53 protein-coding genes (1 of these 53 cut by a window edge) are annotated in these 51,970 nt (G+C 70.8%); 31 read left to right on the forward strand and 22 right to left on the reverse strand.

What is annotated here, in order from left to right; all coding sequences use genetic code 11:
- A protein-coding gene (locus KOI35_RS11575) for a cation:proton antiporter (protein ID WP_215786409.1) crosses the window boundary here: on the forward strand, positions 1–1,282 show its 3' portion. It extends 389 nt beyond the left edge of the window; 1,282 of the gene's 1,671 nt are visible here — the last part of the coding sequence; the start codon falls outside the window, past its left edge; its stop codon occupies positions 1,280–1,282.
- Between the two features lie 3 nt (positions 1,283–1,285).
- Here the strand turns inward: KOI35_RS11575 and KOI35_RS11580 are convergent, their stop codons facing one another.
- Positions 1,286–1,453: a hypothetical protein gene (locus tag KOI35_RS11580; RefSeq protein ID WP_215786411.1), complete on the reverse strand. Its 168-nt coding sequence runs from the start codon at positions 1,451–1,453 to the stop codon at positions 1,286–1,288.
- Between the two features lie 200 nt (positions 1,454–1,653).
- On the opposite strand from KOI35_RS11580, the gene KOI35_RS11585 reads away from it, so the two are divergent.
- Genes KOI35_RS11585 through KOI35_RS11595 form a run of 3 tightly spaced genes read left to right on the forward strand, consistent with a single transcriptional unit; the run spans position 1,654 to position 3,737 of the window.
- On the forward strand, positions 1,654–2,151 hold the full coding sequence (locus KOI35_RS11585; RefSeq protein ID WP_215786413.1) for a pyridoxamine 5'-phosphate oxidase family protein: 498 nt from the start codon (positions 1,654–1,656) through the stop codon (positions 2,149–2,151).
- Between the two features lie 15 nt (positions 2,152–2,166).
- A complete protein-coding gene (locus tag KOI35_RS11590) occupies positions 2,167–2,571 on the forward strand; it encodes a YciI family protein (RefSeq protein WP_215786415.1) in 405 nt (134 codons plus the stop codon).
- Complete coding sequence (locus tag KOI35_RS11595; protein ID WP_215786417.1) at positions 2,520–3,737, forward strand: RNA polymerase sigma factor; 1,218 nt, start codon at positions 2,520–2,522, stop codon at positions 3,735–3,737. The genes KOI35_RS11590 and KOI35_RS11595 overlap by 52 nt, the downstream gene beginning before the upstream one ends.
- Here KOI35_RS11595 and KOI35_RS48875 read toward each other — a convergent pair.
- Positions 3,655–4,551, reverse strand: coding sequence for a TetR/AcrR family transcriptional regulator C-terminal domain-containing protein (locus KOI35_RS48875; RefSeq protein ID WP_215786420.1), 897 nt, complete (start codon positions 4,549–4,551; stop codon positions 3,655–3,657). The two genes, KOI35_RS11595 and KOI35_RS48875, sit on opposite strands and share 83 nt — an antisense overlap.
- Positions 4,552–4,634: 83 nt before the next feature.
- Here KOI35_RS48875 and KOI35_RS11605 point away from each other — a divergent pair, with 83 nt between their 5' ends.
- The 6 genes from KOI35_RS11605 to KOI35_RS11630 all read left to right on the forward strand — a co-directional run bounded on the left by KOI35_RS11605 (position 4,635) and on the right by KOI35_RS11630 (position 12,953).
- Complete coding sequence (locus tag KOI35_RS11605) at positions 4,635–5,372, forward strand: ABC transporter ATP-binding protein (RefSeq protein ID WP_215786422.1); 738 nt, start codon at positions 4,635–4,637, stop codon at positions 5,370–5,372.
- The gene (locus tag KOI35_RS11610) at positions 5,369–6,679 is read left to right on the forward strand and encodes an ABC transporter permease (protein WP_215786423.1); all 1,311 of its coding nucleotides are present in this window, start codon (positions 5,369–5,371) and stop codon (positions 6,677–6,679) included. Before KOI35_RS11605 ends, KOI35_RS11610 begins: the two co-directional genes overlap by 4 nt.
- A gap of 116 nt (positions 6,680–6,795) precedes the next feature.
- A complete protein-coding gene (locus KOI35_RS11615) occupies positions 6,796–8,307 on the forward strand; it encodes an aldehyde dehydrogenase family protein (protein ID WP_215786425.1) in 1,512 nt (503 codons plus the stop codon).
- A gap of 77 nt (positions 8,308–8,384) precedes the next feature.
- The gene (locus KOI35_RS11620; protein ID WP_215786427.1) at positions 8,385–10,361 is read left to right on the forward strand and encodes a YncE family protein; all 1,977 of its coding nucleotides are present in this window, start codon (positions 8,385–8,387) and stop codon (positions 10,359–10,361) included.
- A gap of 185 nt (positions 10,362–10,546) precedes the next feature.
- Complete coding sequence (locus KOI35_RS11625; protein WP_215786429.1) at positions 10,547–11,428, forward strand: alpha/beta hydrolase family protein; 882 nt, start codon at positions 10,547–10,549, stop codon at positions 11,426–11,428.
- Positions 11,421–12,953 carry a phytoene desaturase family protein gene (locus KOI35_RS11630; RefSeq protein WP_246612889.1) on the forward strand — a complete coding sequence of 511 codons (1,533 nt, stop codon included), beginning with the start codon at positions 11,421–11,423 and terminating at the stop codon, positions 12,951–12,953. Before KOI35_RS11625 ends, KOI35_RS11630 begins: the two co-directional genes overlap by 8 nt.
- Here KOI35_RS11630 and KOI35_RS11635 read toward each other — a convergent pair.
- On the reverse strand, positions 12,945–14,330 hold the full coding sequence (locus KOI35_RS11635) for an erythromycin esterase family protein (RefSeq protein WP_308120909.1): 1,386 nt from the start codon (positions 14,328–14,330) through the stop codon (positions 12,945–12,947). The genes KOI35_RS11630 and KOI35_RS11635 overlap by 9 nt on opposite strands.
- 37 nt (positions 14,331–14,367) lie before the next feature.
- On the opposite strand from KOI35_RS11635, the gene KOI35_RS11640 reads away from it, so the two are divergent.
- Positions 14,368–15,051, forward strand: a complete 684-nt coding sequence (locus KOI35_RS11640; protein ID WP_308120910.1) for a TioE family transcriptional regulator — start codon at positions 14,368–14,370, stop codon at positions 15,049–15,051.
- A gap of 267 nt (positions 15,052–15,318) precedes the next feature.
- Complete coding sequence (locus KOI35_RS11645; RefSeq protein WP_215786435.1) at positions 15,319–16,014, forward strand: calcium-binding protein; 696 nt, start codon at positions 15,319–15,321, stop codon at positions 16,012–16,014.
- A gap of 218 nt (positions 16,015–16,232) precedes the next feature.
- Here the strand turns inward: KOI35_RS11645 and KOI35_RS11650 are convergent, their stop codons facing one another.
- The gene (locus KOI35_RS11650; protein WP_215786437.1) at positions 16,233–16,628 is read right to left on the reverse strand and encodes a hypothetical protein; all 396 of its coding nucleotides are present in this window, start codon (positions 16,626–16,628) and stop codon (positions 16,233–16,235) included.
- Positions 16,629–16,817: 189 nt separating this feature from the next.
- Positions 16,818–17,780 carry a hypothetical protein gene (locus KOI35_RS11655; RefSeq protein ID WP_215786438.1) on the reverse strand — a complete coding sequence of 321 codons (963 nt, stop codon included), beginning with the start codon at positions 17,778–17,780 and terminating at the stop codon, positions 16,818–16,820.
- A gap of 91 nt (positions 17,781–17,871) precedes the next feature.
- Here KOI35_RS11655 and KOI35_RS11660 point away from each other — a divergent pair, with 91 nt between their 5' ends.
- A complete protein-coding gene (locus tag KOI35_RS11660; protein ID WP_215786440.1) occupies positions 17,872–18,822 on the forward strand; it encodes a GlxA family transcriptional regulator in 951 nt (316 codons plus the stop codon).
- A gap of 63 nt (positions 18,823–18,885) precedes the next feature.
- Positions 18,886–19,881, forward strand: coding sequence for a type I glyceraldehyde-3-phosphate dehydrogenase (gene gap / locus KOI35_RS11665; protein ID WP_215786442.1), 996 nt, complete (start codon positions 18,886–18,888; stop codon positions 19,879–19,881).
- Here the strand turns inward: gap and KOI35_RS11670 are convergent, their stop codons facing one another.
- The 4 genes from KOI35_RS11670 to KOI35_RS11685 all read right to left on the reverse strand — a co-directional run bounded on the left by KOI35_RS11670 (position 19,882) and on the right by KOI35_RS11685 (position 22,903).
- Positions 19,882–21,051, reverse strand: coding sequence for an RNA polymerase sigma factor (locus KOI35_RS11670; RefSeq protein WP_215786581.1), 1,170 nt, complete (start codon positions 21,049–21,051; stop codon positions 19,882–19,884).
- Between the two features lie 62 nt (positions 21,052–21,113).
- Positions 21,114–21,470: a YciI family protein gene (locus KOI35_RS11675; RefSeq protein ID WP_215786443.1), complete on the reverse strand. Its 357-nt coding sequence runs from the start codon at positions 21,468–21,470 to the stop codon at positions 21,114–21,116.
- Positions 21,471–21,558: 88 nt separating this feature from the next.
- Entirely contained in the window at positions 21,559–21,924 is a 366-nt protein-coding gene (locus tag KOI35_RS11680) for a LiaF domain-containing protein (protein ID WP_215786445.1), read from the reverse strand.
- 46 nt (positions 21,925–21,970) lie between these two features.
- Entirely contained in the window at positions 21,971–22,903 is a 933-nt protein-coding gene (locus tag KOI35_RS11685) for an SDR family oxidoreductase (RefSeq protein WP_215786447.1), read from the reverse strand.
- A 101-nt stretch (positions 22,904–23,004) separates the two neighbouring features.
- On the opposite strand from KOI35_RS11685, the gene KOI35_RS11690 reads away from it, so the two are divergent.
- Entirely contained in the window at positions 23,005–23,847 is an 843-nt protein-coding gene (locus tag KOI35_RS11690) for a helix-turn-helix transcriptional regulator (RefSeq protein ID WP_215786448.1), read from the forward strand.
- Between the two features lie 161 nt (positions 23,848–24,008).
- Here KOI35_RS11690 and KOI35_RS11695 read toward each other — a convergent pair whose 3' ends face one another.
- Both KOI35_RS11695 and KOI35_RS11700 read right to left on the reverse strand, forming a co-directional pair.
- Entirely contained in the window at positions 24,009–24,677 is a 669-nt protein-coding gene (locus tag KOI35_RS11695) for a 4a-hydroxytetrahydrobiopterin dehydratase family protein (protein ID WP_215786450.1), read from the reverse strand.
- Positions 24,678–24,708: 31 nt separating this feature from the next.
- A complete protein-coding gene (locus KOI35_RS11700) occupies positions 24,709–25,881 on the reverse strand; it encodes an MFS transporter (protein WP_215786452.1) in 1,173 nt (390 codons plus the stop codon).
- An 83-nt stretch (positions 25,882–25,964) separates the two neighbouring features.
- On the opposite strand from KOI35_RS11700, the gene KOI35_RS11705 reads away from it, so the two are divergent.
- Positions 25,965–26,834 (forward strand): LysR family transcriptional regulator, encoded by an 870-nt coding sequence (locus KOI35_RS11705; protein WP_215786454.1) that lies wholly within the window; start codon positions 25,965–25,967, stop codon positions 26,832–26,834.
- A gap of 9 nt (positions 26,835–26,843) precedes the next feature.
- On the opposite strand, the gene KOI35_RS11710 is transcribed toward KOI35_RS11705, so the two are convergent.
- A complete protein-coding gene (locus tag KOI35_RS11710) occupies positions 26,844–27,737 on the reverse strand; it encodes an aldo/keto reductase (RefSeq protein ID WP_215786456.1) in 894 nt (297 codons plus the stop codon).
- 330 nt (positions 27,738–28,067) lie between these two features.
- Here KOI35_RS11710 and KOI35_RS11715 point away from each other — a divergent pair, with 330 nt between their 5' ends.
- Together KOI35_RS11715 and KOI35_RS11720 are read left to right on the forward strand one after the other, a co-directional pair.
- Entirely contained in the window at positions 28,068–28,754 is a 687-nt protein-coding gene (locus KOI35_RS11715; RefSeq protein WP_215786459.1) for a response regulator transcription factor, read from the forward strand.
- Positions 28,751–30,097 (forward strand): sensor histidine kinase, encoded by a 1,347-nt coding sequence (locus KOI35_RS11720; RefSeq protein ID WP_215786461.1) that lies wholly within the window; start codon positions 28,751–28,753, stop codon positions 30,095–30,097. The genes KOI35_RS11715 and KOI35_RS11720 overlap by 4 nt, the downstream gene beginning before the upstream one ends.
- Here the strand turns inward: KOI35_RS11720 and KOI35_RS11725 are convergent.
- Together KOI35_RS11725 and KOI35_RS11730 are read right to left on the reverse strand one after the other, a co-directional pair.
- The gene (locus KOI35_RS11725) at positions 30,079–30,411 is read right to left on the reverse strand and encodes an STAS domain-containing protein (RefSeq protein ID WP_215786462.1); all 333 of its coding nucleotides are present in this window, start codon (positions 30,409–30,411) and stop codon (positions 30,079–30,081) included. The genes KOI35_RS11720 and KOI35_RS11725 overlap by 19 nt on opposite strands.
- Positions 30,408–30,731 carry a hypothetical protein gene (locus tag KOI35_RS11730; protein WP_215786464.1) on the reverse strand — a complete coding sequence of 108 codons (324 nt, stop codon included), beginning with the start codon at positions 30,729–30,731 and terminating at the stop codon, positions 30,408–30,410. Before KOI35_RS11730 ends, KOI35_RS11725 begins: the two co-directional genes overlap by 4 nt.
- 132 nt (positions 30,732–30,863) lie before the next feature.
- Here KOI35_RS11730 and KOI35_RS11735 point away from each other — a divergent pair, with 132 nt between their 5' ends.
- On the forward strand, positions 30,864–31,409 hold the full coding sequence (locus KOI35_RS11735) for a GerMN domain-containing protein (RefSeq protein WP_215786465.1): 546 nt from the start codon (positions 30,864–30,866) through the stop codon (positions 31,407–31,409).
- Between the two features lie 9 nt (positions 31,410–31,418).
- Here KOI35_RS11735 and KOI35_RS11740 read toward each other — a convergent pair whose 3' ends face one another.
- Positions 31,419–31,763 (reverse strand): hypothetical protein, encoded by a 345-nt coding sequence (locus tag KOI35_RS11740; RefSeq protein ID WP_215786468.1) that lies wholly within the window; start codon positions 31,761–31,763, stop codon positions 31,419–31,421.
- 88 nt (positions 31,764–31,851) lie between these two features.
- Here KOI35_RS11740 and KOI35_RS11745 point away from each other — a divergent pair, with 88 nt between their 5' ends.
- The 4 genes from KOI35_RS11745 (at position 31,852) to KOI35_RS11760 (ending at position 37,028) form a co-directional block, all read left to right on the forward strand.
- Positions 31,852–33,510 carry an aminotransferase class V-fold PLP-dependent enzyme gene (locus KOI35_RS11745; protein WP_215786471.1) on the forward strand — a complete coding sequence of 553 codons (1,659 nt, stop codon included), beginning with the start codon at positions 31,852–31,854 and terminating at the stop codon, positions 33,508–33,510.
- Positions 33,511–33,595: 85 nt separating this feature from the next.
- Positions 33,596–34,495: a dioxygenase family protein gene (locus tag KOI35_RS11750; protein WP_215786474.1), complete on the forward strand. Its 900-nt coding sequence runs from the start codon at positions 33,596–33,598 to the stop codon at positions 34,493–34,495.
- 94 nt (positions 34,496–34,589) lie between these two features.
- Positions 34,590–35,816, forward strand: a complete 1,227-nt coding sequence (locus KOI35_RS11755) for a DUF1800 domain-containing protein (RefSeq protein ID WP_215786476.1) — start codon at positions 34,590–34,592, stop codon at positions 35,814–35,816.
- 9 nt (positions 35,817–35,825) lie between these two features.
- Positions 35,826–37,028 carry a DUF1501 domain-containing protein gene (locus KOI35_RS11760; RefSeq protein WP_215786478.1) on the forward strand — a complete coding sequence of 401 codons (1,203 nt, stop codon included), beginning with the start codon at positions 35,826–35,828 and terminating at the stop codon, positions 37,026–37,028.
- A gap of 229 nt (positions 37,029–37,257) precedes the next feature.
- Here the strand turns inward: KOI35_RS11760 and KOI35_RS11765 are convergent, their stop codons facing one another.
- Positions 37,258–38,259, reverse strand: coding sequence for a TolB family protein (locus KOI35_RS11765; RefSeq protein ID WP_215786480.1), 1,002 nt, complete (start codon positions 38,257–38,259; stop codon positions 37,258–37,260).
- A 164-nt stretch (positions 38,260–38,423) separates the two neighbouring features.
- On the opposite strand from KOI35_RS11765, the gene KOI35_RS11770 reads away from it, so the two are divergent.
- From KOI35_RS11770 to KOI35_RS11780, 3 genes are all read left to right on the forward strand, one after another.
- Complete coding sequence (locus tag KOI35_RS11770) at positions 38,424–38,930, forward strand: MarR family winged helix-turn-helix transcriptional regulator (protein ID WP_215786481.1); 507 nt, start codon at positions 38,424–38,426, stop codon at positions 38,928–38,930.
- A 198-nt stretch (positions 38,931–39,128) separates the two neighbouring features.
- A complete protein-coding gene (locus KOI35_RS11775; RefSeq protein ID WP_215786483.1) occupies positions 39,129–40,763 on the forward strand; it encodes a flavin-containing monooxygenase in 1,635 nt (544 codons plus the stop codon).
- Between the two features lie 12 nt (positions 40,764–40,775).
- On the forward strand, positions 40,776–41,732 hold the full coding sequence (locus KOI35_RS11780; RefSeq protein ID WP_215786485.1) for an alpha/beta hydrolase: 957 nt from the start codon (positions 40,776–40,778) through the stop codon (positions 41,730–41,732).
- A 43-nt stretch (positions 41,733–41,775) separates the two neighbouring features.
- On the opposite strand, the gene KOI35_RS11785 is transcribed toward KOI35_RS11780, so the two are convergent.
- Positions 41,776–42,255, reverse strand: coding sequence for a macro domain-containing protein (locus KOI35_RS11785; RefSeq protein WP_215786487.1), 480 nt, complete (start codon positions 42,253–42,255; stop codon positions 41,776–41,778).
- A gap of 374 nt (positions 42,256–42,629) precedes the next feature.
- Between KOI35_RS11785 and KOI35_RS11790 the strand changes: the two genes are divergently transcribed.
- Positions 42,630–43,937, forward strand: a complete 1,308-nt coding sequence (locus tag KOI35_RS11790) for an aminotransferase class V-fold PLP-dependent enzyme (protein ID WP_215786489.1) — start codon at positions 42,630–42,632, stop codon at positions 43,935–43,937.
- 162 nt (positions 43,938–44,099) lie between these two features.
- Here the strand turns inward: KOI35_RS11790 and KOI35_RS11795 are convergent, their stop codons facing one another.
- The gene (locus KOI35_RS11795; protein WP_215786490.1) at positions 44,100–44,768 is read right to left on the reverse strand and encodes a hypothetical protein; all 669 of its coding nucleotides are present in this window, start codon (positions 44,766–44,768) and stop codon (positions 44,100–44,102) included.
- Positions 44,765–45,394, reverse strand: coding sequence for an FMN-dependent NADH-azoreductase (locus KOI35_RS11800; protein WP_215786492.1), 630 nt, complete (start codon positions 45,392–45,394; stop codon positions 44,765–44,767). Before KOI35_RS11800 ends, KOI35_RS11795 begins: the two co-directional genes overlap by 4 nt.
- A gap of 86 nt (positions 45,395–45,480) precedes the next feature.
- On the opposite strand from KOI35_RS11800, the gene KOI35_RS11805 reads away from it, so the two are divergent.
- Entirely contained in the window at positions 45,481–45,921 is a 441-nt protein-coding gene (locus tag KOI35_RS11805; protein WP_215786494.1) for a MarR family winged helix-turn-helix transcriptional regulator, read from the forward strand.
- Positions 45,922–45,924: 3 nt separating this feature from the next.
- Here KOI35_RS11805 and KOI35_RS11810 read toward each other — a convergent pair whose 3' ends face one another.
- A complete protein-coding gene (locus tag KOI35_RS11810; RefSeq protein ID WP_215786496.1) occupies positions 45,925–46,662 on the reverse strand; it encodes a hypothetical protein in 738 nt (245 codons plus the stop codon).
- A complete protein-coding gene (locus tag KOI35_RS11815; protein WP_215786498.1) occupies positions 46,659–47,207 on the reverse strand; it encodes a TetR/AcrR family transcriptional regulator in 549 nt (182 codons plus the stop codon). Before KOI35_RS11815 ends, KOI35_RS11810 begins: the two co-directional genes overlap by 4 nt.
- A 98-nt stretch (positions 47,208–47,305) precedes the next feature.
- Here KOI35_RS11815 and KOI35_RS11820 point away from each other — a divergent pair, with 98 nt between their 5' ends.
- The 3 genes from KOI35_RS11820 (at position 47,306) to KOI35_RS11830 (ending at position 51,745) form a co-directional block, all read left to right on the forward strand.
- Positions 47,306–47,833, forward strand: coding sequence for a hypothetical protein (locus KOI35_RS11820; protein WP_308120912.1), 528 nt, complete (start codon positions 47,306–47,308; stop codon positions 47,831–47,833).
- 2 nt (positions 47,834–47,835) lie between these two features.
- On the forward strand, positions 47,836–49,644 hold the full coding sequence (locus tag KOI35_RS11825; protein WP_215786500.1) for a dihydrolipoyl dehydrogenase family protein: 1,809 nt from the start codon (positions 47,836–47,838) through the stop codon (positions 49,642–49,644).
- Between the two features lie 550 nt (positions 49,645–50,194).
- Positions 50,195–51,745, forward strand: coding sequence for a pectate lyase family protein (locus tag KOI35_RS11830; protein WP_215786502.1), 1,551 nt, complete (start codon positions 50,195–50,197; stop codon positions 51,743–51,745).
- Here KOI35_RS11830 and KOI35_RS11835 read toward each other — a convergent pair.
- Positions 51,733–51,970, reverse strand: a 238-nt coding sequence (locus tag KOI35_RS11835) for a hypothetical protein (protein WP_215786504.1), incomplete at its 5' end; no start/stop codon positions are given. The genes KOI35_RS11830 and KOI35_RS11835 overlap by 13 nt on opposite strands.

A 51,970-nucleotide genomic window follows, 5' to 3' on the forward strand; every position in this document is an offset into this window, starting at 1 on the left:
CTCGATCATCAAACAGACCTCGGTGTCCAAGCGCGTGGTGGCCCTGCTCGACGGCGAGAGCCTGCTCAACGACGCCACCGCCCTGGTCATCCTGCGCACCGCGATCGTGGCCACCGCGGCCACGTTCTCGGTCTGGGAGGCGGCCGGCACCTTCGCCTGGTCGGTCGCCGTCGCCGTGCTCGTCGGCGGGCTGGCCGGCTGGCTCAACCTGGTGATCCGTAAGCGGGTGACCGACCCGACGGTCAACACCGTCATCTCGTTCACGGTGCCGTTCGTGGCCGCCGTACCGGCCGAGATGCTCGGCGCGTCCGGGCTCGTCGCCGCCGTCGTGGCCGGGCTGGTCACCGGTATCCGGGCGCCCCGCGACCTCTCGCCGCAGAACCGGCTCTCCGACTCGCAGAACTGGCGCACGGTCGAGCTCGTGCTCGAGGGCGCGGTCTTCCTGACCATGGGCGTGCAGATCAAGGCGATCGTGACGAGCGTCGAGCAGGACCATGCGGGGGTCGGTACGGCCGTGCTCGCCGCCGCCGGGGCACTGGCGCTGACCGTGCTCGTGCGGGCCGCGTACGTGGGACCGCTCCTGGGGGTTCTGGTCTGGCGCGCCGGGCACGGCCTGAAGATGCAGGAACACCTGCAGGCGATGCAGGCCCGGATGAGCACGCCGGAGGGCCAGCAGGAGACGTTCGCCGAGATGAACCGGCGGAAGAAGGAGCCCTCGGAACGGGAGCTGACCTGGCTGGCCCGCCGGATCACGCAGGGGCTGGCCACCATCGAGTACTTCGTGCGCGAGCCGCTCGGATGGCGCGAGGGGGTTGCGGTCGTCTGGGCCGGCATGCGCGGCGCGGTGACCGTGGCCGCGGCCCAGTCCCTGCCCGAGGACACGCCGCAGCGCTCGGTGCTGGTGCTGATCGCCTTCGCCGTGGCGACGCTGTCGCTCGTCGTGCAGGGCGGCACCATCGGGCCGCTGCTGAAACTGATCACGCCACGGGCCGATCCCGCCGCTGCCGAGGACTCGATGAAGGCCGAACGGGACCGGATCTTCGAGCTGCTCCGGTCGAGCGCCCAATCGATCGCCGAGCCGCCGCACCCCGAGGGCGGACTGACGCCGGAGTCGTTCGGCGAGGCCAAGAAGTATCGGCTGGCGGTGCTGGAGGCCCAACGGGCGTCGCTGCTCGACGCCCGGGACAACGGCACCTTCGACGCCGATGTGCTGGCCGGCGCGCTGGCCAATCTGGACGCCTCGCAGATCGACATCGAACTGCGAGGCAAGCTGGTGAGCTAGGTCCTAGCTCTTGTCGGTCTCGGGGGCGGCATGCCGGCCGGCGCTCTCGGCGGCGGCGCGGCGCTCGAGCTCCTCGTCCTTCAACAGGTACTTCTTGATGTTGACGGTGGAGCGAGCCCCGAGATCGTCCGGCTTGGCGGCGTGACGGCCCGCGTGCTGGTTGTCGGTCATGACCGGAAACCGTACCGGGTTCGGATTTTCCTGTCGCGGGTCCGGACGTAAATATTGATGTCGGCCTAAATGGGTAGCGGATCTATGACTTTTGGTAACCGGATTCTGCGCAACGCATCGTTCGTTGCCGATGGACAGAAAGTGACGGAGAAATTTTTGCGGAGGATGTCGAGAACCGTCGAGCGGCTCCGTCCCAGGGCATGCGAACGAACGAGATTGCCGACATTCTGAGCAAGCCGACCAGCCAGGAACTGCTGCACCGCGACCTGACCCGGCTGGCCTACGTGGCCACCGACGGCACGCCCCGCAGCATTCCGATCGCCTTCACCTGGAACGGCACCGAGATCGTGCTGTGCACCACCCGGAACTCGCCCAAGCTGCCCCACCTGCGGGCCAACCCGATGGTCGCGCTCACCATCGACACCGAGGTGCACCCGCCCAAGATCCTGCTGCTGCGCGGCCGGGCCGAACTCGACGACGTCGACGGCATCCCGGAGGAGTACCTGCAGATGAACGGCACCTACGGAATGACCGCCGAGCAGCGCGTCGAGTGGGAGGCCGAGGTCCGTTCGCTGTATGACGGCATGGTGCGGATCGTCATCACCCCGACCTGGGTCAAGCTGATCGACTTCGAGACGACCCTGCCCAGCGCGGTCGAGGAACTGGTCCGGCAGCGGGCCGAACGTCAGAGCGCCTGAGAGAGGACACCGACAATGGCCAAGTACCTGTTGCTCAAGCACTACCGCGGCGCCCCGGCCCCGGTCAACGACGTGCCGATGGACCGGTGGACCCCGGACGAGGTCACCGCCCACGTGCAGTACATGCAGGACTTCATCCGGCGGGCCGAGGCCACCGGCGAGTTCGTCGAGAGTCAGGCGCTGCTGCCGCAGGGCACCTTCGTCCGCTCGGACGGCGCCGGGCCGCCGGTCACCGACGGCCCGTTCGCCGAGACGAAGGATCTGATCGCGGGCTGGATCGTGATCGACGTGGAGACGTACGAGCGGGCCCTGGAACTGGCCGCCGATCTCTCGGCCGCCCCCGGCGCGGGTGGCAAGCCGATCCACGAATGGCTCGAGCTGCGACCGTTCATGGCGGAGATGCCCACGGTGACCGAGTGAACGTCCGCGAGCTGGTGCCCGCGGTGATCGGCGTCCTCGTCCGGCGCGGGGCCGACTTCGCCTCGGCCGAGGACGCCGTGCAGGAAGCCCTGATCAAGGCGTTGCAGGCCGACGAACCGCCCCGCGATCCGATGGCCTGGCTGATCGCGGCGGCCTGGCGCAAGTTCCTCGACGCGGCGCGGGCCGAGAGCTCGCGCCGCGGCCGGGAACTCGCCGTCGAGACCGAACCGCCGGCCGGCCCGGTGAGCAGCGCCGACGACTCGCTGTGGCTCTACTTCCTGTGCGCGCACCCGTCGCTGTCGCCCGGGTCGGCGGTGGCGCTGACCCTGCGCGCGGTCGGCGGCCTGACCACCCGGCAGATCGCGGCGGCGTACCTGGTGCCCGAGGCGACCATGGCCCAGCGGATCAGCCGGGCCAAGCGGCAGCTCGCCGGGCTGCCGCTGGACCGGCCGGGCGACCCGGCGACCGTGCTGCGGGTGCTCTACCTGGTCTTCAACGAGGGCTACGGCGGGGATGTCGACCTGGCCGCCGAGGCGATCCGGCTGACCCGTCAGCTGGCCCGGGCGACCGGTGAGCCCGAGGTGGCCGGTCTGCTCGCGCTCATGCTGCTGCACCACGCCCGGCGGGCGTCCCGGCTGGGCCCGGGCGGGCGGCTGGTCCCGTTGGCCGAGCAGGACAGGTCCCGGTGGGACACCGCACTGATCGCCGAGGGGGTGGCGATCCTGCAGGCCGCGCTGGCCCGCGACCGGCTCGGCGAATATCAGGCCCAGGCCGCGATCGCCGCCCTGCACGCCGACGCGCAGAGCGCCGAGGAGACGGACTGGGTGCAGATCGTCGAGTGGTACGGCGAGCTGCTGACGCTGACCGGCAGCCCGGTGGTGCGGCTCAACCGGGCGGTCGCGGTCGGCGAGGCCGACGGTCCGCGGGCCGGCCTCAAGGAGTTGGCCGAGGTCGATCCGGGCCTTCCCCGGTACGCCGCGGTCCGCGCCCACCTGCTCGAACGCGCCGGCGACCGGGAGCAGGCGGCCGAGCTCTACGCCGAGGCCGCCCGCGCCGCCACCAGCGTGCCGGAACGTGAACACCTCACTCGGCAGGCCGCTCGAATGCGGACTCCAGACCGTCCAGCAGGCGCTGCAGACCGTACTCAAGAAGAATGTCCAGGTTGAACGATTTATCCGGGCCGGCAATGAATCGTGCCATCAGCGGCAGCCGCCCGGTGGACAGCACGGCGGCGAAGCGTTGCTGCTGCGCGTCGAGCCATTCGACGTCGGAGATGCCGGTCTCCTGCACGGCCTGCGCCTCCTCCTCGAGGTTGACCGCGGTGCCCCGCACGTAGTTGGCCACGGTCACGGCGGCACGGAACTGGATCCCCGGCTCGAGATCGAAGCCCTCCATCGCCCGCATCGCCCACTCCGTGTGGGCCATCGCGTGCGGCGCCAGCAGCGGCCGGGTGAACGACACGGCCTGGGCCAGCCAGGTGTGCCGGCGGTACATCGACCACTGAAGCCGCGCCAGCGCCTCAAGGCAGGCCCGCCAGCCGTCGGACGCCGGCGACAGGAGCGGCGGGGGCGGGTTGGCCGCCATCACCTTGTCCATCATCAGCAGGACGAGCTCTTCCTTGTCGGCCACGTGCTTGTAGACCGCCATGGTGGGGATGCCCAGCTCGCCGGCCAGGCGCCGCATCGACAGGCCGGTCAGCCCCTCGGCGTCGGCGATCGTGATGGCCGTGCGGACGACCAGGTCGGTGTCGGGCCCGCCGCCGATCGGCCGGGCGCCGATCGCCACCACCGTGCCGACCCCGGGCTTGGCCCGCACCAGACCCTGGTCGCGCAGGTGGGTGATCACCTTGGTCGCGGTGGCCATGGCGACGCCGTACTCGGCCATGATCTGCCGGGTCGACGGGATGCGCTCGCCCGGACCGGGTTCACCGGCGGCGATGCCGGCCGCGATCTCGTCGGCGATCCGGATGTACACGTGCACTAGGACACCTCCTCGTCCCGCACTACCCGGATACGGGTGCCAGCACTACCGAAATCAGACTAGTGCGTTCGTACGGTGTATCCATGACCGACATCGTCAGAGTAGAAGAGCTGTACAAGACCTACGAGGGTGGCGTCACCGCGCTGGACGGCGTCACGGTCGGCTTCCCGGCCGGCAGCTTCACCGCCGTGATGGGTCCCTCCGGATCCGGCAAGAGCACCCTGTTGCACTGCGCGGCCGGGCTCGACCGGCCGACCGGGGGCAGGGTGTTCATCGACGGCACCGAGTTGACGGCCACCAGGGACACCCCGATGACGAAGTTCCGCCGTACGCGGGTGGGGTTCGTCTTCCAGGACTACAACCTGCTCCCGTCGCTCACCGTCGAACAGAACACGGTGCTCTCGCTGCGCCTGGCCGGCCGCCGTCCGGATCGGAACCGGGTGCGCGCCGTCCTGACCGGGCTCGTCCTGGGCGACAAGCGGAGTGAGCGGCCCGAACGCCTCTCCGGCGGGCAGCGGCAGCGGGTGGCCGTGGCGCGGGCGCTGGTGACCGAACCCGCCGTCATCTTCGCCGACGAGCCCACCGGCGCGCTCGACCTGCGCAGTGCCCGCGAGGTGCTGACCTTGCTGCGGGCGGTGGTGCATGAGCACGGGCGGACCGTCGTCATGGTCACGCATGATCCGGTCGCCGCCGCGTACGCGGACTCGGTCGTCTTTCTCGCCGACGGCCGCGTGGCCGGATCGCTGAGCGCGCCCACCGCCGACGTCGTGGCCGAGCGGCTGGCCCACCTCGGCGACCGGATCGCGGAGGTGGCGGCATGATCGCCGTGGCCCTGCGCAACCTGCGGCACCGTCCGGGCGGGTTCGTCGCCACGTTCCTCTCCGCGTTCCTCGGCGCGACGCTGATCATGGCGTTCGCGTCCCTCCTGGACACCGCATCCAGTCGGCCGGCCGCCGACGGCACCGACTCGCTGGTCACCACGGCGAGCGTCGGCGGCGGCTGGTGCCTGGTGATCGTCGCGTTCGCCGTCACGTCGACCCTGAGCCTGGCCGTGCGGCAGCGGTCCGAGCAGATCGAGCTGCTGCGCCGGGCGGGGGCGACGCGGCCGCAACTGCGCCGGATGATCGTGGGGGAGGCCCTGGTCGTGGCCCTGCTCGCGTCGGTGGTGGCCGTGCCGGCGGGCTGGTTGCTCGGCCGGTGGCTGGTGTCGCTGCTGCAGGGCACCGGGCAGGTCGCCGCTTCCGTTTCTCCCGGCTTCGGGCTTTTCGCGCTGGTGGCCGGATTCGGGGTCACGCTGCTCGGCTCGTTGGTGGCGGCCCTGGCTACCGCCCGGCGCACCTCCCCGGCGCTCTCACGTCGCCCGAAACCTCTGCTAAGGCGGATCGGCGCGGTGCTGTTCCTGCTGATCGGCGCGAACTGCTCGGTGCTGACCGCGACCCTGATGGACGGTAAGGGCATCGACGCCATGCAGACCGCCGGGCAGGCCGGCATCTGGGCCTCGATCGGCCTGGCCCTGCTCGCCCCCGAGCTGCTGCGCCTGGTCACGGTCGTGCTCGGCCCGCTGTTGCGGGGCGTCACCGGATCGCTGGCGGTGACCGGAGTGCACGCGCGGACCCGGCCGCTGGCCTCGGCCGTCATGCCGGTGCTGTTGTTCACCGGCATCGCCACCGGGACCGTCTACATGCAGGGCATCGAGGACCGGGCCGCGGCCGGGCAGCTCCAACCCGATTTCGCCCGGGACGTCCAGACGCTCAACTACGTGGTGGTCGGCATGATCACCGTGTTCGTGGCCGTCATGCTGGTCAACACGCTGGTCGCGGCCACCGCCCACCGTCGCCGCGAGTTCGCCCAGCAGCGTCTGGCCGGCGCCACCCGTCCGCAGTTGCTGGCCATGGTCTCGCTCGAGGGCGTGCTGATCACCGCCACCGGCGTCGTGGGTGGACTGATCGCCTCGATGTTCACGATCCTGCCGTACGGGCTGGCCCGGGCCGACCGCCTCTGGCCCGACGCCTCGCCCCTCGCGTTCGGTCTGATCGCCGCGGTGGCGGTCGCTCTCACCGGTTTCGCCCTGCTTAACACCGTTTCCCGTACGACGCGGGGGCCGGCCACAACCGCAGTCCACGCCTGAACCGGCACAGGCGCAATCGTTTGCGATCTGGTCTTGATTAACACCGTGTTTCGCGCCTAGTCTCCCAGAACATCGGGTCGCAATCGTTTGCGACCCGATTTGGGGAGGAGCTTCCTGTGACCGTCACCCTTCCGTCCGCGGCCCCGTCCGGCTACACCGGCCGCGAACTCTGGAGCGCCTACATCGGCGGCGAGTGGACCGGGGCCGAGGGCGCCGACACCTTCGTCGTGCACGAACCGGCGACCGGGCAGCCGATCGCCCGGGTCCTGAACACTCCGGCCGAGCTGGTCGACCGGGCCGTCGCAAGCTCGCGCGAGGCCGGGAAGGCGTGGCGGGACATGCCGCCCCGCGAGCGGGGCCGGCTGATGCGCCTGGTCGCCGCCAAGATCCGCGAGCACGCGGACGAACTGGCCGAGCTCGAGGCCCGCGAGGTCGGCAAGCCCCGGCGGGACGCGGGTCGCTTCGACATCTCGTACAGCCACGCCGCCTTCGACTACTACGCCGGACTGGCCGACAGCCTGCACGGCGAGATCATCGACCAGGGGCCGATCGAGGCCCGGGTCGTCTACGAGCCGTACGGGGTGGTCGCCGCGATCCTGCCGTTCAACTGGCCTCCGATCCACTTCAGCAAGAAGTCGGCCCCGGCCCTGGCCGCCGGCAACACCGTGATCATCAAGCCCGGCGAGCAGGCCCCGCTGACCGTGCTGCGCCTGGTCGAGCTGGCCAACGAGGTGCTGCCGCCGGGCGTCCTCAACGCCGTGCCCGGCATGGCGGCCGGTCCCGCCCTCTCGTCGCACCGGCACGTCAACCGGATCACCTTCACCGGTGCCACCGTCACCGGGCAGCGGGTGCTGCGCAGCGCGGCCGAGCACCTGACCTTCGCCACCATGGAACTCGGCGGCAAGAACGCCCTGATGGTGCTGCACGACGCCGACCTCGACGTGGCCATCGACGTCGCGCTCGAGGGCATGTTCTACAACCAGGGCGAGGCCTGCACGTCGACCGCCCGCATCCTGGTCCACGACTCGATCCACGACGAGTTCCTGCAGCGCTTCGCCCGGGCCACCGAGCGCCTGGTGGTCGGCGACGGCCTCGACCCGGCCACCGACATCGGCCCGATGGTCGACGCCGCCCAGCGCGACAAGGTGCAGGCCTATCTGCGGATCGGGCTCGAGGAGGGCGCCACCCTGGTGACCCAGGGCGCGCTGCCCACCGACGTACGGCTCAAGGACGGCTACTGGGTCGCGCCGACCGTGCTGGCCGACGTGACCCCCGAGATGACTCTGGCCCAGGAGGAGATCTTCGGGCCGATCGCCTGCGTCATGCGCTTCTCCGACGAGGAGGAGGCGATCGCGATCTGCAACGACACCGAGTACGGGCTGACCGCGGCCATGGTCACCACCGACGAGGCGCGGGCCTACCGGATCGCCCAGCGGCTCGAGGTCGGCATGGTGTTCGTCAACAACTACATGCGGCGGGCCTTCCTCGGCTCCCCGTTCGGCGGGCAGAAGGGCAGCGGGTTCGGCCGCGAGAACGCCATCGAGACGCTGCACGAGTTCGTGCGGTCCAAGAACATCCGCATCCCGTCGGGCCGCGGCGTCATCCCGACCTGGCCCCCGAAGGACTGAGAGACCGGCCGTTCGGATGATCAACTTCCGGACGGCCGTACTTAGACTTCCCTCGAATTCCGACGGGGGAGTGTTCGATGCGTAAGCGGTGGATCCGCGGTTCCTTGGCCGTTGCAGTGATCGCGGCGGGGACGGCGGTGACCTTCCAGCTCGCCACCGGTTCCGCCTCGGCCGAAGACTTCGCCCGGGACCTGCAGATCAGCGGGGTCGGCGACATCGTGGTCGACGCCTCACGCAAGCGCGTCTTCATCAGCGACCCGGACGCTGGACAGCTGCTCACCACCGACTACGACGGCAAGACGCTGGCCACCACGGCCGGGCTGGCGGGCCTGCGGGGGCTGGCGCTGACCGAGGCGGGCGACCGCCTCTACGGCGTTCAGCCCGACGGCAACGCGATCGTCGCGATCGACCCGGCCACGTCGGCCAAGGTCGCGACGTACCCGGTGGGTGAGCGGGCGGAGAAGCTGGCCCTGTCGGCCGGCAAGATCTGGTTCAGCAACCGCGACGGCATCGGCTCGGTCGACGTGTCCGGCGCGCAGCCGGTCGTCACGGCCGCGGCCGATTTCGGCGACGTCCGGTGGTACTACGCTCCGATGCTGGCCGCTGTGCCCGGCCTGCCCGGCGTGCTGGCCGCCGCGGGCGACGGCATCAGCGGCGACAACTACCAGCTGCTCGACGTCTCGGCCAGCACGCCCGGCCAGCTGGCGACCACCAAGATCGACGGGCCCTACGCGCTGGAGTTCAGCCCGGACGGCAGCCGGCTGCTCACGGTCGCCCGCGAAGGCTTCCGCGCCTTGTCCGCGACGGATCTGACCGAGATCGAGAGGTACGAGTCGCGCGACACTCGCGGCGCGCTCGCCATCGGCGGGAACGGCACCGCGGCGGTCGCCATGAGCGGCCTCTACGGCGTGGGTGACGCCGCCCTGTTCCAACCGGGAACGGCGACGGCGGTCCGGCGTCTCCCGCTGCAGTCCTACAACGGGACTCAGCTCAGCCTGACCGACATCGCGCACCTCGCGTGGGAGCCCGGCGGCCGGCGGGTCTTCGGCGTCGCCGCGCACTCCACCACCGCCAGCGGCCAGCGCACGAAATACTCGCTGCAGGTGCTGAACACCGCCAAGACGGTGACCGTGAAGCTCACCGTCCCGGCCCAGGCCGACCTGAACGAGCCCTGGACCGTCAGCGGCGCGTTCGGCACCAACATCCCGGCCGGTCTGCCCATGACGATCACCCGAACCGCGCCGTCCGTGTCGGGCGGCGAGCTCATCGGTCCCCGGGAGGTGCCCGCGAACGGTCGCTTCTCGTTCGTCGACATCGAGCCGGCGGCGGGCAAGGTCACGTACGCCGTCAGCGTCCCCGGAGACTACGACTACTCGGCCGCGGCTACCACCGCGACGGTCGACGTGGACGTGCCCTCGAAGGCGACCTCCCTCACCCTCGACCGCAACGGCGCCTCCTACAGCTACGGCACGACGGTCACCTTCACGGCCAAGCTCGGTGCCACCCATTCGAGCCGGGCCGTCGAGATCTGGGCCGACCCGTCCGGGCCCGACGAGCCCAACCGCCTGCTGCGTAAGGCGAACGTCGACGCCAAGGGCAATCTGTCCACGACCTTCAAGCTGGCCCGGAACACGAAGATGACGGCGATCTTCCGGGGCGACGCGCGTACCCCGGCCAAGACCGTCACGTCGAACGTCAACACCCGGGCCTACGTCACGACCACCCTCACCAAGCACTACAAGACGGCCAACATCGGCTCGGTCTCGTACCAGTTCTTCCGCCGTACGACGAACCCGGTGGTCACCGGTGTCATCAACCCGCACCCGGGGCGCAAGGCGTACATGCAGGTCGACGTCCACCGCGGTGGCAAGTGGATCCTCTACGCGCCGAAGTACTACACGCTGGCCGGCAACAAGGTCACCGCGAACTGGAACTGGACGCGCTCGGTCGGCAGCATGTACCGGGTGCGGTTCGTCTACCAGTGGAGCAAGTCGGGCGACACGGCCAACGTCACCACGTACGGGGCGTACCGCTACTACACGTTCACGAATTAGGTCGTGTCCCGCGGACGGCGCGGGACATGAGTAATCCAGCCGGCCGGGCTGCCCGCACGGGTAGCCCGGCCGTTTGCTTCGATGAGTGGCAATCGTTTGCGCCCAGCCCTTGATTTCGGGCTTGTTTCCCGCTTATCGTCCGAGGACACCGCGTGGCAATCGTTTGCGGCAGAACCGAGGTCACCATGAGCGAGTGGAACTGGGCGACCCAGCCCGTCGACACCGACGAGCTCGCCGACTACTACCTGGCCGAGACGCTCGACGGGCTCTACACCCCGTACGCGTTGCGCCGCCCGGCCGGCGACGGCCCGCACCCGTTCGTCTTCATCGCCTACGGCAACGGGGGCGGCGGGATGGAGTGGCTGCGCGACCGCGTGCACCGCTTCCGGCACATCACCGACGTCCTGCTCGAGGCCGGCTACGCCTGCGCCTGGAGCCGCTACCGCACCGAGGTCGAGCTCGGCTACCAGACCGGCGGGGCACTGCGCACCGACGTACGGCAGGGAATGGAACTGATGAGCCGTGCTCCGCTGGAGTACGAGGACGAGGTCGCGGTGCTGCGCCACGTGGCCAAATTGCCCGGCATCGACGGATCGCGGCTCTTCCACCTCGGGGTCAGTCATGCCGGCGAGATGCTGTTCAAACTGCTTTCCCAGTACGGGGGTCTGTTGCGCGCCGGGATCGCGGCCGAACCCGCCTCGCACGAACTGCTGACGCTCAGCTTCGACGATCATGACGAGGTGACCGTCTCGGGCGGACTCCGCGACATCGAGAGCCTCGACATGCGCAGCGTCGAGCGGGCCCGCCGGGCGATCACCGACCCGGACGAGGTGTCGCGCCGCCTGGACGGGGTCGACATCCCGGTGCTGGTGCTCGGCCGTGAGCAGGACGAGCTGCAGGGCATCTTCCGGCTCACGTACGAGCTGCTGGCCGCCAAGCGCTCCGACGCCGAGTGGCGTTCGTGGAGCCACGACATCCACGGTTACATCTATCCGACAGGGGAGCCCGATGCCGTCCAGCGGGAAGCACTCGCCGTCATCGTCGACTTCTTCGACCGCCATGCCTGATTCGTCTCTCCCGCCGGAGGCCGATGTCATCGTCGTCGGGGCCGGGCACAACGGGCTGGTCTGCGCGGGCTATCTGGCGTCGGCCGGACTGCAGGTGCTGGTGCTCGAGGCCGGGCCGTTGCCGGGCGGCAACACGATCACCGAGGAGCTGACGCTGCCCGGGTTCGCGCACGACTCGTGCTCGTCGGCCCACGTGCTGATCCAGTCGAACCCGCTGCTGGCCGACGACGAGCTGGGCCTGCTGTCCCGGTGGGGTCTCGAATACGTGCACACCGACCCGGCCGTCGTGCTGCCGCGGGCCGACGGGTCGTCCATCACCGTGCATCGCGACCTGGACGCGACCGCCGACGAGCTGGCGCGTTTCTCGCCGTCCGACGCAGCGGCGTTCCGCAAGCTCGTCGAGGAGTGGAACGGCGGGCTCGCCGCGGTGCACGGACGCTGGTCGTCCGGCTTCGACCTGGGCACCGGGGCGGCGGCCGACGCCTACCGGGAACTGAAGGCCCGCTCGGCCTGGGACGTCATCCACGAGCGGTTCGAGCACCCGGCCGTACGGGACCTGATGTTGTGGTTGTCCCTGGCCACCATCCAGGACCCGCGCCGCCCCGGCACCGGCGTGCTGCCGTCGTCGATCACCGCCGGGCGCCTGCGGTTCGGCTGGTCGACACCGATCGGCGGGTCCGGGGCGCTGCCGGCCGCGCTGATCCGCCTGCTCGAGTCGCGTGGTGGCTCGGTCGTCTGCGATGCGCCGGTCGCCCACATCGACGTGACCGACGGCCGCGCGACCGGCGTCCGTACGGTCGACGGGCGCTCGTTCCGGGCCCGCCGCGCCGTCGTCACCAGCAGCCACCTGGCCAAACTGCCCGACCTGCTCGATTCGGCCCCGTCCGACGTGGTTGCGGCCCGCGACGCCTGGCGGCCCGGCCTGAGCGTTTTCGCCGTGCACGCCGCCCTGCGCGGTGACCTCTCCACCCACGCGGCGGCGGCCGGGCTGGGCAGCACCGACGGGGTGGCCCGGCAGCTCGACGCGTTCTACCGCGGCGAGACCGACGCCACCGACCCGTGGCTGCTCGTGGTCAACCAGACCGTCGTCGACCCGTCGCGGGCCCCCGACGGCGCCGGCACGTTCAAGATCCTGACGATCGCCCCGTGGGACCGCGCCGACGGGCAGGACTGGTCGACGGCCAAACAGGCGTTCGCCGACGAGATCGTGCAGCGCGTGCGGGAACGGGTCGGCGGCCTGGCTCCCGACGACATCCTGGCGATGCGGGCCGAGTCGCCGCGCGACGTGGCCGCCCACAACACGCACAACCTGGGCGGCTCGTGCCACGGCGGCGAGTTCCAGATGCCCGGAGGCGAGTGGCTGGTCGGCTGGCCGTCCTACGCCACGGGCGTCGGCGGCCTGTTCCTGACGGGTTCGACCAGCCACCCCGGCGGCAGCGTCAGCGGGCGGCCCGGCCGCAACGCCGCCCGGGCCGTCCTGTCCGACCTGGGCCTCGACCCGGCGTCGGTGATGGGCTCACGCTGACCTGGTGGGCTTGGTTTCCGGTGGCGCGCTCGCCCCGACGTCCTTGACGAACACGATGCCGTCGACCCGGTCCAGCCCGGCCGGGTCGAACGGCGCATAGCCGAACCAGGGCGAGACCCGGGCCGTCATGGGCCGCCCGGCGAGCTCGGCCGGATCCACGACGTCCACCGGGGCGGCGCTGTTCGGCTCTGTGTTCTTGTTCGCCAGGGCGGCGCTGTTCGGCTCTGCGTTGCTGTTCGCCGGGGCGGCGCTGTTCGGCTCTGCGTTGCTGTTCGCCGGGGCGGCGCTGTTCGGCTCCGCGTTCCTGTTCGACGGGCTGGCGCTGTACGGCTCTTTGTTCTTGTTCTTGTTCGCCGGGCCGGCGTAGAGGATCCCCTCCAGCGTGTCCGGCGGCGGCGCCTCCACCCCCTGGTGGCGGATCGTGCCGAGCGCGATGGCGAAAAATCCGTAGTCGTCACCGAGCTGCGCGTCGACCAACGCCCCGGCACCCCACCAGTGCAGCAGCGGCCCGCCCATCCGCATCGAACTGCGCGTCCGCTGCAGGTGGCTGTTGTGCGCGAAGACCAGCGTCCGCCCGCGCAGGGCGAGCAGGTTGGCCGCCATCATCGAATCCCGCACCCCGAGCAGCCGGGTCAGGCGGGCACTCGTCGAGTCGGCCATCCAATGGTGGTAACGCAGCAACCCGGTGGCCGTGCGCCCGTACAGGCGGGCCGTTTCGCTCGGGAACTCCGGCGTGTGCTCATCGAGCAACGCCACCAGATCGTCGGCGATCAGCCGCAACTCGACCGCCTCGGGCGTGCGCCCCACCGACCGTGACGGGTCCATCATCGCCGCCGGTTCCGGCCAGCGCCCGTCGTCGCCGATCAGCCGGTCGAGCGTCTCGGCCGAGCAGGGGAGCAGGCTCGGATCGATCCGCTCCGCGAGGTACCGATGCAGGCCGGTCAGGGCCTCCCGCGGGCTGGCCCCGCCGCTGATCTCCAGCGGCCCGTCGAACCCCGCGAACCGCACCCTGTCCGCGCCCGGCCGCCCCTCGTTGTGCGCGCGCATCCACCGCACGAGCTCCCGATTCCCCTCGAACGCCCCCCACTCATGACTGAAGCCGCTCGCCATGACCGCGTCCAGCGATCCGTCGCCGCCCCCGATGAAGTCGTCGACGATCAGTCCGCGCAGGCAGTCGCTCTCGAGCGCGATCGTCCGGTAGCCGTGCTCCTCGACCAGTTGCCGGAACAACCTGTTCCGCAGCCGCAGCAGATCATCCTCACCGTGAGTGGGTTCCCCGAGCGCCAGCATGCGCGGCAGGGCCGGCCGGAGCCTCCGAATGTCATCCATCATTGCCTCAACAGTATCGTTTAACCAACGGTTGAGACTTTTCCGCACACTCAGCAGGATTCGGATGCCAAACCTTCAAAGACCGGTGGACCTGGCCCGAGCCCACGGCCTGTCCACGCAGGCGATCCGCAACTACGAGGCGGCCGGCATCCTGCCGCCGGCCGAGCGTTCCCCGTACGGCTACCGCGCCTACACACCGCACCACGCCCTGGCGTTGGACGCGTTCCTGGCCCTGATACCCGGTCATGGCCACCGCACCGCCGCCGCGATCCTGCAGGCCGTCAACCGCAACGCCACCGCAGACGCCCTCCGCCTGATCGACGAGAGCCACGCCCAGCTGCTGAACGACCGCCGCACCCTGCTGGCGGTAGAGGCCGCGGTAACCGACCTTTCCCCCGTACGCCCCGAGCGCGCCCCCACCTTCATCGGTCCACTGTCGAGCCGCCTGGGAATCCGCCCCGCCACGCTGCGCAAATGGGAACGCGCCGGCATCGTGGCTCCGTCGCGCGACCCGCAGACCGGCTACCGCGTCTACACCCCCGACGACATCCGAGACGCACAGCTGGCCCACCAGCTACGCCGCGGCGGCTACCGCCTGGACCAGATCTCCCCGGTGATCGCCCAGATCCGCACCGCCGGCGGCTTGGCCCCACTCGAGTCGATGCTGCACGACTGGCACACCCGGTTAACCGCCCGAAGCCGAGCCATGCTCCATGGCGCAGCCGCCCTGAACACCTACTTGCTCGCCTCCACCACAAACGAGCAGTAGCGGGAGCGCGCCAAGAGCGAAGACATGGTGAAGTTCCACCGCGAGGTTTCAAATCTTCTCCTATAGCAGCCCTGAGAACGGGCGACCGACCAGGACGTCGCGGTCAGTTGCCCGCGGGCTCTTCTGCCGGAACTCGATCATATTTCGCCCTTAGCCCTTTGATCGAAAATGGCTCCGAAAAAGTCAGACTGAACCGAATGCAATAAACGGGCGTCTGCGTTGATAGCAAGGCCGCAAACGGCGGCTTCGTTCAAGGGAGGGACGCCAGTGAGGCGTCATCTGTTAGCAACCGTCATGGTCAGCGTGGCAACAGCTGGGGCTCTGATCGGAAACGCCGGCATGGCGAACGCGGCGCCTGCTCCTGTGCACTGCTATGGGCTGGTGGCAACGATCGTCCGCACGACACCCAGTTCGGTGCCCATCTACGGCACCGAACGAAACGACGTCATCGTCGGATCGTCGGGCAATGACACGATCTACGGAGGCGGCGGAGACGACACGATCTGCGGACATGAAGGGGTTGATGTGATCCGCGGGGGCGCCGGGGATGACCACATCGCGGGTAACGACGGCAATGACTACATCTACGGTGAAAACGGCAACGACTCACTGCGTGGCTTCTACGGCAACGACCACATCTACGGCGGGAACGGCGTCGACAACATTGCCGGTGGTGACCACAACAACAACTCCATGAACTGGGGAGACGACTGGCTGTACGGTGACGATGGCGCTGATGGCCTAGAAGGCAGCGCAGGCAACGACCACCTGTTCGCCGGGACGAATTCCGGTATCGGAGACGCGCTTTGGGCGGGTAAAGGCAACGATTACCTGTCGGGAATCAATGGGCAGCCCAATGATGCGCTGCTCGGACAAGAAGGCTACGACACATGCGTTGGCGATCAAGGGGATCACATTCTGACCAGCGGCGATCCTCATTTCACATGTGAGGTCCTGCAGTAGTGCCGGAGGATCACTGAGAGATTGTTGTGCTGGGACAAACCCGTTTTGCCCAGCATGATGATCGTTCGTGACGGCCTTTCTCTGCAAGGCGCTCACTCAGGTGGCCGACGCCGCGTCCTGGGCAGTGGCGACCCGATGACGGTCGAGCGCGCAGCGATGAGTCGACGCGCCATCGGGTGGTCGGTGAATGGGATAGACGCGGTACCGTAACGCGCTGGTCAGGGGGTGCGGTCGCGCTCCGCGTCGCGGTGTTCGCGTTCGTCGGCCGGCTGCTCGGGATACTCCTCGCCGTCCACCGGCATGTCGGTGGCGGCGACGGGCAGCAGCGGCAGATCGGCCTCGGCCGAGAGCGGCGCAGGCGGCGACGGAAGCCGCCCCGGCCGGCCGGGTGACATCGGGCGCCGGCGGCGCAGGCGGGGCCAGCGCTTGCCGAGCAGCAGGTAGACCGCGTAGAACACCGCCGCCACCGCGATCAGCAGGCCCCGCCAGCCCTCGTGGATCACCAGCGGGGGAGCGGTCGAGATCAGGGCCATCGCCAGGACCAGGCGATGCGTGGGCAGCCGCCCGGGACCACCGCCCGGGCGCCCCGTCGCTGATCTCGTCCCGTTGCCCACCGACGCCAGGTTAGACCCCGCCGCCCGGGACTCGGGTCATCCCCTCCAACCGCCGGCCCCGGAAGGCCGGTGCACGACCCCGACCCGCGCGGCCGGAGAGCCGTCGCGCACCCCGACCGCACGTGGGCGAAGGCCTGTCCGTCCGCGAGGAGAACGGCTGCACGTCGACGACCGGACTCCGCCGGAAGGTCAGCTCGCGACCGGCGCCCGGGCCGCGCGCTGCCGGCGCCACGCCAGGGTGAGCAGCGCTACCGTGACCACGCTGATCGCGATGTCGGAGATCAGGCCCAGTTCGGCCGACGTGGCCTCGTAGGTCGGCACGACGTAGGCCGAGGCGGCCGCCACCACCAGCCCGGACCCCCACGCGGCCAGCACGTGCCGCTGACCCCAGCCGGCCCGCCGCGACCACCGCACGATCAAGGCCACGACCACCGCGACCACCCCCGCCGACAGGGCCACCCCGCCCCACCCGGGCACCAGCCCGTTGACCACGTGCGGCACCGCCACGACCAGCGCGACCAACCCCGGATGGGGAACCCGGGCGTCGGAGGGCACGGTGACCCGGGCTCGGCGGGTCAGCGCCAGCCCGATCAGCGCGAGCACCACCAGCAGGGTGAAGCCGACCTGCACCGGCGAGGCGAAGAAGTGCTCGTCGCCGTAGACGTCGCGGAAGATGAGCAGGCTGCCCAGCACGTAGAACACCGCGACCGCGGCCAGCCCCCGCCGGCCCAGCCAAGGGCCCGACGACGTGGTGCAGGATTCGACGATGGCGATCGGGGCGCAGATGCTCAGCGCGATGTGCCCACCCACGTACGCGAAAGCCTGTTGCCCGCTGAAGGACAGGCCCGGAATCCAGGTGTCGCGGGCGGCCGCAGCGTCCGCGGCGAACGACGTGCGGTCGAGGAACGACGGGTTGAACAGGGACTGGTCGACCAGGCCGGCCTGCACGAAGCCGAACGCGGCGGCCATCAGCACGATCGCCGGCCACCCGCCGCCGGTGCGGCGGGCCACTTCGCGGATCAGCACGGCCGCGCCGCCGTACTGGCCGGCCAGGATGATGATCACGAAGGGCCAGGCCGTGACCGGGAAGCCGCCCCAGACGCACTCTGCGGTCCACGGCGCGAGCGCCAGCAGGGCCAGAACACTTGTCATGCCCCTAACCTGGCGAAGCCAGCCGGATGCCCGTAACGGCCGAAGGTAGCGAGGGAGAAGACCAAAGACGACGCGCGTCTACCCTGGTGTCGTGCCGACCGAACGCCTCCACCGCGTCGCCGTCCTGGTGCTCGAGGGGGCCAAGCCGCTCGACGTGGGCATCCCGGCCCAGGTCTTCACGACCCGGGCGAGCATGCCGTACGAGGTCAGGGTGTGCGGCCCGGCGCCGGGGCTGGTCACCGGCGGCGACGGCCTGTCCTACCACGTGGCCGACGGGCTGGACGCGCTCGCGTGGGCCGACATCGTGTTCATCCCGGGTTACCGTTTCCCCGATCGGGAGGACCCGCCGGCCGCCGTCGTCGAGGCGCTGCGCGACGCGCAGGCCCGGAAGACCCGGCTCGCGGCGATCTCCACCGGTGCGTTCGCGCTGGCCGCGACCGGTCTGCTCGACGGCAAGCGGGCGACCACCCACTGGCACTACACCCGCCGGCTCGCCCTCAAGCATCCGCGGGTGCAGGTCGACGAAAATGTGCTGTTCGTCGACGAGGGCAGTGTGCTGACCTCGGCCGGCGCCGCGTCGGGCATCGACCTGTGCCTGCACATCCTGCGCGGTGACGTCGGGGTGGCCGCGTCCAATCACGCCGCCCGCCGGCTCGTCGCGGCGCCCTACCGCAGCGGTGGCCAGGCCCAGTATGTGCCGCACAGCGTGCCCGAGCCGCTCGGTTCGCGTTTCGCGGCGACCCGCGAGTGGGCCCTGCACCGGCTGGCCAAGCCGCTCACGCTGGAGATCCTGGCCCGGCACGCGTCGGTTTCGCCCCGTACGTTTTCCCGCCGCTTCGCCGAGGAGACCGGCTTCACGCCGATGCAGTGGGTGATGCGCGCCCGCATCGACCAGGCGCGCGAGCTTCTCGAGTTGTCCGAGCTCCCGATCGAGCAGATCGCGGCCCGCACCGGCCTCGGCACGGGAGCGAACCTGCGCCTGCATTTCCAGCGGATCCTGGGCACGACCCCGAGCCAGTACCGCCGTACGTTCGTGGCGTGATCCTTGCGAACGGTGGCGCGGCGGCCACTGTTCGGTCCGTACGACGAAAAGCAGAGTTGAGGCATGACTCGCATCGCCATCAACGGATTCGGCCGCATCGGACGTAACGTGCTGCGCGCTCTGCTCGAGCGGGACAGCAAGCTGGAGGTCGTGGCGGTCAACGACCTGACCGAACCGGCCGCGCTGGCCCGGCTGCTCGCCTTCGACACCACCTCGGGGCGTCTGGGCCGGCCGGTCACGGCCACCGCGGACGCGCTGGTCGTCGACGGGCGGACGATCAAGGTGCTGGCCGAGAGGGACCCGGCTGCGCTGCCCTGGGCGGAGCTCGGCGTCGACCTGGTGCTCGAGGCGACCGGCCGCTTCACCAGCGCCGAGGCGGCCCGCGCGCATCTGACCGCCGGCGCCCGCAAGGTGCTGGTCGGCGCGCCCTCGGCCGGCGCCGACGTCACGCTGGCCTTCGGCGTCAACAATTCCGCGTACGACCCGGCCGCGCACACGATCGTCTCGAACGCCTCGTGCACGACCAACGCGCTCGCCCCACTGGCTCAGGTGCTGGACGACCTGGCCGGCATCGACCACGGCTTCATGACCACGGTCCACGCCTACACGCAGGAGCAGAACCTGCAGGACGGCCCGCACCGCGACCCGCGCCGGGCCCGGGCCGCCGCGGTCAACATCGTGCCCACCACGACCGGCGCCGCCAAGGCCATCGGGCTGGTGCTGCCCCGCCTGGAGGGCAAGCTCTCGGGCGACTCGATCCGCGTCCCGGTCCCGGTCGGCTCGATCGTCGAGCTCAACACGGTCGTCGCCCGCGACGTCACCCGCGACGAGGTTCTCGAGGCCTACCGGACCGCGGCCGACGGCGCACTCCACGGCATCCTCGAATACTCCGAGGACGCCCTGGTGTCGTCCGACATTGTCGGCAACCCGGCCTCGTCCATCTTCGACTCGGCCCTGACCCGGGTCGACGGCCGGCACATCAAGGTGGTCGCCTGGTACGACAACGAGTGGGGCTTCTCGAACCGGGTCATCGACACCCTCGAGCTGCTGGCCGAGTGATCAGTCGGACACCTCGGCCAGCCGCTGGAGGAGGAACGCGCGCTCGACGGCATTGTCGGTGAGGGCCAGGGCTTCCTCGTACGCCGTCCGAGCCTCCGGCCACCGCCCGAGCCGGCGCAGGAAGTCGGCCCGGGCGGCGCTGAGATATCCGTACGTGGCCAGGCCGGGCTCGGCCAGCAGCGGCGCCAGAGCGTCGAGCCCGGCTTCCGGCCCGTCCCGCAGCCCGACCGCGACCGCCCGGTTGAGCGAGACCACGGGGGAGGGCCACTGCCGGAGCAGGACGTCGTAGACGCTCACGATCTCGGCCCAGTCGGTCTCCTCCCACGACGGCGCCTCGGCGTGCAGTGCGGCGATCGCGGCCTGCAACGCATACCGGGTGGGCGGCCGGCGCCGCAATGACTCGGTCAGCAACGCCTGCCCCTCGGCGATGAGCGGCCGGTCCCACCGCGAGCGGTCCTGCTCGGACAGCAACAGCAGGCGGCCGTCGGCGGCCAGCCGGGTCTCCTGGCGGGCCGCGTTGAGCAGCAACAGCGACAGCAGCGCCATGATCTCGGCGTCGGCCGGCATGAGCAGGTGCAGCATCCGGGCCAGCCGGATCGCGCTGCCGGTCAGGTCGCGGCGTACCAGATCGTCGCCGATCGGGGCGGTGTGCCCGGTCGTGAAGATCAGATGGACCACCTCGAGTACGGCGCTGACCCGTTCCCCGAGCTGATCCGGGCCCGGCACCCGGTACGGGATCCGGGCCGCGGCGATCTTCTTCTTGGCCCGCGTGATCCGGGCCGCCATCGTGGCCGGCGTGACCAGGAAGGCCCGGGCCACCTCGGGCGTGGACAGTCCGCAGACCAGCCGCAGGGTCAGTGCCACCTGCGCCTCGGCCGACAGCGCGGGGTGGCTGCAGGTGAAGATCAGCCGGAGCCGGTCGTCGTTCAGCGCGTCCTCGGGGCCGGGCGCCGCCTCGTCGGCGACCAGCAGCGGCATCTTGCGGCGGAACACCGACTCTCGGCGCAGCACGTCCCGGGCCCGGTTGCGGGCGATGGTGGTGAGCCAGGCTCCGGGCCGCTCCGGGATGCCGCTCTCCACCCAAGAGACAAGGGCTTGCGCGTACGCCTCCTGGGCGCACTCCTCGGCCAGATCGAGATCCCGCGTCAGCTGCGCGGTGGTGCTGAGCACCTGAGCCCAGTCGCGGCGATGGGCCTCGGCCACCGCCGCGACGACGTCCTCCGCGGTACCTTTCACCCGCGGTCGACGACCGGGCGGATCTCGATGCCGCTGTGCGTGTAGTTCAGCTCGGGCAGCAGCCGGGCCAGGGCCAGCACCTCGTCCAGGTCGGCCGCTTCGAGCAGGTAGTAGCCGCCGAGCCCCTCCTTGGTCTCGAGGAACGGCCCGTCCGTGGTGTGGATCTGGCCCACGGCGTCCGCCCGCAACGAGGTGGCCGTCGGGGCGTTCTCGAGCTGCCGGCCGTCGAGGACCCGGGATCCGGCCTCGGCCCAGAAGGCCGCGTGCCCGGCGTCGTGCGCCTTCCACTGCTCGGCGGTCATCGCGTCCCACTGCTGGGCGTCGCCGTAGATGAGGATCATGTACTTCGCCATGTCGCCAACCCCTCGGGTGCGGGCCCCTCTGACCGGGGCCTTCACCCTACGACGAGCGGGCCGGGCCGCCGATCGACAACCGGCCGGCTCAACCTCGGCGGACGTGCACTCCGCCGGCCAGGCTGTACTCGCGGACCCGGAGCGTGACCGCCGCGCCGGCCGAGCGAACGGCCTCGGTGCGGACGCCGCCGAACAGCCGCAGACCCTCGACCTCGACCGAGACACCGTCCGGGACGCGCAGGGAGACGCCGCCGATCGGGGACACCTTGGTGATGATCGGGTCGGGCGGGATCGTGGCCTCGGTCAGGTCGAGGTTCAGGCCGCCCAGGACACCGACCATCCGCATGTCCCGTGGCAGCCGCCAGGCTCCGCGGCGCTTGATGCCGCCGAGCAGGCTGAAGTACCAGGCGGCCCCGTCACGGCCGGTGAAACCCGGCTTGTCTGTCGCGTCCATGCCAGTGACGGTAGGCGCCGGTACCCGCCCGGACCCGTGCCGGATGTCACGCGAAGCCGGTCTTCGTCAGTTCCTCGGAGACCTGCCAGACGCGGGCCGCCTCCTCGGCGCTGCGCAGGCGCGAGTAGAGCTTCTGCTCGGCGGGCGGCCCACCGAGGTGGCCGGGACCCTTCGGGCCGTAGAAGAGACCGCCGGCGTCCGGCGTGGTGGCGGCGAGCAGGGCCGGCAGCACCGCCGACTCGACGGTGCCGACCAGGACGCCGCGGGCCGAGAGGGTCCGGATGATGCGTACGCCCATCGTGTCGCTCGCGCGGCCGACCTCGGGGCGGGCCGCGAGGAGGCTGGTCGGCGCGATGCCCGGGTGGCTGAGGTTGCTGGTGATGCCCCAGTTGCCGGCCCGGCTGCGGCGGTCGAGTTCGAGCCCGAAGAGACCGAACGCGATCTTGGACTGACTGTAGGCGCGCCCCCCGCTGTACGAGCGCTCCCAGTTCAGGTCGTCCCAGTTGATGGCGTACTGGTTGGCGGCGATGCTCAGCTGCGAGGTGACCCGGGCCCGCCCGGCCTTGAGCAGGGGCAGCAGGTGCGCCACCAGGGCGAAGTGACCCAGGTGGTTGGTGCCGAACTGCAGCTCGAACCCGTCGGCGGTGGTCTGCCGCTCGGGCGGGGTCATCACCCCGGCGTTGTTGACCAGCAGGTGGATCGGTTCGTTCTCGGCCCGCAGCGTCTCGCCCAGGGCCGACACGGATTCCAGCGACGACAGGTCGAGCGAGCGCAGCGACACGTTCGCGTACGGGGTCTTCCGCCGGATCCGCGCGAGCGCCTCCTGGCCCTTGCGCTGATTCCGTACGGGAAGAAGCACTTCCGCTCCGGCCCCGGCGAGACGCATGGCCAGCCGGAGACCGACGCCGTCGCTGGCCCCGGTGACGATGGCGCGCCGGCCGGACAGGTCGGGCACGGTGATGTCGAATGTGCGTGGCATGACCCCAGCGTGAGCCCTGCGGCCGGGGCGAACCACGGCTTCCGTATCCACGGATCGCCAGGCCGTGGATACGGCGCACCGGGGGCGGTAGAAACGAGGACATGGTGATCGATCGGATCGGGCTGGCCGAGTTCCTGCGCCGGCGGCGGGAGTCGTTGCAGCCCGAGGACGTCGGCCTGATCCGCGGGCAGCGCCGCCGCATCAACGGGCTGCGGCGCGAGGAGGTGGCGTCGCTCTGCCACATGTCGACCGACTACTACTCGCGCCTGGAACGGGAACGCGGACCGCAGCCGTCGACCCAGATGATCGCCTCGATCGCCCAGGGCCTGCACCTGTCGCTCGACGAGCGCGACCACCTCTACCGGCTGGCCGGCCACCAGCCGCCGATGCGGGGCGCCGACAGCGAGCACATCAGTCCCGGCATGCTCCGGGTGCTCGACCGGCTCAGTGACACCCCGGCCGAGGTGGTCACCGAGCTCGGCGAGACGCTCCGGCAGACGCCGCTGGGCCGGGCCCTGACCGGCGACACCACGCATTTCTCCTGGCCCGAGCGGTGTTTCGCCTATCGCTGGTTCACCGACCCGGCGGCCAGGCAGCTGTACGCCCCCGAGGAGCACAGCTTCCAGTCCCGGCTGTTCGCCTCGCACGCCCGCGAGATCGTCACCCGGCGCGGCCCCGGTTCCCGGCCCGCGCAGCTGGCCGAGATGCTGCTCGAACGCAGCGAGGAGTTCCGCACGCTGTGGGACCAGCACGAGGTCGGCCTGCGCCCGCGCGAGGTGAAGCGGTTCGTGCACCCCGAGCTGGGCCTGCTCGAGCTGAACTGCCAGACCCTGCTCGATCCGATGCAGTCGCAGATGCTGCTCGTCTACACGGCCGTTCCCGGCACCGAGACGTACGAGAAACTGCAGTTGCTCGCGGTCATCGGCGCGCCGTCGATGCGCTAGGGCGCGTCTGGCGGATCACGAGGGCCTGCGCCGGGGCCCAGGCGGCGCCTGACGGCAGCCGCAGGGCGGTCGAATCCAACACCGGGATGCGACCGCCCTGCGGCCGACGTCAGCCACCACCTGGACCGCGCCGCAGACCCGCGTGATCCGCCAGACGCGCCCTAGTACGTGGCGATGCAGACGCAGGCCTTGTTGCCGTCGGCGTCGGCCAGCACGACGAACCCCGGGGCCTGGCTGTCGTCGACGATCACGCCCCCGGCCGCGACGGCGGCGGCGATCCGCGCCTCGCGCTCTTCGGGCGCCACCCAGACGTCGAGGTGGAAGCGCTGCCGCGGGGTGTCGTGCTGGTCGGTCTCCTGGAACCAGAGGATCGGCACCCGGGCGGTGAGGTCGCGGACGTCGTCGCCGATCGTGCCCCGGCCCTGTGCCTCGGTGCTGCCGGTCAGCAGGGCGGCCCACATCGGGGCGATCTCCTTGGCCCGGGCGGTGTCCAGAGCCAGCTCGAGGACGGTGATCGAGGCCGGGTCGGCGACGAGTCCCAGTGAGGCCGCGACACCGGTGATCCGGTGCGCGAGGTCGACGTCCGTCTGCGTCACCCATTCGACAGCCTGGTCCTGGTGGACCGCGTCCTGGCTGATCAGCTTGAGGTCGATCCAGTTGTCGCCGATGGTGGCCCGCACGTGGTCAGTGGGCACGTCGCCCAGCGCGGCCAGGAAACGTACGCCGGCCTGGAAGTCTCCGGTCCGGTAGCGCGCGTGCAGCCCCTGACCCATCTTGCGCCAGTCGGCCAGTCCGGCTTTGGTCACCTGTTCGAGCATCAGCATGTCCATGGAGAGGCACGGTAGACCCGAAACCGGACGACTAGCGTCCGGATATAACGAGGGCGGGGACGGCCCGGAGGCGTACGGAAAGAACGCCCGTGAGGCCGACGAAGACCGAGGCCAATGCGACAACCGCGGGCCACGCACCCAGCGACCAGGCGGTCCCGGCCAGGCTGCCGAAGATCGACGACCCGGCGTAGTAGGCGAACAGGTAGAACGAGGCGGCCTGGGCCGGCGGCACGTCCCCGGCGTGGGCCCGGACCGGCACCCAGCCGCTGGCCACCCCGTGCACGCAGAAGAACCCGGCGGTCATCACGGCCAGCCCGGCCACCACCACCGGCAGATACCCGGCCAGCGTCATCAGCAGGCCGGCCGCGGTCACCAGGCATCCGAACGGCATCACCGCCCGCCGCCCGAACCGATCGGCCAGCCGTCCGGACAACGTCGAGCTCACCGACCCGACCGGATAGACCAGGAACACCGCCCCGGCCGCGCCCACGCCGAGACCGAACTCGGTGGTCAGACGGAATCCCATCGCGTTGGAGACGGCCACGAACGCGCCCATCGCGCACGCGCCGATGCCGTACAGGCTCAGCAGCGCCGGATCCTTGAGGGCTTTCAGCGACCCGAAGGAGGCCGGGCGCGGCGTGAAGTTCCGCGAACGGGGGAGCAACACGGCGACCACCAGGGCACAGACCAGCCCGAGCAGGCCGACTGCGGCCAGGGCGACCCTCCACCCGTACGCCTCGGAGACCGCCCCGGTCAGCAGACGCCCCGCCATGCCGCCGAGCGCGTTCCCGCCGATGTAGAGCCCGGTGACCCGGCCCGTGATCGAGGCGGGCAGTTCCTCACGCAGATAGGCGGTGGCGACCGCGGGCAGCCCGGCCAGCGCGATGCCCTGCAACAGTCGCAGGACGAGCAGCGCATGCCACCCGGGCGCGATCGCGCAGGCCAGCCCGATCAGTGCCGACAGCGTGACGGAGAGGTGGATCAGCCGGGTGCGGCCGAACCGCTCGGACAGCGGCCCGGTGACCAGCAGCGTCGCTCCGAGGCCGATCGTCGCCATCGACAGCGACCACGAGCTCTGCCCCGGCGTGACGCCGAACTCGGTCGCCAGCAGCGGCAGCAGCGCCTGGGTGCTGTAGAGCGCGGCGAACGTGGCCACGCCGGCCGCGAAGAGGGCCCAGCAGACGCGGCGATGTCGGGTCTCCATGCGCACACTGTTACGCCCGGCGCATCAATACGTCCAATGCATGCATCTCATGAATCCCATACGCCGTACGTATGATGAGCGTCGTGCAGATCGAGGACCTTCGCGCGCTGACCGCCCTGGGTGACCACGAACACGTCACCGAGGCCGCGGCCGCGCTCGGGACCACCCAGCCCACGCTGTCGCGGCTGCTGAGCCGGGTCGAGGCCGAACTCGGCGCCCGCCTGTTCGAGCGGGACGCCAAGGGCGTGCACCCCAATCCGCTCGGCACGCTGACCCTGGAGGCCGCCCGCGACATCGTCGACCGGCACGACCGCCTGCGCCGTGACCTGGCCGGGCGGCTCGATCCCGACTCGGGCACGGTCCGCCTGGCCTTCCTCGATTCGATGGCGACGTCCCTGGTTCCCAAGATCCTTCACTCCGTACGCGTCCAGGCGCCACACCTGCGCATCGAACTGCACCAGGAGCCGAACCACGAGATCCTGCGCGACCTCGCCTCCGGGGACGCCGAGCTGGCCCTGACCACGCCCAGCCCCGGCCCGTACGGGTGGCTGGCCCTGCAACGGCAGACCCTGGCCCTGATCGTCCCGCCCGGCCACCGCCTGGCCCGCCGCCGTCGCGCGCGCCTGGCCGACGTGGCCGCCGACGACTTCGTCACCATCCCGCCCGGGTTCGGCTTCCGGGCCCAGGTCGACGACCTGTTCGCCGCGGCCGGGGTGACCCCGCGGATCGTGCTCGAGATCGGCGACCTGGCCACCATCGAGGGCCTGGTCGGTGCCGGTCTCGGCGTGGCCGTGGTGCCCGCCCACTTCGCCGGGGCCACCGGCACGATCGGGATCCCCCTTTCCGGCACCGACGCCGAGCGGGTGGTCGGGCTGACCTGGCGCGCCGACCGCACGCTGACCCCGGCCGCCGAGCGCTTCCGCGCGCTGGTCGAGCAGTCCGGCCCCTACTGAGACCAGGCCTCAGCTCCAGGCGAGGCTCGCGCGGGTCTGCCAGTACTGCTCGGGCGGCTCGGGCGCGGCGGTCAGCCGATCGAGCTCGTCGGCGGTGAGGGCCAGCGAGGCGGCCCGCAGGTTCGAAGCGAGCTGAGCCTCGGCCGCCGCTCCGCTCAGCACGATCGGCGACCACGGCTGCTGCAGCGCGGCCGCGAGGGCTTCGGCGTCGCGGCCGGCCAGCCGGCCGTTGGCCATGCCCTCCTTGACGATCACCTCGCAACCCGCCGCCCGCGCCTCGGCCAGGGCCGGCCCGGCGCTCGTCTCGAGCAGGTTCCAGGTGGCCTGCACGCAGCGGAACAACCGGCGGCCGTCGACCTCGACCTCGAGCGCGGCCCGGATCGCGTCGGCCTGGCGTGGTCCGCTGGTCGAGAAGCCGACCACCGCGCCCTGCCCGGCCAGACGCCGGTGCAGCTCGCGGTCGGTGAGCGCCGGGCTGTCCGGGGTGACCGAGTGGATCTGATAGAGCGCCAGCCGGTCGCCGAGCAGGGCCCGGGTCTCGCCGATCTGCCGGTCGAAGGTCGCCACGCCGTGGTCCTTGACCTCGTGCTTCTCCGCGGTGACGCGCCAGTCGGCGGTGTAGGTGTAGCCCCACTTGCTGCCGGCGATCGCGCCGTCGTGGCCGGGCAGCCAGGACGCCAGGAACTCCTCGGCCCGTCCGTACGACCTCGCCACGTCGAAATACCGCACGCCGGCCGCCCACGCGTCGTCGAGCAGCGTGTGCGCCCGCTCCCGCATCGCCTCGACCGTCCGGTCGGCGGGCAGGTCGGTGTCACGCCCGAGGTTGATGTAGCCGGGGCGGCCCACCGCGGCCAGTCCGAGCCCGATCCGGGCCACGCCGGTGAGGGCGGAGAAGAGGTCCATGCCCCTATCCAAGCAGGCCACGCCGGCAGCCCTCGGCCCGGCGGAACCTGGCCTGATGCGGTGCCGGAGAGGCCTTCGATGGCGGCCGAGGGTCTCTCCAGCGTCCCCGCCGGTCTGGGCGGCGGCCTGCGCGCTCCCGCTCCAGACCCGCGCCCCGCCCGCCGAACCGGCAGGCCGGGCGCGGACCCTGTGGGGAGGGTTCGTTTCCCGGTTCACATGCTTGTGGCGGCCGATGGCGAACTCTGCCCGGGGATATGACGGTTGCGTGACGAAACCCGGGTTTTGCTGCACAGCCGTGTCGCGGGCGGTCCGGCGCGGCATCATGCGGGTATGAGCGCCGTGCTGCTGATCGAGGACGACGACCGGATCCGCCTGTCCCTGGCGATGGCCCTGGAGGACGAGGGGTACGAGACCCATGCCGTGGCCACGGCCGAGGAGGGGCTCGAGATGCAGCGCCGGCAGCCCGCCGACGCCGTGCTGGTCGATCTCATGCTGCCCGGCATGGACGGCTTCGAGTGCATCCGGCAGCTGCGCCGCACCGACGACGTGCCGGTCATCGTGGTCAGCGCCCGCGACGACACCCACGACATCGTGGCCGGGCTGGAAGCGGGCGCCGACGACTACGTGATCAAACCGGTGGCGGTGAAGGAGCTGGCCGCGCGGCTGCGGGCGATGCGCCGGCGGGGACGCGCGGCCACTGCGGCGGCCACCCCGGCCATGACCGTGCTGACCTTCGGCGACCTCGAGATCCGGCCCGAGGCGGGTGAGGTACGCCTGCACGGCGACCCGGTCGCGGTCACCCGCACCGAGTTCCGGCTGCTGTGCGAGCTGGCCGAGCACCCCGGCCAGGTGCTCTCGCGGCAGCAGTTGCTGAGCCGCGTCTGGGAGTACGAGATCGGCGACGAGCGGCTGGTCGACGTGCACGTGGGCCGGCTCCGCCACAAGATCGAGGACAACACCGGACGCCCCCGGCACCTGGTGACCGTGCGCGGTCTGGGCTACAAGCTGCAGCCGTGAGACGGGCCGGGCTGCGCACCCGGGTCAGCGCGGCGTTCGCGATCGGCGCGCTGGCCCTGTCGGCCGGTGTGACGTTCGTGTCGTACGAGCTGATCAGCAACACGCTGTTCCGGGAGCGGGAGCGCGCGGCCGTCCGGGCCACCTACTTCGACGCCACGGTGGTCAACGCCGGGCTGGCCGGCAGCGACCCCGAGGTGGGCGAGCTGCTGCAGGCCCTCGACATCGGCGCCGACCGCTACGTGCTGCTCTACCGGCAGGGCCAGTGGTACTCGCGCAGCGCCGACGCCTCGGCCGGCTCGGCCGTGCCCGACGCGTTGCAGCAGATGGCCGCGACCGGTCAGGCCGGCGCCCAGCGGATCCGCCGCGACAGCGAGGCCGCCCTGGTCGTGGCCGTCCCGGTGCAGGGCGAGGCGGTGTTCTACGAGATCGTCTCGCTGGGCGAGCTGGAACGCACGTTGCAGCTGCTGGCGCTGGTGCTGACCGCCGTCGCGATCATGGTGGCGGCCGGGGGAGCGGCGGTCGGCTGGTACGTCACCCGGCACGCCCTGCGTCCCCTGGCGGCGGTGGCCGACGCGGCCAGCGGTATCGCCGAGGGCGACCTCGACACCCGCCTCGACCCGGACGCGGAACCCGAGCTGGCCCGGCTCACCGAGTCGTTCAACCACATGGCCGACGAACTGTCCCGCCGGCTGCAACGCGACCGCCGGTTCGCCGCCGACGTCAGCCACGAGTTGCGCTCGCCGCTGCAGACGCTGTCGGCCGCGGTGAGCGTGCTCAACCGCCGCAAGGACAAGCTCGACGAGCGGTCGGCGGCCGCCATCGGGCTGATCGCCGACGAGGTGGCCCGCTTCCAGGCGCTGGTCGACGACCTGATCGAACTGGCCCGCAGCGACCAGCCGGTGCACCGCGAGCCGGTGGACATCGGCCTGCTGGCCGGGCGGGCCCTGCGCGACCGGGGGCTTCCGGTCGACCTGGTCGAGGTGGTGCCGGGCACGCCGGTGGACTGGCCGATCGACCGCCGCCGGGTCGAGCAGGCGCTCGGCAACCTGCTCGACAACGCGGTCCGCTACGGCGGGGGCCCGGTGGCGGTCCGGATCGGGCCGGAGTTCCTCGAGGTCGACGACGCCGGTCCGGGCGTGCCGGCCGAGTCGCGTCCGACGATCTTCGACCGGTTCGTCCGTGGCCCGGCCGCGAACTCCCGCGGCGGGGGCGACGGCACCGGCCTGGGGCTGGCCATCGTGGCCGAGCACGCGGCCGCGCACGGCGGCAAGGTGATGCTGCTGGACCGGCCGGGCGGCGGCGCCCGATTCCGGATGGAGCTGCCTCAGGCCGAGAGCGAGTAGCCGGCCAGGGCGGCGTCCAGGTCCGGATACATCGGGAACACCGGGTGCAGCTTCATCGTGTGCAGCACCGTCACCACGTACCGCGAAGGAGCGGCCAGGGTGAGGGTTCCCCCGTGCGCCTTGGCCTCGTTGAGGGCCCGCACCAGCAGACTGAGCCCGGCCGAGTCGATCGTCGGGGCCGCGTGCAGGTCGACGATGACGTGCCGATGGTCCCGGACGGCCACGGTGAGCGACTCCCGCATCGTCTCGACCGCGTCGGCGTCGAGATCGGCCGACGGGGTGACGACGGCGACGTCCTGGTGCACGGCAGTCATCGGACCTCCTTGTGGGACGCGGCCGGCGAGTTGTGGGACGCAGCCGGCGAGCTGTGGGACGCGGCCGGGGTACGGCGGTCGGCGGTGGCCACGACGGCGGTCACCGCAGCCCCGGCGAAGAACACCTGCAGGACCAGTTCGGTGACGCTGAAGCCCGAGCGCAGGTCGGCCACGATCCGGGTGATCACGGTGGCGAACACGGCCGCTCCGACCCCCGCCGCGGGTGGCAGCCAGAACGGCACCCCGCGCCGGGCCGTCCAGCCGGCGACGCCCAGGGCGGCGCCCACGGCGACGGCGGTGACCAGGCTGGTGACGGTCATGCGGAGTCCTTACACGTTGCTCGACCGGAACGACTCCACGATGCGCCCGGGAGTTGTCGGAAACTCCCCATCGATGTGACAGTTCCATGACGGACCCCGGGGACCGCCCGGGCGCGAGGCATCATTTCGGGTATGCGCAAGAGCTGGGCCGTCCTGACGGCCGCCGTCGTGGTGGGCGGCTGTGGGGTCGGTGCCCAGGACGAACCGCACGCGGTCACCCTGCCCCGGCACGCGCTGACCAGCCCGGGCGTCGGGCAGGTGGAACCGGTGGGCGACGTCGCCCAGGTGCTCTGCCTGGTCCGGGACGGCCGGCTGGTGCAGACCGTCCGGCGGACGCAGTCCTACCCGTCGGCCCAGACCCAGCTGAACAGCCTGGTCTCCGGGCCGAACGCGGCCGAGCGGGCCACCGGGCTGACCACGACGCTGACCGGGCTGACCCTCACGGCACGCGGCATCTCCGGCGCGGAGGCGACCGTCGAGTTCCCGGACATCAACCCCCGCAGCGACGAGCCGACCATCTTCGCTCAGATCGTGTGCACGCTGACGGCACGCCCCGACGTGGCCGAGGTGTCGTTCATCCGGGACGGGCAGCGGCTCGAGGTGCCCCGGGCCGACAACACGCTGACCAACGCGCCGCTGCGCAGCAGCGACTACGCCGAGATGCTGCAGCCCGGCTGACCGAATGGATCAGGCCGCGGCCAGCGCCGGGTGCCGTTTCTCCCATTCGCTGCGCACCTTGACCGGCAGGTGCAGGTGCCGCCAGAGCCGGCGCAGCACACCGGGGTTGAGCAGGTCGTTCACCTCGCAACAGTCGGCCGCCTGGCACAGCACGGTCTGGTAGGCCTGGCGCTGCTGGGCCGGGTCGTCGAGGTTCATCAGGCGCCGGCTGCGGTGGCCGGTGGCCATGTGGCGGGGTAGTTCGAGCATGCCGACGCTGTGGCCGTGGAGGTCGTCGAGGCGGTCAGGGACGCTGGGAGCCCGGTCGTTCGGGCCGCGATGCTGGCGGCCGTCCCGGGTGGCGACGTAGGGCATGTGACCAGGCTAGGCTCGCGTCGGTGCACCCAGCGGCGGGTCGGCCGGACCGGTGGCTCGGGTGCCGAAATGGGCTGCGAGGTGAACCATGGAAGCACCGATGCTCCGGAGGCTGCGCGAGGGTTCGATCGGCACCGGGGTGCTGCTCGACGGGCCGTTCGGGCCGCGCCGGGTCACCTACGCCGACCAGACCGCGTCCGGGCAGGCTCTCGACTTCGTCGAGGACTACATCCGCCGGACGGTCCTGACCGGTTACGCCAACACCCACACCGAGGCGTCCTTCACCGGCGCCCGCACCGGGGCGTTGCGCGAACAGGCCCGCGAGATCATCCACACCGCGGTCGGCGGCGGACCGGACGACCTGGTCCTGTTCTGCGGCTCCGGCTCGACGATGGCCGTCAACAAGCTGGTCGCGCTGCTCGGCCTGCGCATCCCGGAAAACCTCGACGAACGGTACGCGCTGGCCCGGCACATCCCGGCCGCCGAGCGCCCGGTCGTGTTCGTCGGCCCCTACGAGCACCACTCGAACGTGCTGCCGTGGCGCGAGTCGATCGCCGACGTGGTCGAGATCGGCAGTGACGGGCGCGGCAATCCCGACCTGGACGATCTGCGGCGCGCTCTGCAGGCGTACGGGAAAAGGCCTTTGCGGATCGGCAGTTTCAGTGCGGCCTCCAATGTGACCGGTCTGCTGACCGAGGTCGAGGCCATCTCGGCCGTGCTGCGCGAGCACGACACGCTGTCGGTCTGGGACTACGCGGCGGGCGGGCCCTACCTGCCGATCAGCATGGACGGCAAGGACGCGATCTTCCTGTCGCCGCACAAGTTTCCCGGTGGCCCGCAGACGCCGGGCGTGCTGGTGGTGGGCAAGCACCTGATCCGCAATCCGGTGCCCACGGTGCCGGGCGGCGGCACGGTGGCGTTCGTCGACCCGGAAAGCCACCGCTATCTCGACGACCCGATCGCGCGCGAGGAGGGCGGCACCCCGGCCATCGTCGAGTCGATCCGGGCCGGCCTGGTGTTCCAGGTCAAGGAATCGGTCGGTACTGACGTGATCGGCGCGCAGGAGCACCGCATGTGGGAACGGGCGCGCGACCGCTGGGCATCCGAGCCGCGCATCGAGATCCTGGGTGATCTGAAGGCCCGGCGGCTGCCGATCGTGTCGTTCCAGATCCGCGCCGGCGAACAATATCTGCACCACAACTACGTGGTCACGCTGCTCAACGACCTGTTCGGCATCCAGGCCCGGGGCGGGTGCAGTTGCGCCGGTCCGTACGGGCATCGCCTGCTCGGCATCGGTCCCGAGCTCTCGCACCGGTTCGAGCACGAGATCGAGGACGGCTGGGAGGGCATCAAGCCGGGCTGGTCGCGGCTCAACTTCGCCTATTTCCTGTCCGATACGGTCGCCGACTATCTGATCGAGGCGGTCGCGCTGATCGCCGCGCAAGGCGCCCGGCTCCTGCCCGACTACCGATTCTCTCCCCGTACGGGCGTGTGGCGTCACGTCGAGGCCCGCACAGCCCGGCCGTCGCTGTCCGACCTGCGGCTCGGCGATGACGGCACGGTCACCTTCCCGGCCGCGACAAGTCCGGTGGGCGAGGAGGTGCTGGCCGGTCACCTGGCCGACGCCCGCGCGATCCTGGCCGGCCGGCCCGACCCGGTCGACGGCGACGGCTCGCAACTGCCCGAGGCGTTCGAGAAGTTGCGCTGGTTCCTGCTTCCCTCCGCTTGTCTGCTCGCTGTGAGCTAATTTACTTGACGGAACAACTTTCCGGCGTATCGTAGTTAGTGCTTTAGCCTTCAACTATTGCTCTTGCTATCGCCAGGAGTTCGCGATGACCAGCACGACCGAGGCGGCCGACGCCCGCATCCCCGCGGCCCACCCCTTCGCGGCGCACGTGCGCCGGGCGGTGGCCGCCGAGGCCGCGGACCCGCACCGCACCTGGACCCCGGCCGACGGGCCGCTGCCGAGCCTGTACGTCAGCCACGGCGGCGGGCCGATGCCGTTCGAGAACCCGGAGTGGCTCAACCCGCTGCGCCGGTGGGCCCGCTCGCTGCCCAAGCCCAAGGCGATCCTGATGGTCAGCGCCCACTGGGAGTCGGCGCCGCTGTCGATCAGTGCGGCCCGGCCCAGCGAGCTGGTCTACGACTTCGGCGGCTTCAACCCGATGTACTACCAGTTCCGCTACGACACCCCCGACGCCACCGAGCTGTCCCGGCAGGTCGTCGCCATGATGCCGGACGCCGACCGGGTGCACGAGCACGCGAGCCGCGGCCTCGACCACGGCGCCTGGGTTCCGCTGAAGATCATGTATCCGATGGCCGACGTGCCGGTGCTGCAGCTCAGCCTGCCCACCGAAAACCCGGACGAGCTGTTCAAGCTGGGCGAGCGACTGCGGCCGCTGCGCGAGCAGGGCGTGCTCGTGGTCGGCTCCGGCCACATGACCCACGGGCTGCCGTTCCTGACCCGCGAACAGTTCGTCGACGGCAAGGTGCCCGGCTGGTCGGCCGACTTCGACGAGTGGGCGGCCGAGGCGCTGTCCCGCGGCGACGTGAACGAGCTGGCCGGCTACCGCAGCAACGCGCCCGGCATGCCCTACTCGCACCCGACGGTCGAGCACTTCACGCCGCTGTTCGTGACGCTGGGCGCGGCCGACGAGCCGACCGCGCCGGTCGAGACCAAGCTCGAGGGATACTCGATCGGCCTGTCGCGGCGCTCGTTCCAGACCGTCTGAGGCTCCGCCTTCGAGCGTGACCCGGATCGATGAATGATCGGGCTCGGACCGGACGCTTACACAACGCTTACACGGCCGGTTTAGCGTCGCCGGCATGACCGATCGCACTCAGGTGGCGCATCTGCTCCGGCGGCTCACCTTCGGGCCGACCGCGGCCGAGGTGGACGCCGCCGGGAAGGCCGGGTTCGATGCCACCGTCGAGCGCCTGCTGAAACCGGTCGCCGTGCCGTCGCCCCCGGACATCGGGGACGAGCCGGCGGCCGGGGAGACCCGCGAACAGCGCCAGGCCAACCGCAAGACCCAGCGCGAGCAGGTGACCGCACTCGGCAAGTGGTGGCTGGGCCGGATGGCGGCGGGCGGCGCGGCCTCCGGCGAGAAGCTCACCTTCTTCTGGCACGGCCACTGGGCGACCAGCGCCCAGAAGGTCCGCTCGGCCCACCTGATGCTGGCTCAGCAGCAGACGTTCCGGCGCTACGGCACCGGTGACACCTCGCCGCTCGTACGGGCCATGCTGCGTGACCCGGCCCTGATCCTGTGGCTGGACGGGCAGAAGAACACCCGCAAGGCCCCCAACGAGAACCTGGCCCGCGAGGTCATGGAACTCTTCACGCTCGGCGTGGGGGCGTACGGGGAAGCCGACGTGAAGGCCGGCGCACGGGTGCTGACCGGATGGTCGATCGACCGGGCCGCCGGAACGGCCAAGCTGGTCGCCAAGCGGCACGACCCGGGCCAGGTGACGCTGCTCGGGCAGACCGGCGTGTTCGACCTGGACGCGTACGCCGACCTGCTCGTCCGTCACGAGGCCCACGTGCCGTTCATCGCCCGCCGGCTGTGGGCGCGCTACGCCGGAAGCGATCTGCCGCCGCCGTCGGTCGCGGCCGCCGGGCGCAACACCACGGCGCTGCTGCGGGCGGTGGTGCGCGCGCCCGAGTTCGCCGCGACCAACGGCCTGCTGGTGAAGCAGCCGATCGAGTGGGTGATGGGCGCCGTCCGGCAGCTCGGGATCCCTGCCAAGGGCACCGAGGGCTACCTGAAGTCGCTCGGGCAGGTGCCGCTGCGGCCACCCTCGGTCGGTGGCTGGCCCGCCGGCGCGGCCTGGCTGACCACCTCGTCCACGCTCACCCGCCTGAAGGCCGGGCAGAAGCTCGCTGCGCAATATCAGGGCGACGCCCTCTCCGGTGCCGACCGGGTCGAGGCGCTCGCGAACCTGCTCGTCGTCGACGGCTGGAGCGATCGCACGGCGGCCGTGCTCAAGGACGTCAAGGAGCCCCGCAAGCTGCTCGCGCTCGGCCTGGCCAGTCCCGAATACGCCGTCCACTAAGGATTTCTCATGGATACCATCACTCGACGACGCTTTCTGATCGCCAGCGGGGTGGCTGCCGGCGCGGCGGGGGCCACCGCTTTCGGCCTCCACGAGATCCTGGCCACGGCGGGCGACGGTGATCCGGCCGCGAAGACGCTCGTGCTGGTCACCCTCTACGGGGGAAACGACGGGCTCAACACCGTCATCCCGTACGGCGATCCGGCCCTCGCCGCCGCCCGGCCCGACTTCGCGTACGGGGAGAACGAATTGCTCGATCTCGGCCAGGGTGAGGCGCTCAACCCGGGTATGCCCGGCCTGCACAAGCTGTTCGGCGAGGACCGGCTCGCCGTCGTGCGCGGGGTCGGCTATCCCAAGCCCAACCGCAGCCACTTCCAGTCGATGGACATCTGGCAGACCGCCCAGCCCGACCGCCCCGGCACCACCGGCTGGCTGGGCCGCTGGCTCGACGTCGCGGGCGGCGACCCGCGGCTGGCCATCTCGTTCGAGCCCGTGCTGCCGCCCCTGCTGGCCGGGGCCACCAGCGCCGGCGCGACCGTCCCGGGCGGAGAGCTCAAGCTGCCCAACGGCGTCACCCCCCAGCTGCTCAATCAGATCGGGAAGTCCGACCCGTCCGATTCGCCGGCGCTGGCCCGGGCGGCGGCGTGTTTCTCCGACCTTTCCCGCGTACGGGATCTGGTGTCCGCGCCCCTGGCCGAGTCCGACGACGACACCGAGGCTCCCGCCACGGCCACCGGCGGCGCCGCCCCGCCCCTCGACCAGCAGCTGGCCCTGGTCGCCCGCTGCATCGAGGCGAACGTCGCCACCCGCGTCTACTCGGTGTCGCTGGGCGGCTTCGACCTGCACGCCGACGGCAAGGACGCGCAGAAGTCGCTGCTGGCCAAGCTGGACAAGGCGCTGGCCGCGTTCGCCACCCGGATGGCCGGCAAGAACGTCGTCACCGCCGTCTACTCCGAGTTCGGCCGCCGGGTGAAGGCGAACGCCTCCGACGGCACCGACCACGGCACCGCCTCCAACGTCTTCCTGCTGGGCGACGGCATCACCGGCGGCCTGCACGGCGAACCCCCGAACCTGACCGACCTGGACGACGGCGACCTGAAGTTCACCACCGACTTCCGCGACATCTACGCGATGCTCCTGGCCGACGTCCTGGGCAGCGATCCCGCCCAGGTCCTCGACGGCTGGACCGGGAAGCTCGAACTGGCCGCCTGAGCCGGGGCCGCCGCCGTCAGCAGGTGCCGGATCCGCCGTAACGGAAGGTGCGCGCGCTGATCTGGTAGACCGAGTACGCCCGCGGATAGGTGGCGAAGTTCTTCAGGTCGACGGCCGCGCTCGTGGAGGCTCGCCCACAGCCACCAGGCGACGGTCAGGTGCGGGTCGTCGTCGCCGTTGAGCGCGGGGTCGACCGTCCAGCCGATCCCGACCGCCCGCTCCGATCGGGTCAGGCCGGTCCCCAGTCCGCGCCGTAGTCGAAGGCCGGTGAGGTGGAGACCCGGCGCCGGTCGGAACCGTCGGGCCGCATCGTCCACACGTCGCCGTTGAGCTCGGTGGCGCTGGTGCGGAAGCTGAAGGCGATCCGGCGGCCGTCCGGTGACCAGCTCGGGGTGGTCGCGCGGCCGGTCGTCCCGGTCAGATACCGGATCCGGCGCATGCAGTCCGCCTCGGACACGCATGTGGCGGGCACCGTCGCGACGGCGAGGGCGTCGGTGCCGGGGCGCGCGACCTGGAACACGATCAGGTCTCGGGTGGGTCCCCGCCGCGCCGGGGACAGGTCGGGGCCGTCGACCGGCAGGCTCCAGCTGGTGAGCTGCCGCACGCGACGGTCCGGCAGGTCCATCCGGAACAGGGCGGTGGCGGAGTCCGCGTTCCGCAATCGGAAGTAGACCAGGTAGCCGGCACCCGGCGCGGTGCTCGCGTGGTAATCCTCGATCAGACCGTCGGGCCCGGGCGGCGACAGTCGCCGCACGTCGGTGCCGTCGGGGCGGGCGGTGTGCAGCACCGCCGAGCGGGCCGAGTTGTTCGGCTGGTCGAACGGCCCGATCACCCGGGTGAAGAAGATCCGCCCGTCGGGCAGCCAGCCGGGTTCGAGGTCGTCGGCGCACGGGGTGCGGCAGCCGGTGTCGACGGTGTGGTCGTTGCGGCCGGTGACGTCCACGATGCGCAGGTCGGCCTGCTCACCGCTGTCGCGCTGGTAGAGCACACGCCGGCCGTCGGGGGAGATCGAGGGCAGGATGTCGCGGGCGCCGGGCGTGTCCGGGGTGAGCCGGCGGCCGTCGCGGCCGTCCGGCCGGGCGGTCTCCAGGTGTCCGGTGGTGAAGGTGGTGTCCGGGGCGTTGATCCAGACGATGCGGCCGCTGGCTTCCGTCCGGCCATTGGCCCAGGATGGTGACGCTCCGGTGACCAGAGCGGTCATGGCGACCGCGATGACGAGTGTTCGGCTCATGGCTCCTCCCGTTCTGGGCGGCATTTCGACAGAGTCCGTACCGCCCGGATTCTGCTCCCGGTACCCGGCCGGGAGCGAGGTGCGAAACGGCAGAGGTGACTCCGCCGATCATCGGTACTCGGCGCGCTCCCGGTTGGACAGTCGGCGGTCGTACGATCGTGGCCATGGACGACCTTCCCGACCTCGTCGAGTCCGAGCAGGCCATGCGCCGGCACGTCGAGTCGCTCGGGCTCGACTTCCCGGCCGGTCTGGCCGTGTCGAGCATCTACCGCGCGGCCAACGCCGTCCGGGCGTACGCGTCGAACGAGGTTCTCCGTCCGTACGACCTGACCTGGACCGGGTTCGTCGTGATGTGGGTGGTGTGGATCTTCGACGGGATGGAGACGCGGCACGCGGCCGAGGCCTCGGCGATCTCCAAGGCCACGCTGACCGGGGTGGTCAAGACCCTGGAGGCGCGCGGCTGGATCCGTAAGCAGGGGCGTGCGGACGACCGCCGCCTGGTCGAGCTGCACCTGACCGACGACGGTCGCCGGCTGATGGAAGAGGTCTACCCGCGGTTCAACGCGGTCGAGTCGCGGCTGGTGGCCGGGCTCTCCGGTCGCGGCATGTCGGACATGACGGAAAGCCTCCGCGAGATCGTCCGGACCGTGGAGAAGTCCCAGCTCAGGTGATCTTCCGTAGCGGGAAAGAAACACCTCGGAAACATTGACTGGATGCAGAATGCATCCTAAGTTGTGGGCTACGTCACGCACTGGTCACCTCTGGTGACGGAGACGCTCGAGCTCTCTCCGCAAGCGAATCACCCCTTCGGCCCGTGCCGCGGCCCTGTGCCGCGGGCGGCCGGCCCTCGATTTGCCAGGAGTCCGCCCATGTCCCAGACCGTTCAGGAGACCGCGACCGAAACTCGTAACGTTCCGCCGACTGTGGACGTCGTCATCGTCGGCGCCGGGTTCTCCGGCATGTACCTGCTGCACAAGATGCGCCAACAGGGCCTCACGGCCGTCGTCTTCGAAGCCGGCACCGGCGTCGGCGGAACCTGGTACTGGAACCGGTACCCGGGAGCCCGCGTCGATGTCGAGAGCCTCGCCTACTCGTACTCCTTCTCCGAAGACCTCGAGCAGGAATACCCGTGGGAGGAGCGCTACCCGACCCAGCCCGAGATCCTCAAATACGCCAACCACGTCGCCGACCGCTTCGACCTGCGCAAAGACATCGTTTTCCGTACGCGGGTGTCGAGCGCGACATGGTCGGAAGAGGAAAACTCGTGGGCCGTTCGCACGGAGCACGAAGACTCCGTCACCGCCCGCTTCCTGGTGATGGCGACCGGCTGCCTCTCCGCGCCGAAGCTCCCCGAGATCCCCGGCATCGAGACGTTCAAGGGCACCTCGTACCAGACCTCGCGCTGGCCCCACGAGCAGATCGAGTTCACCGGCAAGCGGGTCGGCATCATCGGGACCGGGTCGTCCGGCGTCCAGTCCATCCCGGTGATCGCCGAGACGGCCGACGACCTGACCGTCTTCCAGCGCACCCCGTCCTATTCGCTGCCCGCCCGCAACCGCCGGCTGCGCGAGGACGAGATCGCCGCCATGCGGGCGACCTACCGCGACTACCGCCAGGCGCAGAAGGAATCGGGCGCGGGCGTGCCGGTCGTCGTACCCACCAAATCGGCCCTGGAGGTGACCGAGGAGGAACGCAACGCGGCCTTCGAGGAAGCCTGGGAGAGCGGCAGCCTGGTCAACCTGCTGTCCACGTTCACCGACTTCGCGACCAATCAGGCGGCCAACGACACGGCCAAGGCCTGGATCCACGGCAAGATCCACGACATCGTCAAGGATCCCCAGGTCGCCGATGACCTGTGCCCCGACTACCCGGTCGGCACCAAGCGGCCCTGCCTGGACACGAACTACTTCGAGACGTTCAACCTCCCGAACGTGCACCTGGTCAACCTGCACCGCACCCCGCTGGTCGAGGTGACCGAGAAGGGCATCCGGACCAGCGACCAGGAGTACGAGTTCGACGTCATCGTCTACGCCACCGGCTTCGACGCGATGACCGGCGCGCTCACCAACGTCGACATTCGCGGGCGGGACGGGCTGTCGCTCAAGGAGACGTGGAGCGCCGGCCCCCGTACGTACCTGGGAATCGGCTCTGCGGGTTTTCCGAATCTCTTCATGATCACCGGGCCGGGCAGCCCGTCGGTGCTCTCCAACATGATCGTGTCGATCGAGCAGCACGTCGACTGGGTCGCCGACGCCATCGCCCACCTCGAGCAGCAGGGCCTGCGCACGATCGAGGCCACCCCGGCCGCCCAGGACGAGTGGGTCGACCACGTCAACCTGCTGGCCAGTTACACGCTCTATCCGCGCGCCAACTCCTGGTACATGGGCGCCAACGTGCCCGGCAAGACCCGCGTCTTCATGCCGTACTGCGGCGGCGTGGGGGAGTACCGCAAGAAGTGCGACGACGTGGCCGCTCAGGGCTACGTGGGTTTCTCCTTCGCTTAGAAAGGGTCAACTATGTCCCGTCGTGAACTGATCGATTCCGAGGTCGCGGTCCCGCTCAACCAGCTGCTCGAGGCCATGCCCGGCGGCTTCAACTCGGTGGCCGACATCGTGCAGCGCCGCGCCACCGTCGAGGCGATGCTGAGCGGTATCGAGATCCCCGAGAACCCCAACGTCCGTAAGGAGGACCGGACGGTTCCCGGTCCTTCGTCTGAACCAGACATCACGGTGCGGATCTATACGCCCGTCAACGCCACGGGCCCGCTCCCCGGCATCTTCTACATCCACGGCGGGGGCATGATCCTCGGCAGCGTGGACGGCGAGGATCCCAACGCCACGTATATCTGCGACGAGGTGCAGGCGGTCGTGGTGTCGGTCGAGTACCGGCTCTCACCCGAGCACCCGCACCCGGCGCCGGTCGAGGACTGCTACGCCGGTCTGGTGTGGACGGCCGCCAACGCCGCCGAACTGGGCATCGACCCCGCGCGGCTGGCCATCTACGGCGCGTCGGCCGGGGGCGGGCTCACCATCGCCACCGCGCTGCTCGCCCGCGACCGGGGTGGACCGGCGCTGTCGTTCATGATGCCGATCTACCCGATGATCGACGACACCAACACCACCGAGTCGAGCCACGAGATCGTCGACATCGGCATCTGGGACCGGGCCGGCAACATCGAGGCCTGGGCCTGGTATCTGGGCGGCAAACCGGCCGACCAGTACGCCGCCCCGACCCGCGCGGCCGACCTGGCCGGGCTGCCGCCCGCGTTCATCGACGTCGGCACGGTCGACCTGTTCCGCGACGAGGACATCGCCTTCGCCCAGCGCTTGATGGCGGCCGGCGTGCCCACCGAACTGCACATCCACCCCGGCAGCTACCACGCGGCCGAGACGTTCGCGGCGGAGGCGGCGCTGTCCCAGCGGATCTGGGCGCTGCGGCTCGACGCGTTGCGGCGGGCCCTCGCGCTTCCCTGACGGCCGCTCTGATCGCCGCCCGGGCCTCGCTCCCGGGCGGCGATCAGTCGTGGTCGTAGACCGTCGTCTCGATGTCGCGCACACACAGTTCGGCGATCACGAGCGGTTCGATGCGCTCCCAGCGGCCACCGGCCAGGCCACACCCGATCCGTGGCATGTGGACACTCGCACCCAGCCCCTCGGCGTGCCCGGCCACCGCGGCCAGACCCTTCTCGACAGCCTCGTAACGCACCGGCGCCGGCCCGCGCCGCGCGACCCGGATGCCGCGCTGCCCGACCATGTTGGCCACCCACAGATCCGGCCGCACCTGCACGAGCTGGGTGGCGCCGAGCCCGAAATCGTTCCTGGCGCGCTCACGGTGCCACTGCCGGAAGGCGCGCTCCGGTTCCGGCCAGCGCTTCGAGATGGCCAGCACAAAGCCCCGGCCCCAGCCGCCGAGGTCGTTGCACACGTGCGCGATGACCTTCGGCCCTTTGGCCTGCGGGCTGGTCGCGTCCCCCCGAATGATCCGCAACTCCTTCACGCCGAGATGCTGTCACCGCACCTCACCCGGCGTCGAGGAGATTTTCCCGTACGCCCGTGAGCCGGTCCGCGTCGTCGTGCCGTTGATTCGATCATGCCGCCCCCCGGCCGGCTCGCGGTCGCCTCGCGGTGGCTCGCGACCGGCGTTCGGATGGCTCGCGGTCGCCTCGCGGTGGGCCTGCGATCGGCTCGCGTCGGGGTTGGGGTCGGCGTGCGGCTGGCGCGCGGTGGGCTCGCGGCTCCTTGCGGTCAGCTGCGGGGGCTCCTGGCCGGTCCCCGTTGGCTGGCTCGCGGTGGGCTCGCGGCTCCTTGCGGTCGGCTTGCGGGGGCTCCCGGCCGGTCCCCGTTCGGTAAGCCCTGCTCTAGGCTCCGGGCATGACACTTGACCTCGCCCGCATCCGGTCGGAATACCCCGCGCTCGCCGAGGGATTCGTGCACTTCGACGGGGCCGGCGGCACCCAGCCGGCCGCGCCGGTGATCGACGCGATCGCGGCGGCGATGCGCACCGCCGTCTCGAACCGGGGCACCTCCCACGAGCCGGCCCGCCGCTCGGGCGAGATCGTCGCCGCCGCCCGCGCCGCCGTGGCCGACCTTGTGGGCGGCGACCCGGCGGGCGTGGTCTTCGGACCGAGCGCCACCGCCCTGACCTACCTGGTGGCCCGCACCCTCTCCCGGTCGTGGGGTCCCGGCGACGAGGTGGTGGTCTCCCGGCTCGACCACGACGCGAACGTCCGCCCATGGGTCCAGGCCGCCGAAGCCGCCGGCGCGACCGTCCGCTGGGCCGACATCGACCTGGCCACCGGCGAGTTGCCCGTGGCGCAATACGCCGACCTCGTCGGCCCCCGCACCCGCCTGGTGGCTGTGACCGCAGCCAGCAACGCGATCGGCACCGTGCCCGCCGTCCGCGACATCGCCGATGTGGCCCACGCGAACGGCGCCCAGGTCTACGTCGACGGCGTGCACGCCACTGCCCACCGCCCCACCGACGTCGCCGCCCTGGGGGCCGACTACTACGTGACCAGTGCCTACAAGTGGTCCGGTCCGCACTACGCCGCAGTGGTGGCCGACCCGGTCACCTGGGAGCCGCTGCACCCGGTGAAGCTGATTCCGTCGCCTGCGGCGGCCCCCGACCGCTTCGAATACGGAACGCTGAGCTTCGAGCTCCTGGCCGGCGTAACCGCGGCGGTCGACTACCTGGCCGGCTTGGCTTCCGGCGCCGCTGCTCCCGCCGGCGTTTCCGCAGGCGATCCTGTTCCTGTCGGCGGTTCCGTTTCCGCCGGCGGTTCTGTTTCTGTCGGCGCGTCTGTTCCTGCTGGCGGCGGTGTTCCCGCTCCCGGCGATCGCCGCGGCCGTCTGCTGGCCGGCATGGCGGCGGCCGAGGCTCACGAGAACGAGCTCGCCGCACGCCTGCTCACCGGCCTGAAGTCGATCGACTCGGTGACGCTGTGCCCGGCCGGTAGCGATCGATGCCCGACCATCTCGTTCCGTCTCGGCGACCAGGCCCCCGCCGAGACCGCGCGCCGTCTCGGCGAGCAGGGCATCTGCGTCTCGCACGGCGACTACTACGCGGTCGAGTACTTCGAGGCGGCCGGCCTGCGCGCCACTGGGGGAGCGGTCCGGGCGAGCCTCTACCACTACAACACCGCAGACGAGGTCGACCGCCTGCTGGCGGCACTCAAATAGGCCTCCCGTCCGGTCGCCGGCTCCGCGAGAGCCGGTGACTCGTCGTGCGCGGTGACTGGTCTCGCGCGGTGACTGGTCTGGGGCGGTGACCCGTCTCGCGCGGTGACCCGTCTCGCGCGGTGACTGGTCCGGGGCGGTGACCCGTCTCGCGCGGTGACCCGTCTAGGCGGGAGCTTGCAGCCGACTCGTCCGGTTGCCGTCGACGGCCGCTCCGGCTGACCGGTCCGGAGCGCCGGCCCCTCTCCAGCCGAGGCGTAGCGCCAGCACGGCCGTCGCCGCGGCGAAGGTGAAACCGAACCACGCCTGCCCGACCGGAAACGCGAACCCCGACACAGTGAAGAGCGACAGCAGAACCCCGTACGCAATCCCGGGCTCTCGCAGCCGCCGATCGCTGCGCGCTATGGACACACCGAGCACGATCGCCGCGACGACCAGCAGGAACGAGGCGGACAATGCGGTCGCGAACAGTGCCGGCCCGTACGCAGTATCGGCATTGATCTCGGCCATGCCCGGTGTCCCGGCCAGGTGCGCGCGCCCGATGCCGGGCTGCACGAAGGCGGCGCTCCCGAACGCGGCGGCCAGGAAGACGTTGGCGATCGTCGTCAGGACGAACCCGGCCGGCCGCAGCCGCAGCCGCGCCGTGACCGTGGCGGCGCCCAGGATCGCCAGCCCGGCGCCGAACACGCTCGCACCGAGGTGGCTGAGCAGGAATGTGCCCGTGGTGACGTACCGGGAATAGGCCTCGAAATCCTCGACCGGCGGCTGGTGCGTGAGAGTGCTCAGGCCGAGCAGGACGCCGTACGCGGGCAGGGCCCAGACCCCGGCTCTCACCGGAACGCCTTGGCGAGGTCTCGGGCCTGCGCGTGGGCGAGGCGACGCCCCGATTCGGCGTCAGCGGTGGCGAGGTTCGGCCGGAAGTGGACGCTGCGGACGTCGTCGACTCCGGCCCAGCGGAGCCAGTCCTCGACGTACGGGGCCTGGAAGTCGGATCCGAAAGCCGGCCCGCGACCCGGACCGTACACGGCACTCGTATAGATCACCGCGGCGCGCTTACCGGTCAGCAGGCCACGGTAGCCCTCGACGGGATCGAACCCGAACACCATGCCGGGCTGGCTGACGACGTCGATGAACTGCTTGAGGATGTACGGAACTCCGGCGTTCCACATCGGCACGCTGAACACGTACCGGTCGAAGGAATTGAATCGGCGGAACGTCTCCCGCGCCGCCTCCCAGGCTCGTGCCGCCTCGCCCGCAGGCTGCTCACCGGCGAAGACGGCCATCTTGGCGGCCGCGGCGTCCGGGCCGAACGCGGGGAGCGTCCCGTCCCAGAGGTCGAACTCCTCGATCCGGGTGTCCGGCGAGACCTCACGCAGCGTGTCGAGGAACGTGGCGGCGAGCGCCCGGGACTCGGACCGCGGGCCGCGCGGGGAGGCGGAGATGTGCAGAACGTCGTGCATGGCTGACTCCTTCAATAAGAATGCGTGCGCACGCACATTGTTACTCCGATGCGTGCGCACGCACAAGAGTTGGCTAGGGTGTGGTGATGACCGACACCGATGTGTCCGCCTGGGCGGCGCTGCTGCGGGTCCACGCGGCGCTGGTCCCGCGCATGGACCGGGAACTCCAGCAGGCCTGCGGGTTGCCGCTGACCTGGTACGACGTGCTGCTCGAGCTGAACGCGGCCCCCGGCCGGCGGCTCAGCATGGGGGAGTTGGGCGAGGTCGCGGTGGTCTCCCGCACGCGCGTCAGCCGGGTGGTCGACCAGCTGGTGACGGCCGGACTGGTGATCCGCTCGGCAAATCCGGAGGACAGGCGTTCCGCGTACGCGGAAATCACCGACGACGGCCGCAAGCGCCTGCGCGAGGCCGCGCCCGTCTATCTCGGCGCGATCGAGCGTCATTACACGTCCCGGATGACGGCCGCGGAGTCACGCACCGTGGCATCGGCCCTCGAGAAGGTGCTCGCCGCGCTGCCGGGTGCCTGACGGTCAGCCCGGCCCGGTGCCCAGCGCCCGGGCGAGCCGGTCGTTCTGCTCGCGGGTGATGCCCTGCGCCAGCCGGATCCCGCGCCGGGGACTGTGCTCGGCGTCGCAGACCAGGATCCCGCCGAAGACCTCGTCGCCGTCCCGGTGCGGCTCCGGCATGGTCCACCTGGCCGCCGCGAACATCGGATGGTCCAGCAGTCGTGCCACCAGGCGTTCCGTTTCGTGCTCCGGCACCACCTGCGCCGACCTCAGGGCCCGGGCGACGACGTCGACCGCGTCGGCCGGCGTGTCCCGGTCACCCAGCGCGGGCAGCAGGAGCAGCAGCCGGGCGTGCGGATCATGCACTCCGGGGCTCGAGCGGTCCGGGGTGCGGGCGATGTGGACGAGTTCCCGCCACGCGAGGCCGGGGCCGGCGAAGTGGCCGTCGATCGTGGCCAGGAATCCCCGGCGGTCCCAGTCCGCGTGGGTCACGAAGTAGTCGATGCCGGCATCTTCGGAGAAGTTGGCGAACACCACGACCGCGGTGTGGCCGCCGCCGAACGGTATCCGGAAGGCCGGCCACGCCTCCTCGTCCATCAGCGCGTCGGCTGCGGTGTCGAGATCGTCATTGTCCACGCCGAACAGGTCGGGCACGTTCTCGTCCCGCTCGCACATGCCCATCAGGTAGGCGGCCCAGAACCCCGGCCGGTCGAGCAGATCCTCGCCGGCCACGACCGGGTCGTCCTCGTATCCGTCGATCACACCTGCTCCATGTGCACTCGCACCAGGCCGTCGACCCCGCGCAGGAACGTGTCGCAGACCAGTTCCGGATCGAACAGGCACCCGGCCGCCATCGCCCCGTCGCGCAGCATCACGAAGTGACGCGCCGCGGGCTCGCTGTCGAGCAGGCCGGTGATCGTGTCGAGGAACCACTGCCGATGCGCGAGCACGGTCTGGTGCACCGGGTGGGCGGGGTCGGCGTACTCGGCCACCGCGTTCAGGAACGCGCACCCCCGGAACCCCCGTGACCGGATGCCCGCCGCGATGCCCTCGGCGACGGCCCGCACCGTGTCGGCCGGTGACTTGCCGGCGGCCATCGCGCCCTCGATCTGCCCGCGGATGGCCCGGTCGGCCTCGGTCAGGTAGGCCAGCACCAGATCTTCCTTGCTGGGGAAGTGCCGGTAGAACGTCGCCCGGGTGACCTGCGCCTCGGCGACCAGCCGGTCGACGCCGACGGAGTGAATGCCCTCGCTGTAGAAGATCGAGCTCGCCGTCGAGAGCAGCCGCGACCGTGCCTCCGAAACCATGTGCCCACCCTAACGGATAGAACGTTCGTTCTTGACAATCGTGCCACGCCCCGTCAGTGTGGTCTGTGACAGAACGTTCGTTCTACCAAAGGATCGCCGTGACGACCGTCGTAGCCCCCGCACCCGCCGCCTCCCTGAAGAGGCTCTATCTCGTCCGCTTCGCGTTCGCCGTGGTCTGGGCCGGCCTGCTCTTCACGACGGCCAAGGAGCTCGGCCCGCTCGCCGTCACGCTGCTGGTGATCTACCCGCTGTTCGACGTCGTCGCCGCAGTCGTGGACTACCGGGCCACGCGGTCCCGGGTCCTCCTGCTCAACATCGCGATCAGCCTGCTGACCACGGTCGGCGTCGCCGTCGCGGCCGCCTCCGGCATCCCCGCCGTCCTGCGGGTCTGGGGCGCGTGGGCGATCGTCGCCGGGCTCGTCCAGTTGGTCGTCGCGCTCGGCCGCCGGGGGATGGGCGGGCAGTGGCCGATGATCCTCAGCGGTGGCATCTCGGTGCTGGCCGGCGGCTCGTTCATCGCCATGGCCGGCGCGGCCGAACCCACCCTGGGCAACGCGGCCGGCTACGCGATCCCCGGCGGCGTCTTCTTCCTCATCTCGGCGCTGCGCCTCGGCCGGGTGAAGTGACCATGTACGACGTCATCATCATCGGCGCCGGCCCGGTCGGCGAGAACGTGGCCGACCGCGTGGTCCAGGGCGGCCTGACCGCCGCGATCGTCGAACGTGAGCTCGTCGGCGGCGAATGCTCGTACTGGGCCTGCATGCCCACCAAGGCCCTGCTGCGCGACGCCGCCGCCCTGCGCGCCGTTCGTGCCCTACCAGCCGCGCGTCAAGCCGTCACCGGTGCCCTCGACCCGGCCGCGGTCCTGCGCCGCCGCGACGATTTCGCCTCCCACTGGAAAGACGACGGCCAAGCCTCCTGGCTGGAGAGCGCCGGCGTCGCGCTGCACCGGGGGCACGGCAGAATTCTTTCTCCCCGTACGGTCGAAGTGGACGGACTGATTCTCGAAGCGCGCCACGCCGTGGTCGTCGCCACCGGCAGCTCGGCGCTGCTGCCCGACATCCCCGGCCTGCGCGAATCGTCCCCGTGGACCAGCCGCGAAGCCGCCTCGGCCACCTCCGTACCGGCCCGGCTGGCCATCATCGGAGCCGGCGTCGTCGCGACGGAGATGGCCACCGCGTACGCGGCCCTCGGAAGCACCGTCACCGTCCTGGCCCGCGATGGCGTGCTGCCCGCGGTCGAACCCTTCGCCGCAGACCTGGTGACGACTTCGCTGCGTGAATCGGGCGTGACGGTGCTGACCGGCGCCTCCGCCACAGCCGTACACCGCGACGACGCCGGAACAGTCCACCTGACCGTGACCGACGGCTCAACCGTTTCCACCATCGCGGCCGACGAGGTGCTGGTCGCGATCGGCCGCACCCCCAACACCACCGACCTCGGCCTGGAGACGATCGGCCTGACCCCAGGAGCATGGCTGACCGTCGACGACTCCCTCCGGGTGACCGGCAGCCGCCCCAGCGGCCCCGGTTCACCCCCGGTTGCTGACAACCGGCCCGAGGTCGGTGGTTCGCTGCCGGCCGTTGACGGTCGTGGTTCGCTGCCGTCCGCTGATGGCGGTGGTTCGCTGCCGTCCGTTGATGGTCAGCTAGCCGGCGGTGGTTCGCTGTCGTCCGCTGATGGTCAGCTCGCCGGCGGTGGTTCGCTGCCGTCCGCTGATGGTCAGCTCGCCGGCGGTGGTTCGCTGCCGTCCGCTGATGGTCAGCTCGCCGGCGGTGGTTCGCTGCCGTCCGCTGATGGTCAGCTCGCCGGCGGTGGTTCGCTGCTGGCCGTTGATGGCCAACTCGCCGGCGGTGGTTCGCTTCCGGCGGTCGACGGTCGGGTTGGTGCCGACGGTCCATCAGCGTTCACCGGCGACTGGCTCTACGCCGCCGGCGACGTGAACCACCGTGTTCTGCTCACCCACCAGGGCAAGTATCAGGCTCGCGCCCTCGGTGACGCGATCGTGGCGCGCGCCCGGGGAGCAGCCGTGGACGACAGCCCGTGGGGTCGCCACGCCGTCACAGCCGACGAGCGGGCCGTCCCGCAGGTCATCTTCACCGAGCCCGAGATCGCATCCGTGGGCGTGACCGCCGCAGCCGCCGAGGCGCTTGGCCTGAACGTGCGGGTAGTCGACTACGACCTGGGCGCCGTGGCCGGTTCGGCTCTGCACGCCGAGGGCTACCGCGGTCAGGCGCGCATGATCGTCGACGAGAAACGCCACGTCATCGTCGGCGTCACGCTGGCCGGCCCCGACGTCGCCGAACTGATCCACGCGGCCACGATTGCCATCGCCGGCGAGGTGCCGATCGACCGCCTGTGGCACGCCGTTCCCGCTTTCCCGACCGTCAGCGAGGTCTGGCTCCGGCTGCTGGAGGCATACGGCCGCCCGTCCTGAGTCACCCGCCCTGCTAGCGACACGCGCAGTCCAGCCGTTGTCCGCGGACTGCGCGTCGCGCTGTCAACTGCGCGTCGCACTGTCCAGTTCGCTCGTGGATTGCGCGTGGCCTGACCGCAGGCACGCGAGTTGTCCGTCGCGCGGCCCGACCGCTCGTGCGTCGCGTGGCCCGATCGTAGGTGTGCGAGTTGTGCGTTGCGCGGCCTGACCCCAGGTGCGCGAGTTGCGCGTCGCGCAGTCCTGACCGCGCGTGCGTTGCGCGTGGCCTGACCGCAGGTGCGCGAGTTGCGCGTCGCGCAGTCCAGGCCGCTTGTCCGTCGCGCGTCAGTTGCGCGGCCGGCATCCGGTCGGCCCGGGCTGCGAAATGCAAACGCTGCAAACGCTTGCTGATGTTATCGACTTGTTTCTATTCTCGCTGGGGTAAGCGCTTTCCTCCCTACGGATCGCCGAGTCGGCGTGGGTGGCCGGCCCGTGGCCTCAGGACGGCCGCGGGCCCGAGACAACGGTTCGTACTGGCAGCGCCCGTTTGCGAGAAGGAGCGAGAACAGCCATGAAACGAACAACCAAACGCGCAATCGTCGCGCTGACGACCGGGGCCGTCGGGGCCGCGATCGTCGCCGTCCTGCCGCTGCCCCAGGCCAGCGCCGCCGCGGTGGGCTCCGCGACCGGCTACGCGTCGATGAACGGCGGCACCACGGGCGGCAACGGCGGCGCCACCGTCCGGGCCACCACCGGCACCCAGATCCACCAGGCGCTGTGCAGCCGGGCCAGCAGCAGCACCCCGATCACGATCGAGGTCTCCGGCACGATCAACCACGGCAACACGACCAAGGTCTCGGGCAGCAGTTGCAACACCGCCGCCGACAAGATCGAGCTCAAGGAGATCAGCAACGTCACCATCATCGGGGTGGGCGGCGGCGCGGTCTTCGACCAGTTGGGCATCCACATCCGCGATTCGAGCAACATCATCATCCAGAACGTGACCGTGCGGAACGTCAAGAAGTCGGGCTCGCCGACCTCCAACGGCGGCGACGCCATCGGCATGGAGAGCACGGTCCGCAACGTCTGGGTCGACCACGTCAATCTCGAGGCGTCCGGCGGCGAGTCCGCGGGTTACGACGGACTGTTCGACCTGAAAGACAACGTGCAGTACGTGACGCTCTCGTACGCGTACCTGCGCAACTCCGGCCGCGGCGGACTGATCGGTTCGAGCGAGACCGACACCTCGAACAGCTTCATCACGTTCCACCACAACCGCTACGAGAACATCGATTCCCGTACGCCGTTGCTGCGCGGCGGCATCGCCCACATCTACAACAACTACTACTTCAGCCTGAACGAATCGGGCATCAACTCGCGCGCCGGTGCGCGGGCCAAGGTGGAGAACAACTACTTCGAGGACTCGAAGGACGTGCTCGGCACCTTCTACACCGACGCCGCCGGTTACTGGCAGACCGCAGGCAACATCCTCGACAACGTGACCTGGTCGAGCCCCGGCACCGACACCAAGCCGGCCGGCCCGAGTATGGCCTCGACGACCACCGTGAGCGTCCCGTACTCGTACCGCCTCGACGGCGCATCCTGCACACCGGACGTCGTTCGCTCAACCGCGGGCGCCAACACCGGCATCCGCACGTCGACCGGCAGCTGCTCGACCACCAATCCCACCACTCCGCCGACGACGCCGCCCACGACGCCGCCGACCACACCTCCCACCACGCCGCCGACTTCGCAGCCGCCGAGCGGCACCAACCTGAGCCTGGCCGGCGGCGCCGACGGTTCGAGCAAGGCGAGCGGCACCAGCTACGGCAACGTCAAGGACGGCAGCCTGACCACCTACTGGTCGCCGAGCAGCAACAGCGGCTCCATCTCGATCAAGTGGAGCACCGCCACGACAGTCGGCCGCATCAACATCCGCGAGGTGTCCGCCGCAGTCACCTCTTACCGCATCCTGAACGGCGACACCGGCGCAGTCCTCAAGACCGGTTCCGGCGCAGGCGTCATCTCCTTCGCACCCACTTCGCTCAAGAAGGTCACCTTCGAGATCACCGCCGCGAGCTCAGCCCCGCGCATAGCCGAGTTCGAGACCTACGCAAATTGAGCGTTGCGCTCACCCGCGTGGTCGCGTAGTTGAGCGATGCGCGCAGTTGAGCGACATGAGCGATGCGCGCAGTTGAGCGGCTGCACGTAGTTGAGCGTTGCGCGCAGTTGAGCGACATGAGCGATGCGCGCAGTTGAGCGGCTGCACGTAGTTGAGCGTTGCGCGCAGTTGAGCGACATGAGCGATGCGCGCAGTTGAGCGGCTGCACGTAGTTGAGCGTTGCGC

The sequence above is a fragment of the Paractinoplanes bogorensis genome, assembly GCF_018829635.1.
GTDB lineage: Bacteria > Actinomycetota > Actinomycetes > Mycobacteriales > Micromonosporaceae > Actinoplanes > Actinoplanes bogorensis.

Excerpts from the sequence above, each read along its gene's own strand:
- KOI35_RS11725 (WP_215786462.1), bottom strand. The coding sequence starts at position 30,411 with ATGACTGCCGTGCACCAGGACGTCGCCGTCGTCACCCCGTCGGCCGAT.
- KOI35_RS11830 (WP_215786502.1), top strand. The coding sequence starts at position 50,195 with ATGAAACGAACAACCAAACGCGCAATCGTCGCGCTGACGACCGGGGCC.
- KOI35_RS11620 (WP_215786427.1), top strand. The coding sequence starts at position 8,385 with ATGCGTAAGCGGTGGATCCGCGGTTCCTTGGCCGTTGCAGTGATCGCG.
- KOI35_RS11780 (WP_215786485.1), top strand. The coding sequence starts at position 40,776 with ATGTCCCGTCGTGAACTGATCGATTCCGAGGTCGCGGTCCCGCTCAAC.
- KOI35_RS11610 (WP_215786423.1), top strand. The coding sequence starts at position 5,369 with ATGATCGCCGTGGCCCTGCGCAACCTGCGGCACCGTCCGGGCGGGTTC.
- KOI35_RS11700 (WP_215786452.1), bottom strand. The coding sequence starts at position 25,881 with ATGGAGACCCGACATCGCCGCGTCTGCTGGGCCCTCTTCGCGGCCGGC.
- KOI35_RS11715 (WP_215786459.1), top strand. The coding sequence starts at position 28,068 with ATGAGCGCCGTGCTGCTGATCGAGGACGACGACCGGATCCGCCTGTCC.
- gap (WP_215786442.1), top strand. The coding sequence starts at position 18,886 with ATGACTCGCATCGCCATCAACGGATTCGGCCGCATCGGACGTAACGTG.
- KOI35_RS11585 (WP_215786413.1), top strand. The coding sequence starts at position 1,654 with ATGCGAACGAACGAGATTGCCGACATTCTGAGCAAGCCGACCAGCCAG.
- KOI35_RS11750 (WP_215786474.1), top strand. The coding sequence starts at position 33,596 with ATGACCAGCACGACCGAGGCGGCCGACGCCCGCATCCCCGCGGCCCAC.
- KOI35_RS11730 (WP_215786464.1), bottom strand. The coding sequence starts at position 30,731 with ATGACCGTCACCAGCCTGGTCACCGCCGTCGCCGTGGGCGCCGCCCTG.
- KOI35_RS11790 (WP_215786489.1), top strand. The coding sequence starts at position 42,630 with ATGACACTTGACCTCGCCCGCATCCGGTCGGAATACCCCGCGCTCGCC.
- KOI35_RS11630 (WP_246612889.1), top strand. The coding sequence starts at position 11,421 with ATGCCTGATTCGTCTCTCCCGCCGGAGGCCGATGTCATCGTCGTCGGG.
- KOI35_RS11595 (WP_215786417.1), top strand. The coding sequence starts at position 2,520 with ATGGCTCGAGCTGCGACCGTTCATGGCGGAGATGCCCACGGTGACCGA.
- KOI35_RS11815 (WP_215786498.1), bottom strand. The coding sequence starts at position 47,207 with ATGGTTTCGGAGGCACGGTCGCGGCTGCTCTCGACGGCGAGCTCGATC.
- KOI35_RS11770 (WP_215786481.1), top strand. The coding sequence starts at position 38,424 with ATGGACGACCTTCCCGACCTCGTCGAGTCCGAGCAGGCCATGCGCCGG.
- KOI35_RS11805 (WP_215786494.1), top strand. The coding sequence starts at position 45,481 with ATGACCGACACCGATGTGTCCGCCTGGGCGGCGCTGCTGCGGGTCCAC.
- KOI35_RS11625 (WP_215786429.1), top strand. The coding sequence starts at position 10,547 with ATGAGCGAGTGGAACTGGGCGACCCAGCCCGTCGACACCGACGAGCTC.
- KOI35_RS11580 (WP_215786411.1), bottom strand. The coding sequence starts at position 1,453 with ATGACCGACAACCAGCACGCGGGCCGTCACGCCGCCAAGCCGGACGAT.
- KOI35_RS11825 (WP_215786500.1), top strand. The coding sequence starts at position 47,836 with ATGTACGACGTCATCATCATCGGCGCCGGCCCGGTCGGCGAGAACGTG.
- KOI35_RS11775 (WP_215786483.1), top strand. The coding sequence starts at position 39,129 with ATGTCCCAGACCGTTCAGGAGACCGCGACCGAAACTCGTAACGTTCCG.
- KOI35_RS11675 (WP_215786443.1), bottom strand. The coding sequence starts at position 21,470 with ATGGCGAAGTACATGATCCTCATCTACGGCGACGCCCAGCAGTGGGAC.
- KOI35_RS11710 (WP_215786456.1), bottom strand. The coding sequence starts at position 27,737 with ATGGACCTCTTCTCCGCCCTCACCGGCGTGGCCCGGATCGGGCTCGGA.
- KOI35_RS11690 (WP_215786448.1), top strand. The coding sequence starts at position 23,005 with ATGGTGATCGATCGGATCGGGCTGGCCGAGTTCCTGCGCCGGCGGCGG.
- KOI35_RS11655 (WP_215786438.1), bottom strand. The coding sequence starts at position 17,780 with ATGACAAGTGTTCTGGCCCTGCTGGCGCTCGCGCCGTGGACCGCAGAG.
- KOI35_RS11760 (WP_215786478.1), top strand. The coding sequence starts at position 35,826 with ATGGATACCATCACTCGACGACGCTTTCTGATCGCCAGCGGGGTGGCT.
- KOI35_RS11695 (WP_215786450.1), bottom strand. The coding sequence starts at position 24,677 with ATGGACATGCTGATGCTCGAACAGGTGACCAAAGCCGGACTGGCCGAC.
- KOI35_RS11740 (WP_215786468.1), bottom strand. The coding sequence starts at position 31,763 with ATGCCCTACGTCGCCACCCGGGACGGCCGCCAGCATCGCGGCCCGAAC.
- KOI35_RS11745 (WP_215786471.1), top strand. The coding sequence starts at position 31,852 with ATGGAAGCACCGATGCTCCGGAGGCTGCGCGAGGGTTCGATCGGCACC.
- KOI35_RS11800 (WP_215786492.1), bottom strand. The coding sequence starts at position 45,394 with ATGCACGACGTTCTGCACATCTCCGCCTCCCCGCGCGGCCCGCGGTCC.
- KOI35_RS11735 (WP_215786465.1), top strand. The coding sequence starts at position 30,864 with ATGCGCAAGAGCTGGGCCGTCCTGACGGCCGCCGTCGTGGTGGGCGGC.
- KOI35_RS11590 (WP_215786415.1), top strand. The coding sequence starts at position 2,167 with ATGGCCAAGTACCTGTTGCTCAAGCACTACCGCGGCGCCCCGGCCCCG.
- KOI35_RS11680 (WP_215786445.1), bottom strand. The coding sequence starts at position 21,924 with ATGGACGCGACAGACAAGCCGGGTTTCACCGGCCGTGACGGGGCCGCC.
- KOI35_RS11765 (WP_215786480.1), bottom strand. The coding sequence starts at position 38,259 with ATGAGCCGAACACTCGTCATCGCGGTCGCCATGACCGCTCTGGTCACC.
- KOI35_RS11755 (WP_215786476.1), top strand. The coding sequence starts at position 34,590 with ATGACCGATCGCACTCAGGTGGCGCATCTGCTCCGGCGGCTCACCTTC.
- KOI35_RS11605 (WP_215786422.1), top strand. The coding sequence starts at position 4,635 with ATGACCGACATCGTCAGAGTAGAAGAGCTGTACAAGACCTACGAGGGT.
- KOI35_RS11685 (WP_215786447.1), bottom strand. The coding sequence starts at position 22,903 with ATGCCACGCACATTCGACATCACCGTGCCCGACCTGTCCGGCCGGCGC.